General features: G+C 68.6%; 48 protein-coding genes (1 of these 48 running past the window's edge). 18 read left to right on the top strand and 30 right to left on the bottom strand.

Annotated elements, in window-relative coordinates; translation table 11 throughout:
* The 11 genes from F3J18_RS12680 to F3J18_RS12630 form a co-directional block, all read right to left on the bottom strand.
* On the bottom strand, nucleotides 1-610 hold the 5' portion of the coding sequence (locus tag F3J18_RS12680; RefSeq protein WP_166912990.1) for an acetoacetate decarboxylase family protein. 236 nt of this gene lie to the left of the window's left edge; 610 of the gene's 846 nt are visible here — the first part of the coding sequence; it begins with the start codon at nucleotides 608-610; the stop codon falls past the left edge of the window.
* Between the two features lie 65 nt (nucleotides 611-675).
* Nucleotides 676-1,194, bottom strand: coding sequence for a cupin domain-containing protein (locus tag F3J18_RS12675; protein ID WP_017918676.1), 519 nt, complete (start codon nucleotides 1,192-1,194; stop codon nucleotides 676-678).
* 2 nt (nucleotides 1,195-1,196) lie between these two features.
* Nucleotides 1,197-1,859: a maleylacetoacetate isomerase gene (gene maiA, locus F3J18_RS12670; RefSeq protein ID WP_240154644.1), complete on the bottom strand. Its 663-nt coding sequence runs from the start codon at nucleotides 1,857-1,859 to the stop codon at nucleotides 1,197-1,199.
* Entirely contained in the window at nucleotides 1,856-3,760 is a 1,905-nt protein-coding gene (locus F3J18_RS12665; RefSeq protein ID WP_166912989.1) for an FAD/NAD(P)-binding protein, read from the bottom strand. The genes maiA and F3J18_RS12665 overlap by 4 nt, the downstream gene beginning before the upstream one ends.
* A complete protein-coding gene (locus F3J18_RS12660) occupies nucleotides 3,757-4,665 on the bottom strand; it encodes an N-acyl homoserine lactonase family protein (RefSeq protein WP_166912988.1) in 909 nt (302 codons plus the stop codon). The genes F3J18_RS12665 and F3J18_RS12660 overlap by 4 nt, the downstream gene beginning before the upstream one ends.
* Nucleotides 4,662-6,065, bottom strand: coding sequence for a lysine 2,3-aminomutase (locus F3J18_RS12655; RefSeq protein ID WP_166912987.1), 1,404 nt, complete (start codon nucleotides 6,063-6,065; stop codon nucleotides 4,662-4,664). The genes F3J18_RS12660 and F3J18_RS12655 overlap by 4 nt, the downstream gene beginning before the upstream one ends.
* 189 nt (nucleotides 6,066-6,254) lie before the next feature.
* Nucleotides 6,255-6,896, bottom strand: a complete 642-nt coding sequence (locus tag F3J18_RS12650; RefSeq protein WP_166912986.1) for a CoA transferase subunit B — start codon at nucleotides 6,894-6,896, stop codon at nucleotides 6,255-6,257.
* A 1-nt stretch (nucleotide 6,897) separates the two neighbouring features.
* A complete protein-coding gene (locus F3J18_RS12645) occupies nucleotides 6,898-7,602 on the bottom strand; it encodes a CoA transferase subunit A (RefSeq protein WP_166912985.1) in 705 nt (234 codons plus the stop codon).
* A gap of 63 nt (nucleotides 7,603-7,665) precedes the next feature.
* Nucleotides 7,666-9,339, bottom strand: coding sequence for an NAD(P)/FAD-dependent oxidoreductase (locus F3J18_RS12640; protein WP_166912984.1), 1,674 nt, complete (start codon nucleotides 9,337-9,339; stop codon nucleotides 7,666-7,668).
* A 108-nt stretch (nucleotides 9,340-9,447) separates the two neighbouring features.
* Entirely contained in the window at nucleotides 9,448-10,704 is a 1,257-nt protein-coding gene (locus F3J18_RS12635; RefSeq protein WP_166912983.1) for an MFS transporter, read from the bottom strand.
* Between the two features lie 431 nt (nucleotides 10,705-11,135).
* Complete coding sequence (locus F3J18_RS12630) at nucleotides 11,136-12,062, bottom strand: LysR family transcriptional regulator (protein ID WP_036034437.1); 927 nt, start codon at nucleotides 12,060-12,062, stop codon at nucleotides 11,136-11,138.
* 414 nt (nucleotides 12,063-12,476) lie between these two features.
* Between F3J18_RS12630 and F3J18_RS12625 the strand changes: the two genes are divergently transcribed.
* From F3J18_RS12625 to F3J18_RS12605, 5 genes are all read left to right on the top strand, one after another.
* Nucleotides 12,477-12,791: a hypothetical protein gene (locus F3J18_RS12625; protein WP_166912982.1), complete on the top strand. Its 315-nt coding sequence runs from the start codon at nucleotides 12,477-12,479 to the stop codon at nucleotides 12,789-12,791.
* Between the two features lie 109 nt (nucleotides 12,792-12,900).
* Nucleotides 12,901-13,284, top strand: a complete 384-nt coding sequence (madL, locus tag F3J18_RS12620; RefSeq protein WP_025102103.1) for a malonate transporter subunit MadL — start codon at nucleotides 12,901-12,903, stop codon at nucleotides 13,282-13,284.
* 12 nt (nucleotides 13,285-13,296) lie between these two features.
* A complete protein-coding gene (gene madM / locus F3J18_RS12615; protein WP_013691178.1) occupies nucleotides 13,297-14,064 on the top strand; it encodes a malonate transporter subunit MadM in 768 nt (255 codons plus the stop codon).
* 86 nt (nucleotides 14,065-14,150) lie between these two features.
* Nucleotides 14,151-14,654, top strand: a complete 504-nt coding sequence (locus F3J18_RS12610; protein WP_240156393.1) for a hypothetical protein — start codon at nucleotides 14,151-14,153, stop codon at nucleotides 14,652-14,654.
* Nucleotides 14,655-15,147: 493 nt separating this feature from the next.
* Nucleotides 15,148-16,203 (top strand): helix-turn-helix domain-containing protein, encoded by a 1,056-nt coding sequence (locus tag F3J18_RS12605; RefSeq protein ID WP_025100675.1) that lies wholly within the window; start codon nucleotides 15,148-15,150, stop codon nucleotides 16,201-16,203.
* Between the two features lie 21 nt (nucleotides 16,204-16,224).
* Here F3J18_RS12605 and megL read toward each other — a convergent pair whose 3' ends face one another.
* Nucleotides 16,225-17,421 carry a methionine gamma-lyase gene (megL, locus tag F3J18_RS12600; RefSeq protein WP_025100674.1) on the bottom strand — a complete coding sequence of 399 codons (1,197 nt, stop codon included), beginning with the start codon at nucleotides 17,419-17,421 and terminating at the stop codon, nucleotides 16,225-16,227.
* 139 nt (nucleotides 17,422-17,560) lie between these two features.
* Between megL and F3J18_RS12595 the strand changes: the two genes are divergently transcribed.
* Entirely contained in the window at nucleotides 17,561-18,016 is a 456-nt protein-coding gene (locus tag F3J18_RS12595) for an Lrp/AsnC family transcriptional regulator (RefSeq protein ID WP_166912981.1), read from the top strand.
* A gap of 45 nt (nucleotides 18,017-18,061) precedes the next feature.
* Here F3J18_RS12595 and F3J18_RS12590 read toward each other — a convergent pair whose 3' ends face one another.
* From F3J18_RS12590 to F3J18_RS12570, 5 genes are all read right to left on the bottom strand, one after another.
* Entirely contained in the window at nucleotides 18,062-18,310 is a 249-nt protein-coding gene (locus tag F3J18_RS12590; RefSeq protein ID WP_025100672.1) for a 4-oxalocrotonate tautomerase family protein, read from the bottom strand.
* Nucleotides 18,311-18,585: 275 nt separating this feature from the next.
* Entirely contained in the window at nucleotides 18,586-19,605 is a 1,020-nt protein-coding gene (locus tag F3J18_RS12585) for a hypothetical protein (protein WP_166912980.1), read from the bottom strand.
* Between the two features lie 125 nt (nucleotides 19,606-19,730).
* Nucleotides 19,731-20,741 (bottom strand): hypothetical protein, encoded by a 1,011-nt coding sequence (locus tag F3J18_RS12580; RefSeq protein ID WP_166912979.1) that lies wholly within the window; start codon nucleotides 20,739-20,741, stop codon nucleotides 19,731-19,733.
* A gap of 108 nt (nucleotides 20,742-20,849) precedes the next feature.
* Nucleotides 20,850-21,668 (bottom strand): hypothetical protein, encoded by an 819-nt coding sequence (locus tag F3J18_RS12575; RefSeq protein ID WP_025100670.1) that lies wholly within the window; start codon nucleotides 21,666-21,668, stop codon nucleotides 20,850-20,852.
* A 124-nt stretch (nucleotides 21,669-21,792) separates the two neighbouring features.
* Nucleotides 21,793-22,380, bottom strand: a complete 588-nt coding sequence (locus F3J18_RS12570; protein ID WP_025100669.1) for an SEL1-like repeat protein — start codon at nucleotides 22,378-22,380, stop codon at nucleotides 21,793-21,795.
* Between the two features lie 520 nt (nucleotides 22,381-22,900).
* On the opposite strand from F3J18_RS12570, the gene F3J18_RS12565 reads away from it, so the two are divergent.
* Both F3J18_RS12565 and F3J18_RS12560 read left to right on the top strand, forming a co-directional pair.
* Nucleotides 22,901-23,800, top strand: a complete 900-nt coding sequence (locus F3J18_RS12565; protein ID WP_240154607.1) for a hypothetical protein — start codon at nucleotides 22,901-22,903, stop codon at nucleotides 23,798-23,800.
* Nucleotides 23,801-23,973: 173 nt separating this feature from the next.
* Nucleotides 23,974-25,353, top strand: a complete 1,380-nt coding sequence (locus F3J18_RS12560; RefSeq protein ID WP_025100667.1) for a DHA2 family efflux MFS transporter permease subunit — start codon at nucleotides 23,974-23,976, stop codon at nucleotides 25,351-25,353.
* Nucleotides 25,354-25,392: 39 nt separating this feature from the next.
* On the opposite strand, the gene argE is transcribed toward F3J18_RS12560, so the two are convergent.
* The 7 genes from argE to F3J18_RS12525 are packed head-to-tail and all read right to left on the bottom strand — an operon-like array spanning nucleotide 25,393 to nucleotide 30,975.
* The gene (argE, locus tag F3J18_RS12555; protein WP_166912978.1) at nucleotides 25,393-26,562 is read right to left on the bottom strand and encodes an acetylornithine deacetylase; all 1,170 of its coding nucleotides are present in this window, start codon (nucleotides 26,560-26,562) and stop codon (nucleotides 25,393-25,395) included.
* Nucleotides 26,559-26,966, bottom strand: coding sequence for a RidA family protein (locus F3J18_RS12550; RefSeq protein ID WP_025100665.1), 408 nt, complete (start codon nucleotides 26,964-26,966; stop codon nucleotides 26,559-26,561). The genes argE and F3J18_RS12550 overlap by 4 nt, the downstream gene beginning before the upstream one ends.
* A gap of 59 nt (nucleotides 26,967-27,025) precedes the next feature.
* A complete protein-coding gene (locus F3J18_RS12545) occupies nucleotides 27,026-27,754 on the bottom strand; it encodes an amino acid ABC transporter ATP-binding protein (RefSeq protein WP_166912977.1) in 729 nt (242 codons plus the stop codon).
* 17 nt (nucleotides 27,755-27,771) lie between these two features.
* The gene (locus F3J18_RS12540) at nucleotides 27,772-28,737 is read right to left on the bottom strand and encodes an agmatinase (RefSeq protein WP_166912976.1); all 966 of its coding nucleotides are present in this window, start codon (nucleotides 28,735-28,737) and stop codon (nucleotides 27,772-27,774) included.
* A gap of 55 nt (nucleotides 28,738-28,792) precedes the next feature.
* Nucleotides 28,793-29,455 (bottom strand): amino acid ABC transporter permease, encoded by a 663-nt coding sequence (locus tag F3J18_RS12535; protein ID WP_025100662.1) that lies wholly within the window; start codon nucleotides 29,453-29,455, stop codon nucleotides 28,793-28,795.
* Nucleotides 29,445-30,116 (bottom strand): amino acid ABC transporter permease, encoded by a 672-nt coding sequence (locus F3J18_RS12530; protein ID WP_025100661.1) that lies wholly within the window; start codon nucleotides 30,114-30,116, stop codon nucleotides 29,445-29,447. The genes F3J18_RS12535 and F3J18_RS12530 overlap by 11 nt, the downstream gene beginning before the upstream one ends.
* A gap of 10 nt (nucleotides 30,117-30,126) precedes the next feature.
* The gene (locus F3J18_RS12525) at nucleotides 30,127-30,975 is read right to left on the bottom strand and encodes a transporter substrate-binding domain-containing protein (protein ID WP_025100660.1); all 849 of its coding nucleotides are present in this window, start codon (nucleotides 30,973-30,975) and stop codon (nucleotides 30,127-30,129) included.
* A gap of 124 nt (nucleotides 30,976-31,099) precedes the next feature.
* On the opposite strand from F3J18_RS12525, the gene F3J18_RS12520 reads away from it, so the two are divergent.
* Nucleotides 31,100-31,987, top strand: coding sequence for a LysR family transcriptional regulator (locus F3J18_RS12520; protein WP_025100659.1), 888 nt, complete (start codon nucleotides 31,100-31,102; stop codon nucleotides 31,985-31,987).
* Nucleotides 31,988-32,057: 70 nt separating this feature from the next.
* Here F3J18_RS12520 and F3J18_RS12515 read toward each other — a convergent pair whose 3' ends face one another.
* Both F3J18_RS12515 and F3J18_RS12510 read right to left on the bottom strand, forming a co-directional pair.
* Nucleotides 32,058-33,299, bottom strand: coding sequence for an FAD-dependent oxidoreductase (locus F3J18_RS12515; protein ID WP_166912975.1), 1,242 nt, complete (start codon nucleotides 33,297-33,299; stop codon nucleotides 32,058-32,060).
* A 313-nt stretch (nucleotides 33,300-33,612) separates the two neighbouring features.
* Entirely contained in the window at nucleotides 33,613-34,389 is a 777-nt protein-coding gene (locus F3J18_RS12510) for an HAD family phosphatase (RefSeq protein WP_240155431.1), read from the bottom strand.
* Nucleotides 34,390-34,707: 318 nt separating this feature from the next.
* Here F3J18_RS12510 and F3J18_RS12505 point away from each other — a divergent pair, with 318 nt between their 5' ends.
* The 5 genes from F3J18_RS12505 to F3J18_RS12485 all read left to right on the top strand — a co-directional run bounded on the left by F3J18_RS12505 (nucleotide 34,708) and on the right by F3J18_RS12485 (nucleotide 39,344).
* On the top strand, nucleotides 34,708-35,181 hold the full coding sequence (locus F3J18_RS12505) for a hypothetical protein (protein WP_025100656.1): 474 nt from the start codon (nucleotides 34,708-34,710) through the stop codon (nucleotides 35,179-35,181).
* Between the two features lie 13 nt (nucleotides 35,182-35,194).
* Nucleotides 35,195-36,079 (top strand): sel1 repeat family protein, encoded by an 885-nt coding sequence (locus F3J18_RS12500; RefSeq protein WP_166912973.1) that lies wholly within the window; start codon nucleotides 35,195-35,197, stop codon nucleotides 36,077-36,079.
* A 308-nt stretch (nucleotides 36,080-36,387) separates the two neighbouring features.
* Nucleotides 36,388-37,239, top strand: coding sequence for an alpha/beta hydrolase (locus tag F3J18_RS12495; RefSeq protein ID WP_025100654.1), 852 nt, complete (start codon nucleotides 36,388-36,390; stop codon nucleotides 37,237-37,239).
* 130 nt (nucleotides 37,240-37,369) lie between these two features.
* On the top strand, nucleotides 37,370-38,056 hold the full coding sequence (locus tag F3J18_RS12490; RefSeq protein WP_025100653.1) for a response regulator transcription factor: 687 nt from the start codon (nucleotides 37,370-37,372) through the stop codon (nucleotides 38,054-38,056).
* The gene (locus F3J18_RS12485) at nucleotides 38,043-39,344 is read left to right on the top strand and encodes a HAMP domain-containing sensor histidine kinase (RefSeq protein WP_166912972.1); all 1,302 of its coding nucleotides are present in this window, start codon (nucleotides 38,043-38,045) and stop codon (nucleotides 39,342-39,344) included. The genes F3J18_RS12490 and F3J18_RS12485 overlap by 14 nt, the downstream gene beginning before the upstream one ends.
* Before the next feature lie 34 nt (nucleotides 39,345-39,378).
* Here the strand turns inward: F3J18_RS12485 and F3J18_RS12480 are convergent, their stop codons facing one another.
* Complete coding sequence (locus F3J18_RS12480; RefSeq protein ID WP_166912971.1) at nucleotides 39,379-40,059, bottom strand: Fe2+-dependent dioxygenase; 681 nt, start codon at nucleotides 40,057-40,059, stop codon at nucleotides 39,379-39,381.
* A 75-nt stretch (nucleotides 40,060-40,134) separates the two neighbouring features.
* Nucleotides 40,135-42,648, bottom strand: a complete 2,514-nt coding sequence (locus tag F3J18_RS12475) for a TonB-dependent siderophore receptor (RefSeq protein WP_240156391.1) — start codon at nucleotides 42,646-42,648, stop codon at nucleotides 40,135-40,137.
* Between the two features lie 251 nt (nucleotides 42,649-42,899).
* Here F3J18_RS12475 and F3J18_RS12470 point away from each other — a divergent pair, with 251 nt between their 5' ends.
* Both F3J18_RS12470 and F3J18_RS12465 read left to right on the top strand, forming a co-directional pair.
* Nucleotides 42,900-43,127, top strand: a complete 228-nt coding sequence (locus F3J18_RS12470; protein WP_025100649.1) for a hypothetical protein — start codon at nucleotides 42,900-42,902, stop codon at nucleotides 43,125-43,127.
* Between the two features lie 40 nt (nucleotides 43,128-43,167).
* Nucleotides 43,168-43,515, top strand: a complete 348-nt coding sequence (locus tag F3J18_RS12465) for an HrpB1 family type III secretion system apparatus protein (RefSeq protein ID WP_025100648.1) — start codon at nucleotides 43,168-43,170, stop codon at nucleotides 43,513-43,515.
* Nucleotides 43,516-43,558: 43 nt separating this feature from the next.
* On the opposite strand, the gene F3J18_RS12460 is transcribed toward F3J18_RS12465, so the two are convergent.
* Both F3J18_RS12460 and F3J18_RS12455 read right to left on the bottom strand, forming a co-directional pair.
* Nucleotides 43,559-44,293, bottom strand: a complete 735-nt coding sequence (locus tag F3J18_RS12460) for a hypothetical protein (RefSeq protein ID WP_152554493.1) — start codon at nucleotides 44,291-44,293, stop codon at nucleotides 43,559-43,561.
* Nucleotides 44,294-45,047: 754 nt separating this feature from the next.
* Nucleotides 45,048-46,028: a cupin-like domain-containing protein gene (locus tag F3J18_RS12455; RefSeq protein WP_166912970.1), complete on the bottom strand. Its 981-nt coding sequence runs from the start codon at nucleotides 46,026-46,028 to the stop codon at nucleotides 45,048-45,050.
* A gap of 392 nt (nucleotides 46,029-46,420) precedes the next feature.
* Between F3J18_RS12455 and F3J18_RS12450 the strand changes: the two genes are divergently transcribed.
* Together F3J18_RS12450 and F3J18_RS12445 are read left to right on the top strand one after the other, a co-directional pair.
* Entirely contained in the window at nucleotides 46,421-47,740 is a 1,320-nt protein-coding gene (locus tag F3J18_RS12450; protein WP_025100645.1) for a diaminobutyrate--2-oxoglutarate transaminase family protein, read from the top strand.
* A gap of 121 nt (nucleotides 47,741-47,861) precedes the next feature.
* On the top strand, nucleotides 47,862-57,230 hold a 9,369-nt coding region (locus F3J18_RS12445; protein ID WP_166912969.1), incomplete at its 3' end, for a non-ribosomal peptide synthetase.

Here is a 57,230-nt window from a genome sequence, read left to right as displayed (position 1 = left end):
CGCCCCAGTCGCCGGTACGCGGCTTGTACTTCAGCATCAGGGTGCCGTCCGAGCCACTCGCCGGCCCTTTCGCCGCCCCTTTCGCCGCGCCGCCGGCGCTCGCCTCGCGCGGCTCGCCGACCGCCAGTTCCAGGAAGCGAAAGCCCATCCAGCCGGCCTCGCACAGCTGCTCGCCGTTGCAGCGGCGCGGCGGCGGCACCTCGGCATAGAGCTTGGGATGGCCGATCTCGTCGCGACCGGTGATGATCGGATCGGCCAGGTTCTCCCAGACCGCCGCCAGGAACTTGCCGCTGGCGCGGTCGGCCAGGCCGGTGAACACCGCCGGCCAGCTCACGTGGACCATGGTGTAGCCGCGTCCCGCCAGCCAGTCGATATCGCTGAGGTAGTGGAACTCGACCGTCACCACCGGCTCGCCGGCCAGCGCGAAGGACTCGGGCAGATGCCGCTCGAGCCGCGCCGCGTCGGTCAGGAACGAGGCCGACACGCTCAGCCGCCTGGGCTTGCGCGCCGGATCCGCGGCCAGCGCGTCGGGCAACTGGCGCGGCCCCGGCGCCGGGCCGAAATGCGTCGGCATCCGGTAGATGCGGCCCTTCTCGAAGGTGTAGCTCACGGGTCTCTCCTTTCGCTGCGGGCGACGGCGTCGGCGGCGGCAGGCCGGCGCCGCCGCCGCGGGTGTCATCGATGGGTGGCCAGGCCGGGATCGGCGTAGATCACCTGCAGCTTGCCGCCGATCTCGCGCATCAGGTTGCCCGCGCTGGCGTTCTGCGGCAGGTTCTGCAGCCGGTACAGCACGAAGGGCTCGCTGCCGGAACGGTTGCCGATCGCGTGGAAGCACCAGGCCGGCACGAACACGGTGTCGCCGGGCTCGATATGCTCGACCACGCCTTCCTCGCCGAAGGCGATCTGGCCCGAGCCCGAGCGCGCGATGTAGAGATGCCAGAACGAATGGCGGTGGCGCTCGGTGGTCTCGCCCGGCTTGAGCACCTGGATCACGAGGGAAAGATCCGGCGCCACGGTGCCGTGTTCGTCCACGTTGCCGCCGGACAGCGCCAGCGTGCCCTGGGGGTTGTGGGGGCGGGCCCCGGTTCCGGATTCGATCGCTTGCCAGCGCCACACCACCGGATCGGCGATCGGCTTGGCGGTCAGTTCGAGGTACTCGGAGAACGGGAGGATGTCTCCTTCGATGGGCTGCATGGTCACTCCTTGATGAGCGTGGGTTGTGGTGAGCAGGCATCCGGATGCGCATCCCGGAAGGCCTGAAGTTGCATGCAGTGTTCGACGATGCGCGCGATGGTCGGGAACGCATCGAGGTCGATGCCGAGCTTCTGCGCCGAGACCGCCTGCGGCACCAGGGCGAGATCGGCGAAGGACACGCGGCCACCGTGGCAATAGCGCCCCGTCCAGGGATCGCCCGCCAGTTGCGTCTCGAAGGCGGACAGCCCGTCGATCATCCAGTGCTGCTTCCAGTGCGCGACCGCCGCATCGTCGCAACCGAGCACGGTCTTCAGGTAGCGCCCGGCACGCATGGTGGTGAGCGGATGCGTGTCGGCCGCGATCGACTGGAACAGCGCGCGCACGCGTGCCTGCTCGACCGGCGTGGCGGGCAGCAGCGGCGGATCGGGATAGGCGGCCTCCAGGAACTCGAGGATCGCGGCCGACTGCGTCAGCACCTGGCGTCCTGCCTCCAGCGCGGGCAGCAGCCCTTGCGGGTTGAGCGCCAGGTAGGCGCTCGCGCGATGCGCTCCGGTATCGAGGTCGTGCACCACCTGGTCGTAGCGGATCCGCTTCAGGTTCAGCGCGATGCGGATCCGGAACGACGCGGAGGAGCGATAGAAATCGTGCAGGGTGACCATCTTCATTCCTCCTCGGCGACGGCCAGCGTCGCGTCGTCGTGCGTCGTCGAACGGCGCGCCTGCCCGGATGCGGCCAGCGCCTGCCCGGCCGCGATCACGTCGAGCAGCTCCTCGATGCAGCAGGCCGCGTCGCGCGTCTGGCGCGAGGCGATGCCGGGGCGCGGCAGCGCATGCGTGTAGAAATGCGCGCCCTCCACCGGGAAGCCGATCGCCCACAGGCGCGTGCGGCTCTCGCCGTCGGGGCCGACCGGATGCAGGCCGGTATCGATGTCGATGCCGCCCGGGTGATAGTCGCCGTTCAGATAGGGCCGCACGATGCCGCGCGCGAGCAGCGCCGCCGACAGCGGCGAGGCATCGGTCAGCGGGCTGTAGCTGTCGAGCCGCGCCGACACCAGCACGTCGGCATACCAGCGTTCCAGCCGCTCGCCGTAGCGCGCCTCGATGCGGAAGCGCGCGCTCGCATCGCAGTCGATCACGCGCGTGCCGGGGCCGCCCGCCACGTCGATCAAACCCGCCGCGTGCAGCGCGAGGAACTCGCGGTTGCGGCGCAGCGGCGGCCCGAAGGCGATGCGATTGGTGATCGCGTTGAAGTCCTCGACGAAATAGCGATGCGACTCGGGCGTGAGACCGCCGTATTCGACCGCCGCGCGCAGCGCCTCGCGCGTATCGCGCAGCACGTCGGTGGCCGCCTTCGCGGGGCTGGCGAGATTGCCGCGCAGCGCCTCGGCCAGGTCCTCGGCGACATGCCGGTGGAAGAAGGCGTGGAATTCGGCGAAGGAGCGGAATTCGCGGTCGTAGAGCGGCCAGAGGATCTCGCGCACGGCACGCAGTTCCTCGGGCGAGGGCTCGAAGCCGGCCGCGTCGAGCTCGCCGCCCTGCGCGGCGCGGCGCCAGGCATAGGCCATCTCCTTGATCACCAGCGGCAGCACCTGGGCGCGGAAATCGATGCGCGGGTCGCCGCTGGCCTCGAAGGCGGCCTGGTGCAGCCGGGCCACCGCGGCCGGCGTGAAGAAGCGCGCCTCGTGACGGCCCGTCAGCCCCTTCTGGTTGATGCCGCGCGCGGCGAACGGCAGGCACTGGCGCGACACCAGCAGCATGTGCGGCTCCAGCCCGGATTTCTCGTAGACCAGTTCGCCGCCGCGCTCGACGTAGCGTCCGCCGCGCCACAGCGTGAGCGCCGAGATCACGTCGTGGGCGGTCAGGCCGAAGCCCTGGATCGCCACCGTGGCGCGCGCCGATACCTCGTCGAGCAGCTCGATCGGATAGGGCGTGGGCAGGTAGGCGAGATCGGGGTTGTTGAAGAAATGGCGTTTGGCGAACTGCTCGAAGCCGCGGTCCGCCTCGCTCGGGCGGCGCCGCCCGTGGCCGGTGGCCAGGAACACGAACTCGGCGAAACGCGAGCCGCCGTCCTGCTCGACCACCAGGTAGCCGTGCTGCTGCGGCACCAGGTCGACCACGCTGGTGCGCCGGTGCGTGAGGCTCACGCTGTCGGGCAGCGCGGCGACGATGCGCCCGTGGATCCAGCTCAGGTATTCGCCGAGCAGGCTGCGCGGCAGGTGATCGGCATCGTTGATCTCGCGGCCCTCGCCCGCGGCCGTGCGCCGGAACGCGCCGTCCACCACGCGATAGCCGTCGGCCTTCGCCCAGTCCACCAGCGAGGGCGCGCCGTCACGGCCGAGCCGGCTGCCCGGCGCGAACAGGGTGACCTGCGAGGCGACCGTGTTGATCAGCAGGTGGTCCGGCTGGCTCGCGCGGTGCACGCCCTCGCCGCCCTGGTTCGGGTCGTACACGGTGATCTCGAGCCGCACCTGGGGCGGAATGCGCTCGGCATACTCGAACAGGCGCTCCAGCAGGGTCACGCCGCGCGGCCCCATGCCGACGATCGCGATCGGAATCGTATGGCTCATCGTGCGTCCCCCGTCTCCAATACGGCCTCGTCGTGCCGGGCACGATGCGGCTCGGCGCTGTCCTCGGCCTTCTCCTCGTCACCGCCCTCGCGCGCGAGCGGCGGCAGATGCAGCGCGACGATGTCGGGATGGCCGTTCCAGTGCGAGAAGCGCTCGCGCACCAGCGGGTCGTGACCGGGAATCACGTGCTCGGGACCGTCGGCCAGTTGCCGCAGGCGGCGATGGCCGTCGAGCATCTCGCCGACGTGATGCACGATCGGGAACAGCCGGCCGGCGCGCACGTGGTCCCAGTAATGGGCCGCGTCGCTGGCCAGCACCACCCGGCCGCGCGCGGTATTCACGCGCACCGCCTGCAGGCCCGCGGTATGGCCGCCGATCAGGTGCACCTCGATGCCGGGCGCGATGGTCTCGTCGCCCTGCGTGAACTCGACGCGACCGGCATGCAGTTGCTCGATCGCTGCGCACACGTCGCGCGGCTCGAACGGCCGGCGCACCGTCGCATGGCACATGCAGCGGCCCGTGCAATAGGCCATCTCGGCTTCCTGCAGGCGCAGCGTGGCCTGCGGGAAGGCGCGGATATTGCCGGCATGGTCGTAGTGCATGTGGCTGATCAGTACCGTGTCCACGTCGCCGGGGGCGATCCCCAGCTCGCCGAGCAGGGCCTGGGGCGCATGCAGATAGCGCCGCTGGCGCCGCGCCGCGGTGGCCGCGTCGAAGCCGGTGTCGACCAGCACCACGCGGCCGTTGCCGCGGATTACCCAGACATAGAAGTCGAGCGGCATCGAGACGTCCTCGTGCGGATCCTCGCCGAGGTAGTTCTCGCCGCTGCGCCGCGTGTCGTGGGTCGCGTAGCGCAGCGCATAGACCTCGTAGACGGCCTCGGCCGCTTGCGTGGCGCCGCTCATTCGACCACCTCCAGCAGCGCCTCGTCGAGCGCGCCGGCCGGCTGGATCGGGATATGCCGCCCGCCGTGACCGCGGCCGTGGCCGCCGCCTTCCATCGCATCCAGCGCCTGCTGGAAGAAGAACTGCTTCTCGCCGAAGGCCGGCACCAGTTCGTCGAACCAGGTCGCCTCGGGGTCGAACTTCGCGTAGAACGGGCGACGCACCCAGTCCGGGTTGCGCCCCTGCAGCAGTTGCAGCGCGAACACCTTCTCGCCGTTCAGCTCGACGATGCCGTCCACCATCACCTTGCCCGGGAACGCGCTCATCGACGGGCCGCGCACCGTGCGCGCGAGCCCCGACACCTGGCTGTAGGCGGCCTGGAAGATCTCGTAGGCGCGCGCCAGCGGCAGCTTGAAGTAGTGGCTCGGGCCAGTGTCGCGCTCGACGAACATGTAGTACGGGATCGCGCCGAGCCGCACGCCGGTGGTCCAGAGCTGGGCCCAGGCGGCCGGATCCTCGTTGATGTGGCGGATCAGCGGCGCCTGGATGCGCAGGCTCGCGCCGGTGCCGATGATGCGCCGCACCGCCCGCTCGGCGACCGGGTGCTGCAGCTCGCGCGGATGGTTGTAGTGGCCCATCAGCGCCAGGTTGCGGCCCGAGTCCACCACCCTCTCGAACACGCGCAGCAGGTCGTCGGCGTCCTTGTCGGTGACGTAGCGATGCGGCCAGTAGGCCACCGACTTGGTGCCGATCCGGATGTTCTGGATATGGGCGAACTCGGGCGCCAGCAGCGGCTCCAGGTACTCGCCGAGCGAGCGCGCGTTCATCACCATCGGGTCGCCGCCCGTCACCAGGATGTCGGTGACTTCCGGGTGGCGGCGCAGGTAGGCCACCAGTTCCTCCGAGGTGCGCGCGTCGAACTTCAGCTCGTCCATGCCGACGAACTGCGGCCAGCGAAAGCAGAAGGTGCAGTAGGCATGGCAGGACTGGCCCGCGCTCGGGAAGAACAGCACGGTCTCGCGATACTTGTGCTGCAGGCCAGCCAGCGGCCTGCCGTCGAGGTAGGGCACGTTGTGGGTGAGCTGGCCCGCCGGATGCGGATTCATGCGCATCCGGATGCCGTGCACCGCGCGCTCGATCTCGGCCTCGGCGGCGCCGGCACGCACCAGGTCGCGCAACGAGGCGTATTCGTCCTCGCGCAGCATGTCGCGATGCGGGAAGGTCAGGCGGTAGATCGGATCGTCGGGAATATCGTTCCAGTCGATCAGCTCGTTGAGCACGTAGGAATTGACACGGAACGGCAGCACCCGCGAGACGATGTCGACCGCCTCCTGGTGCTCCGCCGACAACAACGCCCATTGCGGCGTCTGGGTAATGGTATGCCGCGTGAGCGGCTTGAACTTCGGGATCTGGTCACTCATGGTGGATATCTCTCTCAAGTTCTAGATGGTTCGCATTCGGAAACGCGTCGAGCCCACTACGTCTTTTCGTTATTTATTCGCACTACCAAATTTATGGTACGAGTCGTGCCTGCAGCCACGTCCCTGGTCCCGCTCGAGCCTGATCCCGCCCGGTGCCGGGTTCTGCGCCGGCGCCCGCCCTGCCGCGGCTCAGGCCACCCGGCTCAGATCCAGCCGCGTGCCGGTGCTCGCCTTGATCTGCTCGGCGCTCACGCCCTCGGCCAGCTCGGTGACGACCAGCCCGGCCGGCGTCACCTCGATCACGCCGAGATCGGTGATGATCAGGTCGACCACGCCCAGGCCGGTGATCGGCAGCGTGCATGCCTCGAGGATCTTGTGCTGGTCGCCCTTCGCGACGTGCTCCATCAGCACCACCACGCGCTTGACGCCGGCCACCAGGTCCATCGCGCCGCCCATGCCCTTGATCATCTTGCCGGGGATCATCCAGTTCGCCAGGTCGCCGTTCTTGCTGACCTGCATCGCGCCGAGGATCGCCAGGTTGATGTGGCCGCCGCGGATCATCGCGAACGAATCGGCCGAGGAGAAGATCGAGGAGCCCGGCAGGGTCGTCACGGTCTGCTTGCCGGCATTGATCAGGTCCGCGTCGATTTCCTCCTCGGTCGGCGAGGGGCCGATGCCGAGCAGGCCGTTCTCCGATTGCAGCCAGACCTCGACGCCGGCCGGTACATGGTTGGCCACCAGGGTCGGCAGGCCGATGCCGAGGTTCACGTAGTAGCCGTCGCGCAGTTCCTTCGCCGCGCGCGCGGCCATCTGCTCACGATTCCAAGCCATCTCAGTCTCCCTTCGCGCGCACCACGCGTTGTTCGATGCGTTTTTCCGGGCTCGCGTTCAGCACCAGGCGCTGCACGAAGATCCCCGGCGTATGGATGTGGTCCGGATCGAGCTCGCCGTTCTCGACGATCTCCTCGACTTCCGCCACCGTGATGCGTCCCGCCATCGCGCACATCGGGTTGAAGTTGCGCGCGGTGCGGTGATAGACGAGGTTGCCCGACTTGTCGGCCTTCCAGGCCTTGACCAGGGCGACGTCGGCCGTCAGCGAGGGTTCCAGCACGTAGTGCCTGTCGCCGAACCGGCGCGTTTCCTTGCCCTCGGCGATCACGGTGCCGAAGCCGGTATTGGTGAAGAACGCCGGGATCCCCGAGCCGCCGGCGCGCAGCTTCTCGGCCAGGGTGCCCTGCGGCGTGAATTCCAGCTCGAGCTCCCCGGCCAGGTACTGGCGCTCGAACTCCTTGTTCTCGCCCACGTAGGACGAGATCATCTTGCGCACCTGGCGCGTCTCGAGCAGCAGGCCCAGGCCGAAGCCGTCGACGCCGGCGTTGTTGCTGATGCAGGTCAGCTCGCGCACACCGCTGTCACGCAGCGCGGCGATCAGCGCCTCGGGGATGCCGCACAGGCCGAAGCCGCCGACCGCGAGGGTCTGGCCGTCCGCGACGATGCCTTCGAGCGCGGCAGCCGCGCTTGAATGAATCTTGCTCATTCGGATTTCCTCATGGAAGCCGCCCTGCACCGGCCTGGACCGGCGGGCGGCAAGGGAAGCGGGTCAGGCCTCGGCCGCGGTTTCGGCCAGCGCCTCGGCACCCGATGCGGCGCCGAACGCGAAACCTTCGTAGCCGCGCGCCAGCACGCCGTCGCAGAACGCCATGTAGGCGTCGAAACCCTCCAGGTCGAGCATCACCACGCGCGGCTTGCCGGGAATGTTCGCGCCGAGGTACCAGGAATTGGTGCGATGGAGCAGCGAGTTCGAGCCGATCGACTCGATGCGTTCGGTCCAGGCACGCTGCGCCGCCTCGGTGGGCTCGATGCTGGCCGCACGGCGCTGCCGGGTGCCGTCCACCAGCTTCATCACCAGGTCCACCTGATGCTCGTCGCAGGGAATCGCGCTGCTCAGCGAGGCGGTGCTGCCCGGGCCGGCGATGTTGAACAGGTTCGGGAAGCCGGCGCTCATCAGGCCGAGATAGGTCAGCGGGCCGTCCTGCCAGGCCTGGCGCAGCGTCAGCGCATCGCGGCCGCGGATCTCGACATTGAGCAGCGCGCCGGTGACCGCGTCGAAGCCGGTGGCGAACACGATGACGTCGAATTCGTGCTCGACGCCGCCCGCCACGATGCCACGCGCCGTGATCGACGCCAGCGGCGTCTCGCGCAGGTCGACCAGCGAGACGTTGTCGCGGTTGAAGGTCTCGAAGTAGCCGCTGTCGGCGCACAGGCGCTTGGTCAGGATCGGGTGGTCGCGCGGCACCAGCTTGTCGGCCAGCTCCGGATCGTCGATCTTGGCGCGCAGCCTGTCGCGCACGAAGGCGGACAGCTCGGCATTGGCGTCCTCGTTGGTCAGCAGGTCGGTGTAGCAGGTATAGAGGCACAGGCCGCCCGCCTCCCAGCGCGCCTCGAATTCGCGCCGGCGCGCCTCGGCCGACACCGAGGCGGCGGGAATCCGCAGCGGCTGGCGCGGTTCGCCGCCGACGCAGACGAAGCCGCCCGGCGATTGCCACTCCATCTCGCGCAGCGCGACGTAGTTCGCCTTCATGCGCTGCTCGTAGGCCGGATCCATCGGCTGGTTGCGCAGCGGGATGCTGTAGTTCGGGGTGCGCTGGAACACCGTGAGCTGCGCGGCCTCGCGCGCCACCACCGGCACCATCTGGATCGCCGACGATCCGGTGCCGATCACGGCCACCCGCTTGCCGGCGAAATCCACCTTGCGGTGCGGCCAGCGCGAGGTGAACAGGGTCTCGCCGGCGAAGCTGCCGTAGCCGGCGATGTCGGGCGTCTTCGGCGCCGACAGGCAGCCGGTGGCCATCACGCAGAAGCGCGTCTCGAACACCTCGCCGCCCTGGGTGCGCAGGGTCCAGGCCTCGCCGGCCTCGTCGAACACCAGCGAATCGATGCGCGTGTCGAGCTGGATGTCCTCATGGAGCCCGAAACGATCCGCGACATGCTCGAAGTAGCGCAGCAGCTCGGGCTGCGAGGCGTAGCGCTCGCTCCAGTGCCAGTCCTGCTCCAGCTCGCGCGAGAACGAATACGAGTATTCGAAGCTCTCGATATCGACGCGGGCGCCGGGGTAGCGATTCCAGTACCAGGTGCCGCCGATGCCGCCGGCCGCATCGAACAGGCGCACGCGCAGGCCGGCCTGCCGCGCGCGGTGAAGCATGTAGAGACCTGCCACGCCCGCGCCGACGATGATCATGTCGAAGGCGGGTTGTCGCGCTTGCTGAGTCAACATGGTGATCCTTTGCAGTCGATGAGTTGCTTGGGTTGGAAATCGCCGGCCCGGAGCCCGAGGCGCCCGGCAGCGGGCGGCGCCAGGGCCGCCCGCGCGCCGGCTTCGGTGTTAGACGCGCGCTCCGACGCCGACGGCCACCGACGACCACTTGCGGCCGTATGCCATCATCATCAGGAAGCTCAGGATGAAGCTCAGGCCGCCGATCATCAGCAGTCCCAACTCACCGACCACCGGCAGCAGGTTGGTCAGGAAGCCCGTCACCACCCAGGCGATCGCCATCACGGAACCCGCGACGCCGAGCGCCCAGCCCTGCCGCTCGACCGCCACCGCGTCCGAGTAGGCGGTGTACATGGTGGTGTAGGCCACCATGTCGAAGCAGCCGACCACCATGCCTAGCCCCCAGAGCATGCCCTCGTGCGGCAGCAGGGCCGACAGCACCTGGCCGATGCCGGCGATCAGCAGGCCGAGCTTGGCGATGTCCACCACGCTCCAGACCTTCAGCATCAGGCGCACGATCACCATCAGGCCGAACACGAAGCAGATGCCGATCAGGCCGCTGAACAGGCCGAGCTGCGAGCTGGTGTAGCCGAAGCGGGTCTGCAGCACCAGCATGATGGTCTGCAGGTAGAGGCCGTAGCCGACCTGCATCAGGAAGAACACGATCGACAGGAAGGCGACGCGATGATGGCGGCCGGCCTCGTAGATGATGCGCAGCGGCAGCAGGATGTCGACGTGGGTCTTGCCCTTGGGCGGGTTCGCGTCGCGATAGGTCCAGAAGGTCCACAGGCCGCAGAACACCGACAGCGCGGCAACCAGCAGGAACGGCGTGCCGTAGTTGAAGATCGGCAGGATCGTGCGGTCCGAGGTGATGCCGCCCAGCACCGGGCCGACGATCACACCGGCGCTGAAGGCCATCGACATGATGCTCATGTTGTAGGCCTTGGTTTCCGGCGTGCTGACGTCGGTGATGGCCGCCTGCGCGATGCCCTGGCAGCCCGCCATCAGCCCGCTCAGACCGCGCCCGACCAGCAGCAGCGCGATGCTCGGCAGCAGCGCGCCGAGCGCCATCAGCAGGTAGCTCAGCGCCAGGCCGAAGATGCAGAGCAGCAGGATCCTGCGGCGCCCGTAGCCGTCCGACAGCTCGCCCATCAGCGAGGAGCCGAAGAACATGAAGAACGGATAGACGCCGTAGCCAAGCCCGAGGTAGAAGTTGCGCAGCGAGACGCTGGTGCCGGCGCCGATGATGCCCGAATGCGGATCGGAGAAGATCGCCGCCATGATCGGGTAGACCAGGCCGAAGCCCATGGCGTCGATCGCGATCGCCAGCAGGCAGGGGCCCAGCAGCTTGAGATTCAGTTTGGACATGAAATGGCCTCGAACGAAGTGAAGTTGCCGCTTACGTTAATCGAGGGGGAAAACCCGGAGTAGAGCCGCGTTTTCAATTTCAGCTATCAGAGAAGCTGATCAGTCCATTTCGTGAAACGCCGAAACCCGCGCCAGTTGCGACTTTACGCCTGGCGAGGCAAGGCCGGGAGAAGTGCCCGCGCCGCCGAATCAGCCCGCATGATCGATGAAATCCGTGACGAACGTGCGGCGCGCGGCTGCTTTGGCGGCGCATTCGATGCGCGCGCATCGAGATGGCTCGCGCGGCACGAACCGGCAAACGATGGGGGACCGCGCGGACAGCGGCAGGCAAGCGGCGCGTGCCGATTCTGGACGTGGAGGGGGGAGCGTGGGAGGGGAGACGCGGGAAGGAAAGGCAGCGCGAAGCCGGCGGCGCCGGCCTCGCGTGCCGCTCAGGCCTCGAGCGACGGCGTGGTGGTGCGGATGCGCACCGAGTCGGGCAGGTGCTCCTCGAGCAGGCTCACCACGATCTGCGTCTTGGTGGGCACCGGCCGCGTGACCGGCAACAGCGCATGCAGGTCGAAACCCGGCACCGTGTAGTTGGGCAGCAGCTTGACCAGCCGGCCGGCCTTCAAGGCATCGGCGCAGACGATCTCCTGCAGCACGCCGATTCCGCAACCGTTCATCAGCAACTGATAAACCGGCCCCCAGTGGCTGACCGTGGTGACGATGTTGATCGGCGTGGCGCGTGCCGCCTTGGGCGAGTTCACCAGCCGCAGTTGCCCGTCCGAGAACAGGCCCGCGACGCGGATGAACGGATGCCGAACCAGGTCGGTCGGATCCTCGGGACAACCGTGCGCGGCCAGGTACTCCGGCGAGGCGACCAGCACGCGGCGGATATGCCCGAGCCGGCGCGCCACGAAATTGCCGTCGCCGATCTGGCCCAGGCGCAGCGAGATGTCCACGCCCTCGGTCACCGGATCGGTCAGCTCGTCGTTGAGGATCATGTCGATATAGAGCTGCGGGTTCTGCTCGCGGATGATCGCGACGATCTTGGGTAGTACCGCATCGCCGAGCCCGTGGGGCGCCGCGATGCGGATCCGCCCGCGCACGATCTTGTTACCGAGCGTGACCACCGCGCGCGCCTCGTCGGCCGCATCGAGCACCACCTTGCTCTTCTGGTAGAACAAGGAGCCCTCGTCCGTGCACGAGACCGCACGCGTGCTGCGCAGCAGCAGGCGCACGCCGAGGTGCTGCTCGAGGCGTTCGATCCGGTCGCTGACGGCGGGCTGCCCCAGGCCCAGGTCCTTGGCGGCCCGCGACAGGTTTCCACGCTCCACGACTCGCACAAAAATTCGCATTGCGGCTAACAGATCCATGCATTCCTCGTCATTGCGGGGCGTGAGTGATTTCGGAAGCAAAACCAATGGCAATGCACCAGGGCAGTGCCACTTCTTCTCGTCGATTAATCATTAATTCATTTTGTTATTCGATGCCACCGATTCCGAAAATACCTTGTCGATTTTTCCGTTCGATTTTCCGAAACCTCGTCTCATGCAACAATCCGTCCAATCGGTGCGATTATCGCATCTTCTCCAGGCGGCGCGAGGATCGCCCGGAATCCCTGGTGGGGTGGCGCTCTCCTCCGTGCCGGCCCTCCGTGCCGGCCCTCCGCCGCGCCAAACGCGGCATCGCGATTGCACGGCAAAAGATCGGGTTTGTCAATAAATCGAAGCAGCATTTTATTTGCAAAAAATCGGCATCCACGTCTCCATCCATCCTTATTTGGTGAAATGCAATTCCAGACCCGCCGCGGACAGCTCGAAATTTCCGCCAATAATCCAAAACGGAAAGCATTGCCTGCCGCCGATCAATCTTCCTTAACCGGACAGGACAAATTCCACCAATTCTTACGAATTACTTTCGAACCGCTCGTTAATCCATCGATCGATAAATCGAATCCAGGCATCGCCCGATCGTCCGACGAATCGGCGCGGCCCGCGCCGGCCACGGCGGCTGACAAACCGAAAGCTGCCATGCGCCAGGCATTGCCGTTCCCACTGAATCCTCCGGACAACTTCATAAATGGGCGATTTCGGCCGGACTAGACTGTCCGCACCGGATACCCGGTCAACATCCCCCCGAGAACGCCGGCGCATCGACGCCGGCACCGGGCGGCGGCCCCGGCCGCCGATTCCTATCAGACAGGAGACATGCATGATCATCTACGGAACCGCCCTGCTCGCGTTCTGCCATCTCGCCGGCCTGTTCCTCGGCGACCTGCTGGGCGCCGCGATCGGCGTCAAGACCAATGTCGGCGGCGTCGGCATCGCGATGCTGCTGCTCATCGCGCTGCGCATCTGGCTGCACCGGCGCGGCTGGCTGCCCAGGGAGTCCGAGGCCGGCGTGACCTTCTGGGGCGCCATGTACATCCCGGTGGTGGTGGCGATGGCGGCCAACCAGAACGTGGTGGCGGCGCTCAAGGGCGGCCCGGTGGCGCTGCTGGCCGCGCTCGGCGCGGTGGCGATCTGCGCCTGCTGCATCGCGGTGCTCTCGCGCCTGGGCAACGACGACTCGGCACTCGTGCCGGCCAAGCAATAAGCGGAGGCCGGGATGCTTGCCATGCTCGAGAAAGTTCTCTCGCACAACGGCCTGGTGGCCGCCTTCGCGCTGGTCGGGATCGTGATGTGGATCTCGATGATGCTGTCGAAGACGCTCACGCGCGGCCGCGTGCACGGCTCCGCCTTCGCGATCCTGATCGGCCTCGCGCTGGCCTGGGTGGGCGGCACGCTCACCCACGGCGAGAAGGGCATCGCCGACGTGCCGCTGTTCGCCGGCATCGGCGTGATGGGCGGCGCGATGCTGCGCGACTTCGCGATCGTCGCCACCGCCTTCGAGGTGCAGGCCAGCGAGGCGCGCCGCGCCGGCATGATCGGCGTGGTCTCGCTGCTGCTGGGCACGGTGCTGCCCTTCATCGTCGGCGCGCTGGTGGCGCGTGCCTTCGGTTATACCGACGCGGTCAGCATGACCACCATCGGCGCGGGCGCCGTCACCTACATCGTCGGCCCGGTGACGGGCGCGGCGATCGGCGCGAGCTCGGACGTGATCGCGCTGAGCATCGCCACCGGGCTGGTCAAGGCCATCATCGTGATGGTCGGCACGCCGCTCGCGGCCGGCTTCCTCGGCCTGCGCACGCCGCGCTCGGCGATGATCTTCGGCGGCCTGGCCGGCACCGTGAGCGGCGTGACGGCCGGGCTGGCCGCCACCGACCGGCGGCTGGTGCCCTACGGCGCGCTGATCTCGACCTTCCACACCGGCGTCGGCTGCCTGCTCGGGCCCTCGGTGCTGTTCTTCGCCACCCGGGCCATCGTCGGCGGTTGAACGAGACGGGCGCGGCCGGCGGCACCCCGGTGCCGCGCCGGCCGCGCCCGCGTCCACCTCGCCCCTGCCCGCGAGCCTGCCCTTCCTTGCACCGGCACCGCGTCATGCGCCATCCCATTCCCCTCCAGGGCCCGCTGCCCGAACACGAGCGGCGCGCGCTGCAACTCAGGCATCATCTCGCGCTCGCCAGGCTGCTCGGCCGCTGCCACGACCCGGCGCCGCTCGGGGTGCTGGCCAACGTGATCCGGCTCGCGCAGGCGCTGCGCGGCATCGCCTCGATGCCCTCGCTCGCCGCCTGCTGCCGGCGCGCCGACCTCGCCCTGCAAGGCAGCTTCGCGCGCGGCGCGCCCTACCGGCTCGACCGGGCCGCGCGCGATGCGCTGGAGCCGCTGCTCGCGCTGCACGACGCGCAACTGGCCGCCGTCACGGTCGGCGCCTACCTCGGCGCCTGGCGTGACATGCGTGAGGCGCAATCGGTCATTCCGTATTCTCAATCGATAAACCGTGACACGCCGATCGACATTCATGCGCGACACCTTAATCGGCGATGCGATTTGATATCCGCCACCTTAAATGGGCGGCGCAATTAATATCCGAAATCCGGATTCGAATAGATACAGATCCGTATCATCGTTGCCGCGATACGACGGTCCGGCATTCGACTTGCCAAGTCGATTGAAAAACACCTGAAAAACAATGCGATTGCCCGATCGGCACTCGTTCGCATTTACCACACAATATCCGGCTCGAATTCGACGACTCGTTCGCCGGCGCCCGGAATCCCTGCCCAGGCGCAGGCTGGGCAGGCTTTTCCCGCCACACGTCCAGATCCTCGGCCCGGTCGATACAAGAAAAATGTCACCTGCCCGATAAGCCGACTGTGTACCATTCAAAAAGATACACACCAAGATACACACCATAAGCCGGCGCAATTCCAGGTGAATCGCGCGATTCCGGCCGACCGCATTGGCGTCCCTGTTTTTCCGGCGAGGCAGTACCGCGTGGGCCGGACGGATTTCCCTTTGGGGGTGAAATCCGGCGCCAGCATTTCGATAATAAGCAACGGGTGATGACAAGATCACGATGAGCACGACTTCCGAGGGTTTGAGCTATCGGTTCTCGACGTCCTATGCGCCGGCGCGCGAGCGTTTCGACGCCTGGCGCGCCGACACCGGTGCGCTGTTCGACATCGGCCTGCTCGAGGACGAGCATGTCCCCTACGATTCGCAGTTCGATTTCACGCTGCTCGACCAGATCATGTTCGGCGGCCGCCAATGGCTGCATCCCGAGCATCGCGTCGAGCACGCGATGAGCCGTTCCGCGCAGCGGATCCGCTCGGACGGGCTCGACGGCTACTATCTGCAACTGCAGATCAGCGAGACGCTGTCCGGCTCGGCCGGCCGCGACCCGGTGCTGATCGGCCCCGGCGACATGTGCGTGCTCGACCTGGCCACGCCCTTCGACCTCAAGGTCAGCACCGGCGACACGATCTGCATGGTGATCCCGCGCGACTTGCTGCCGGCGGGCGCGGCGGCGCTGCACGGCCGCTCGCTGTCGCACGGCATGGGCTCGATGCTGGCCGACTACCTGCGCTCGCTGCGCCGGAACATGTCGGTGGTCTCGGCCGGCGAGATGCCCTATGCGGTACAGGCCACCAAGAACATGCTGCTGGCCTGCCTGGCGCCGACGCTCGACACGCTCAAGCAGGCCGAGACCGAGCTCGACGCGATGTTCGTGAACCGTGTGCGCGACTACATCGAGCAGCACCTGCTCTCGCCCGACCTGAGCCCGGACCGCATCTGCAAGGCGATGGGCATCTCGCGCTCGAAGCTCTACCGGCTGTTCGAGCCGACCGGCGGCGTGGCGCGGCTGATCCAGCACAAGCGCCTGCATCGCGCGCGCAACCTGCTGATCGACCCGACCGCGAAACGCATGCGGATCTCCGAGGTGGCGTGGCGGCACGGCTTCGTCAACGAGAAGCACTTCAGCCGCCTGTTCAAGGAGAAGTTCGGCTGCACGCCGAGCGAGGTGGCCGCGCGCGAATTCCGCCGCGAATCCGAGTACGCGCATGCCTCGCCGGAGCAGTCGGCCGCCTCGACCAACTTCAGCGACTGGATGCGCTCCTTCGTGTCGCTGTAGGCCGGGGCCGGCGGCCCGCGTTCAGCGCACGGCCGCCGCCAGCGCCTGCCGCAGGTCGTCGATCAGGTCGGCCTCGTCCTCCAGGCCCACCGACAGACGCACCAGGCCATCGCCAATCAGATGGTGCCGGCGCTCTTCCTCGCTGTAGGTCGAATGGGTCATGCTGGCGGGATGCTGCGCGAGGCTCTCGGCATCGCCCAGGCTGACCGCGCGCGTCACCAGTCGCAGCGCATCGATGAAACGCCGCCCCGCCTCGACGCCGCCATCGAGATCGAAGGCCATCATGCCGCCCGGCTGGGACATCTGGCGCATCGCCAACGCGTGCTGCGGATGCGATTCGAGGCCGGGATAGTAGACCGCTTCCACCTGTGGGCAGGCAGCCAGGAATTCGGCGATCCGGCGCGCGCTGCGGCAGTGCCGATCCATGCGCACCGGCAGGGTCTTGAGCCCGCGCAGCACCAGGAAGGCATCCATCGGCGACAGGCAGGCGCCGGTCAGCTCCTTGAGGCCGACCATGCGCATGCGGCCCATCAGTTCGGCGCCGCCGATCATTGCGCCGGCGATCACGTCGCCATGGCCATTCATGTACTTGGTCAGCGAGTGCAGCACCACGTCCGCGCCCAAGTCCAGCGGCCGCTGCAGATACGGCGTGCAATAGGTGCTGTCCACCGCCACCAGTGCCTCGCTGCGCGCATGCACCAAGGCGCTCACCGCCTCGATGTCCACCAGCCGCATGTTCGGATTGGCCGGCGTCTCGAACAGCACCAGCCGGGTGCGCGGATTCAGGTGCTCCAGCAGGTTCTCGGGCCGGCTCAGGTCCACCGCGCGCGTCACGATGCCGAATTCCGGCAGCAGGTGATTGGCCAGCGCATGGGTGCAGCCATAGAGCGTGAGGTCGACCACCAGCTCGTCGCCGGGGCGCAGCAGGGTCCAGATCAGAGTGCAGATGGCCCCCATGCCCGAGCCGAAGGCCAGCGCGGCCTCGCCGCCCTCCAGCGCCGCCAGCCGCTCCTCCAGCAGTTGCACGGTCGGATTGGTCACCCGCGTGTAGATCATGCCCGGCTCCTCGCCGGCGAAACGCGCCGCGCCTTGCGCGGCACTCTCGAACGCAAAGGTGGAGGACCAGTAGATCGGCGGGTTGAGCGCGCCGTGATGGCTCGTCGGCTGGTAGCCGGTGTGGATGGCGCGGGTGGAAAAAGACGGTGAAGCGATCTTCATGACGATGACCTCGGCTGATGGGAAGTGGGTCCAGCGCATGAAATTCTGCTTCGCAGTCCTGGAAATTTTTTTATAAAAATGACCTTGATTTGGCGTATCGCGGTTATATTCTTACCCACCTTTTCGAACCGGATTTGCCATGGACAAGCGCGACAGCCTGATCCTCCGCACCTTGCAGGACGACGGCCGCACCACCAACGCGGCGCTCGCCAAGCAGCTGCATATCGCGGAAGCGCCGACCTGGCGACGCGTCAAGGCGCTCGAGGAGGCGGGGCTGATCGCCGGCTACCAGGCGGTGCTGAACCAGCAGGCGCTCGGCTACGAGGTCACGGCCTTCGTGCAGATGCGCTTCTCCAGTCATCTGCCGAAGCTGCAGGCGGCGTTCGAGGAAGAGGTGCTGCTGATTCCGGAAGTGGTCTGGTGCCACAACGTGTCGGGCAGCACCGATTTCCTGCTTTGCGTGGTGGCGCGCAATCTTCAGGAGTACGGCCAATTCGTGAGCACGCGGCTGCGCATGCTGCCCGGCGTCACCGCGATCGAATCGTCGTTCTCGCTCAAGGCCGTGAAGAGCGGCTGGAAGCTGCCGGTGGACTGAGCCCGCGGCGGCCGCGCCGCTCGCCGCGCGGCCGCGAGGTCTGCCTCATGGCGCGCCGATAGCGTCCCGCACCGACACCGCGCCGCTCTGCACCGCCTTGACATCGGCGGCGCCGAGGCAATTTCCCGCGATGCCCCAGTCCCCGCCCTTCACCTCCTCGAAAATCACCCAGGTGATGGGACGCATCCTCTCTCCCTCGATGTCGACCAGTACATCGGTCACCTTCCTGATGGCAAGCTGCTTCTGTTCCTCGCTGAATACGCCTTCGATTCCCTTGATCGTGACGAGCGGCATGATTTCCTCCTTGGATCCTTCGAAATGACTCGTAGAGCCGGACTTGCTGCCCAGGGCGGAAGGTCGTGACGGTATCGACGGTCATCCCGCCCTGGGCAGCGGCTCGAGTTTGCGGCGCCGCGCGTGAAATTTGATTTCGTTTTCCCACGGCAAATCGGGAGGAAAGGAAGGATTCTTACCTGGGACGGGGAAGGCGTCTTTCTGGAGAGAAATAAAGAAACGCGGCCGTCGAAGGACGGCCGCGCTCGCGGTGCTGCCTGCGATGGCTCGCACGCTCAGTTCTGCGTCAGCGGATCCAGTGTGGTGCAGAGGAAACCAGCGCAATTCGAGGGCTGGAAGTAGATCGACGTCGTCATGGTGGCGCTCGACGCCAGGTCGCCGTAATACCCATACCCCTGCGCGCCTCGCGCATTGGCCTGCGCGACGAAACCGGCGCTCGTCAGCCCCATCGTGGGTTGCTCGTCCGTCTTCTCGTAGCGGAAGCTCGATGCCTGGGTCAGATCCTTCATATAGACCGTCACGGTTTCGGTACCGAAGAAATACGGGCTTCTCGCGCGGTATCCCTGCGCCCCTTCGTCGTTTTCCTGTGCGAGCACATCGACAGGCCAAGAAGCGAATGGCAAGGCGTGATAGCCATAAACGGCATTCGAGGCGCTGTTCTTCATGTACAGGATCGCCATGTTCGAGTCGACCACCAGCGTCGATACGAAGCCATAACCCGATTGTCCCTGCGTATTGGCCTGAACGAGGAATTCGTCGGTACTCGCTACGCGCGGCAGGATCTGGTACGCGTAGGTGGCCGACGAATCGTCCTTGCGGTAGAGCGTGCCATAGTTGATGGCATTGTCGTAGCGATAACCACGCGCGCCTTGCGCATTCAACTGAGCGAGCAGACCGGCCTGATCCGAAACCGCGCTCTGCAATTCGTAGGTATAGACCGAACTGGAGCCGTCGTTGACAAACAGCAGGCGAGTCTTGTTGCCGCTGTCGCCAAGGAACGATTGGCTGCCGAGATAGCGAAAACCCTTCGCACCCTGACTGTTGACGAGCGTGAGGAAACTCGCCTTGTCCAGTTGGAACGGAAATGCGGCAAAGCGCGGCGTGAGCACGGCCCCGTTGCCGACTGCCTCGGCCTTCGTGGCGACGTTGCCGCTCGTTCTCGCCACGGCATCGCCGATTTTCGACGCATCGGCGAACGACGCTGCGCCCAGCGGCGTGGATGCGCCATCGCCATCCCCTCCGCAAGCGGACAGGGTGGTGCATGCGAGCGCGAGTAGCGCCGCGGTTTTTCTCATGATGGTCTCTCAGGTTTGGCGAGCCGAAATTGTAATGAAAATGAAACGGCCCGTCATGACATCGACGGGCCGTGAAGCGGTCGCCTGCAAGGCCGCGCCTCGAAGAGGCGCTGGCCGGCCGACGCTCAGTTCTGGATCAGCGGATTGAGCGTGGTGCAGAGGAAGCCCGTGCAGTTCGCCGGCTTGAAGTAGAACGAACTGACCGCCGTGCCGAAGGCGAGATCGCCGAAATAGGCATTGCCCTGCGTGCCCAGCGTGTTCGACTGCGTGACGAAGCCGCTGTTGGTGGTCTGCACGGCCGCGCTCTGGTACGTGAAGGTCGGCGATTGCGTCTGGTCCTTCACGTAGACCGTGGCCGAGGCGCTGCCGAACACCTGCGTGCCCTTGGCGCGGAAACCGCGCGCGCCCTCGCTGTTGGCCTGCGTGACGAAATCCGCGGCCGACGCGCTCGGTGCCACCGCCTCGTAGGTGTAGGTCGCGTTCGAGGCATTGTTCTTCATGTACAGCGTCACCTCGGTGGAATCGAGGAACAGCGGCGAGACCTGCCAGTAACCCGATTGCCCCTGCCCGTTGGCCTGCGTGACGAAGTCGGCCGGGCTGCCGACTGCCGGCGCGAGCTGGTAGCTGTAGGTCGCCGACGTGCCGTCGCTGCGATACAGGTTGCCGAATCCCAGCTCGCCTTCGTAGCGGAAGCCGCGCGCGCCTTCCGCGTTCACCTGCGTGAGGAAGGCCGCCTGGCCCGACTGCGCGCTCTGCAACTCGTAGGTATAGACCGCGCCCGCGCCGTCGTTGACGAAGATCGAGCGGATCGTGCTGTCGCCCGCGAACGACAGGTCGGCGAGATAGTGGAAGCCCTTGGCGCCCTCGCCATTGACCAGCGTGAGGAAGCTGGCGCCGTCGGCGGCCGTCGCGATCGCCTCGAAGCGCGGCGTGAGCGTGCTGCCGGTTCCGCTGGTGCCGCTGGTTCCGCCGCTGGTGCCGCTGCTGCCGCCGGTGCCGCTGGTCGAACCGCCGCCGCCCGACGAGGAGCCGGCGGAGCTGGAGGAACCCGCCGAAGCGGACGAGACATCGTCGTCCCCGCCGCAGGCGGTCAGGGCGAGACAGGCGAGCGCGATCAGCGCGGCGGCTTTTTTCATGGCGACCTCGGGAAGCGAATCAAAGGGAAGACGACGCGAAGGGCGCGGCCCGCCTGACGCGGCGCGGGCCGCGCAGCGGCCGGCGGCCGCCGCGTCGAAGCAGCTTGCTTAGTTGACCTTCAGCGTACCGCCGCGGCCCAGGCCGCCGCTGACGTCCTGCGCCTTGTAGCTGCGCAGTGCCACCACCATCTTGTTCCAGGCGTCGATGAAGGCGACCACGGTGGCCTTGCCTTCCGGCGTCGACGAGAAACCGCCGAGCGCGCCGCCCACGCCACCGCCGAAGCCGCCCAGCGCGGCGCCCCAGTTGGTGGCCGTCGAGCTGCCTTCGGCCGCCGCGATCTGCACGGCCGAGCGCACGTCGAACAGCGTGAGCGTGACCACCGAGGCCTTGCTCTTGAGGCTGCCGGCCAGCGCCGAGATCGCGCCGTTGCCGATCAGCCCGCCGATCGCGCCGCCGATGCCCCCGATCGCCGAATCGTTGACCACGATGGTCGGCTCCATGTAGTAGTCGGCCGCCACGCGCTGGCCCTTCTGCTGCTTCGAGCCGGCGCGGTATTCGCCGGAGCTGCGCTGCAGCGCGGTGATGCGCTGCAGGCGCGCGTCGGTCTTCTGGTTGCCGACCGAGGTGATCACGAAGCAGTTCGATTGCTGGACCGCCAGGCGCAGCAGCGGATCGATGCTGGTGACCTTGGTGGCGCTGCCGAACGGGCCGAACCAGTCCGCGTTGCGGCCGTCGTCGACGGCGATCGTGCCGAGCGGCTGCGCGCAGTGCTCGAGCTTGGTGTCGGCGCCCGCGCTGGCCGCGCCGCCCGCGGCGCCGCTCACGCCGATGTCCTGGCCGCCCGGCGTCACCATGCCGCCGCATGCGGCGAGCGAGGAGACGATGGCGGCGGCCGCCGCGATCCTGGTGATGGGATAGGTTTTCATATCGTTGTCGAATCAAGTGAGACGATGTACGGCTTACACGTCGGTGCGAACCTAGATAAGCCCCCCGGCATGGTTCGCGAAAGGATTGGTCTCCCCGTCGCGGCCCCCCATGCTTCGGAATTCGTCAGTACCAGTACCAGGTGGTCTGTTGCCAGGTGCCGTAGTACGGATAGCCCGAATTCCAATAGCCGTAATAGACGTCACGCCAGCGCGTGCGCCACTTGAAGTCTTCCTCGTCGGCCTTCTTCGCTTCGCGGGCCTGCTGCAGCAGCTTTTCTGATTCCTTATCGCCGCGGCCCACCGCGATCGACAGCCATTTTTCCGCTTCGCGCGGGTCCGGGCCCATCTCCTCGAGGCCGAACAGGTAGTAGGCGCCGAGCGCCTTCTGCGCGCGCAGGTCGCCGCGCTCGGCGGCGCTGCGCATCCAGTTGAGCGCCTGGTAGCTGTCCTGGCGCACGCCGTCGCCGCGGAAATAACGCAGGCCGAGATCGTAGGCGGCCTTCGGCTGCGCCTTCGCGCTCTCCTTGAGCGCCGCGATGCGAGGGTCCTCGCGATCGTTCACGCCGTCCTTGAATTCCGTGGTGACCTGGTTCTTCGGGCGATCGGAACAGCCCTGGCCGTCGCAGATACGGACCATGTCGCTGGGCTGGGGCTGCGCGCAGGCAGCCAGCAACAGCAAGGACAGCGACGGCACCAACAGACGGCACTTCATGACTCCCCCCGGCTCGAATCGAGTCGCATCGACTGCCGGTTTCCGACGCCCGCCCCGAGGCGGTGAAGCGCTCACGCGCCTCGCGGCGCGTGAGCCAAACGTTTCAACTTCGGCAGGCATGCGGCCCGCGGTTTCTCTCTATGCCGGAACGTCTCGCCCGCCAGCCTGGTTCTCATGATGTTTCGGCTCGCGAGCGCCGGCCTTCCGTGCCGGATTGGGTGAGCCATCGACAGACGATCCCCCCCAAGGGATTCCACGCGATTCGCCGCCATCGGGGGCGACGATAAATTTATGAGATTTCAGCGCGAGCCGTGTCTTTCCGGCTGTTCGTGAAGACGAATCCTAAATTCTCCAGCCGAAAAAACGAGTGCCTCGCCGTCCACGATTGGTTACTGTCCGTCTCATCGAAAATTCGACAGGAACTTTGTCGGTGTGAACCCTGCCCCGGTTTTGGGGCATCATGGCCTCGCCCGCGGCCGGCCGCGGGCGCCCAAACCGTCCTTTTCCGGAGACTCGCAGCATGCTGCATGCCCTTCAGCCGACCTTCGCGGCGCCGACATCCGCGCGCGCATCCCGTCGCGGCCTGGCGGCCGCCATGCTTGCGTGCGCATCCATCTTGTCGGCGATCGCGCCGGCGGCGACGGCTCAAACGCCAAGCACCGCTTCCGAGGTGACGGGTGCCTCGCTGGTGCCGCTCGCGGTGCTGCCGCCCTCGCCCGAGCACGATGCGCCGGCCGAGTTCTGCGCGCATTACCGCGAGCCCGCCGATGCGCTGTCGGCCGCCGGCCGCGAGGTCGAGAAGCTCGGCTGGTTCGTGATGTCCGAGGCACCGCTCGGCCCTTATCGCGCGGTGTCGTTCGCGAGCGGCTTCGAGCCCGGCACCAGCGCGATCTGCACGCCGCGCAACGCCAACATCGGCATCTTCGAGGGCACGCGCCTGATCGCGCTCGCCTATACCGCGCGCAAGGCCGACTGGCAGCTCGGCAGGCTCGATCCGCTGGAGACGGGCGGGCTGCTGGTCGGCGAGGGGCAAGGCGTCGGCGGCCCGGTCGCCGAATTGCATCAGCAGGACGAGGGGCTGCGCCTGACGGAAGTGGCCGCCTCGCGATCGTTCTGCCAAGGCCGCGCGAGCGTGCCCAAGGTATTCGGCAAGTCGATCGCCGAGGCGCGCAAGATCCTCATCGCACAGGGCTGGAAGCCGGTGCGTGCGAAGCGCGGCGACCCGCTCCACGACGTGGCGGCCGATCTCGCCAGGCACGGCGTGATCGAGGTGAACGACTGCTCGGGCACCGGCGTGGGTTATTGCAGCTACACCTATCGCAACGCCGTCGGCGTGCTGTCGGTGGTCACCGTCGGCGGCGATCCCGATCCGCGCAAGGACAACGTGGTCGGCGCCACCGCCCGCTGCCCGGCGAAATGACGAGCGCCGAACGCAGTCGATAGCACCGCCGGGGGCCGCCAAGACCGCGGCGCGGGGCTGTCGCGTCTCCGTAAGCTTGCTCTGGCAAACTGCAAGCCTCGGCGCAAGCGCCGGGGCCCGGCGCACGGATCCGCCGCGCGCTCGTTTTCCTTATCGACTCCCGCTCTCCCGACATGACGCGTTCTGTTTCCCAATCGGCCCTGCTATGGATCGTGGCCGGTGGTTTCTTCATGCAGGCGCTCGACACCACCATCGTCAATACCGCCCTGCCCTCGATCGCGCATGCCTTCGGCGAGGACACGCTCTCGATGCGCTCGATCGTGGTGGCCTACACGCTCACCATGGCGATGCTCACGCCCGCCTCGGGCTGGCTGGCCGACCGCTACGGCACGCGCTCGGTCTATTTCGCGGCGATCCTGGTGTTCGCGATCGGCTCGCTGGCCTGCGCCGGCTCGCATACCTCGACGCAGCTGGTGGTGGCGCGCGTGGTGCAGGGCGTGGGCGGCTCGATGCTGCTGCCGATCGGCCGGCTCGCGGTGCTGCGCAGCGTGCCCGGCGAAGCCTACGTGGGCGCGCTGGCCTTCATCTCGATCGCCGGCCAGGTCGGGCCGATCGTCGGCCCCACGCTGGGCGGCTGGTTCGCGCAGGCGCTGTCGTGGCGCTGGATCTTCTTCGTCAACGTGCCGATCGCGGCGGTCGGCCTGCTCGCGGTGCAGCGCTACCTGCCCGCCGACCGGCTCGACGAGCGGCAGCCCTTCGACCTGATCGGCTGCACCCTGCTGTCGCTGGCGATGCTCGGCAGCTCGCTGGCGCTCGACATGCCGGGCGCCGCCTCGCACGTGGGCTGGATCGTGCTGGCCGCGCTCGGTTCGGCGCTCGCGGTGCTGGCCTATGTCGCGCATGCGCGCCGCCGCGAGCAGCCGCTGTTCCGGCTCGGCCTGTTCGAGCGCCGCTTCAGCGTCGGCCTGATCGGCAACCTGGTGTGCCGGATCGGCAGCAGCGCGGTGCCCTTCCTGCTGCCGCTGCAGATGCAGCTCGGCTTCGGCTACTCGCCGCTGCACGCGGGGCTGGTGATGCTGCCGGCCGCCGTCGCCGGCGTGATCACCAAGCGCATGATCGCGCCGCTGGTCAGGCGCTACGGCTACGTGCCCTTCCTGAAGGTCAACACGCTGGTGGTGGGCATCTCGATCCTCGGCTTCGCCACGCTCTCGCCGCACACGCCGTTGCTGCTCGACCTCGCGCTGATGGCCTCGTTCGGCGGCGCCACCTCGATGCAGTTCGCGGCCATGAACAGCGTCACCCTCAAGGATCTGTCCCATCGCGACGCGAGCAGCGGCAACAGCCTGTTCTCGATGGTGCAGATGCTGGCCACCGGCCTGGGCGTGTCGATCGGCGGCGGCTTCGCCAGCCTGCTGAGCGCGCACGGCAGTTCGACCTTGTTCGGCATCCAGATGAGTTTCCTGCTGGTCGGCGCGATCACGGTGCTGTCGACCTTCGTGTTCGGCAAGCTGGAAAGCAAGCCCGCCGTCGCCGGCACGCGCGGCAGCCACTGAGCGGCGAGTCGCGGCAGCCCGGCCACCGCGCGGCTCGCCTCAGCCGGGCGCGCGGCAGTGCTCGGTGAAGCGCACCAGGAAGCTCATGCAGGCCGCCAGCTCGTCACGGCGCACGTATTCGTCGGCGCGATGCGCGCGCGTGATCGAGCCCGGGCCGCAAACCACCGCCGGAATCCCGATCGACTGGAACAGCCCGCCCTCGGTGCCGAACGACAGCGTGGTCTCGCGCTCGTCGCCGAGCCAGCCGGCGCACAGCGATTTCAGCTCGAGCGAGCCGGCATCGTCGCGCAGGCCGGGATAGGCGGACAAGGGCTCCAGCTCGATGGCCGCCTCGGGCGCCACGCGCCGCATCTCCGGCAGCAGCGTATCGCGCGCGAGCGCCGTGAGCGCCTCGATCACCCGCTCGCCATCGCGCCCCGGCAACTCACGAATCTCGAAGTCGAACGCGCAACGGTCGGGCACCACGTTGACGGCCACGCCGCCCTCGATGGTGCCGGTCTGCACGGTGCTCCAGGGTGGATCGAAGCGCGCATCGCGCGCGCCTTCCGTCTCCAGCGCGCGGGCGCTGCCGCGCAGCGCCGTGACCAGCTCGGCCGCGTACTCGATCGCATTGACGCCGAGCTGCGGCTGCGCCGAATGCGCCGCCAACCCGCGCACGCAGCAGCGATACGCGCGCTTGCCCTTGTGCGCCGAGCCGAGCCGCATGCCGGTGGGCTCGCCGATGATGCAGCCCAGCGGCCGCGCCGCATCGCGCGCCAGCTCGTCGAGCAGGTCGCGCACGCCCACGCAGCCGATCTCCTCGTCGTAGCTGATCGCGAGATGGATCGGCACCGCCAGCGGCTCGGCGACGAAGGCCGGCACGGCGGCCAGCACGCAGGCCAGGAAGCCCTTCATGTCCGAGCTGCCGCGTCCATACAGGCGGCCGTCGCGCTCCACCAGCTCGAACGGATCGCTGCTCCAGGGCTGGCCCGCCACCGGCACCACGTCGGCATGGCCGGACAGGCACAGGCCGCCGCGATCGCGCGGGCCGATGGTGGCGTAGAGATTGGCGCGCGTGCCGTCGGCGTGCGGCACCAGCCGCGATTCGACGCCGTATCCGCGCAGGTAGTCGGCCACGAAGCCGATCAGGTCGAGGTTGGGCTGGCGGCTGATCGAGCGGAACGCCACCAGCCGCGCCAGCAGCTCGACCGGATCGCGCGGCGCGCTCATGGCTTGACGGCGATCACGTCGATCTCGACCAGCCATTCCGGGCGCGCCAGGGCCGTCACGGTCAGCCCCGTCGAGACCGCGTGCACGCCCTTCAGCCAGCGCCCGATCACGCGATAGACGGCCTCGCGATAACGCACGTCGGTCAGATAGACGGTGATCTTGCAGATGTCCTCGAGCTTGCTGCCGGCTTCCTCCAGCAGCATCTGGACATTCGCCATCGCGCGCTCGGCCTGGGCCGCGGCGTCGCCGATGCCGACCGATTGCGAAGTGTCGAGATCCTGGCCGATCTGGCCGCGCAGGAAGACCATCTTGCCGGCCACCACCCCTTGCGCGAGGTCGTTGTCGAGCGACTGCTCGGGGTAGGTGTGCTTGGTGTTGAACGGGCGGATGCGGATATGTTCCATGGGGAATCAGGCAGTGGCAGGGTTGGGAAAAGCGGCGAGGCCGCCGCAATGCGTGAGGCTCAGTGCGTAAGGATGCGGGACAGGAACAGGCGCGCGCGCTCCGAGCGCGGCGCCTCGAAGAAGGCGTCGGCGGCGGCATCCTCGACGATCGCGCCGCGCTCCATGAAGATCACGCGATCGGCCACGCGCCGCGCGAAGCCCATCTCGTGCGTGACCACCATCATCGTCATGCCCTCGCGGGCCAGGTCGGTCATCACCTCGAGCACTTCGTTGACCATCTCGGGGTCGAGCGCCGAGGTCGGCTCGTCGAACAGCATCGCGGCCGGGTCCATCGCCAGCGCGCGCACGATCGCCACGCGCTGCTGCTGGCCGCCCGACAGCGCCGCCGGATACTTGCCGGCCTGCGCGCGCAAGCCGACGCGATCGAGCAGCGCGAGCGCGCGCGCCTCGGCTTCGTCGCGGCGCCGGCCCAGCACCTTGAGCTGGGCGAGCACGATGTTGTCGAGCACGCTCATGTGCGGGAACAGCTCGAAGTGCTGGAACACCATGCCGATGCGCGCGCGCAGCGCCGACAGGCGCGTGCCGGCCGCGCCCACGCTGATGCCGTCGACCACCACCTGCCCGGACTGGAACGGCTCCAGCCCGTTCACGCACTTGATCAGCGTGCTCTTGCCCGAGCCCGACGGCCCGCAGACCACCACCACCTCGCCCTTGGCGACGCTGGCGGTGCAGGCGTCGAGCACCTGGAACGCGCCGTAGTGCTTGCCGAGCTGCTGGATCTCGATCATCGAAGCCTCCCTCGCGCTCAGCGCTTGCCGTCGAAATAGCCGGCGCGGATCGCGCTGCCGATCAGGTTCAGGATCAGGCGGCCGGCGGTGATGCAGGAGATCTGGTTGACGTCCTTCTCGGGCTGGATCTCGACGATGTCCATGCCGACCACGCGGCCCTTCTTCACCAGGCCGTGGATCAGCTTGCGCGCCTGCAGGAAGGTCACGCCGCCCGGCGCCGGGCCGGCCACGGCCGGCATCACGGAAGGGTCGAGCCCGTCGGCGTCGATCGTCAGGTAGTAGTTGCCGTTGTCGGGAATGCGCGCCAGCACGGCATCCATGCCGACGTCGTGCAGCTCGTAGGCGCTCACCAGCTCCGAGCCGTAGGCCTGCGCCGCGCGCAGTTCCTCGGGCCGCGCGCTGCCCTGCGCGCGCAGGCCGATCTGCACGATCTTCGCCACGTGCTTCATCTCCGAGGCGCGGCGGATCGGGCTCGACAGGCCCTCGCGCACGCCGTTCACCTCGTCGCGCCAGTCCAGGTGCGCATCGACATGCACCAGGGTGATCGGCCCCAGCGTATCGAAGGCGCGCAGCACCGGCGTGGTGATGCCGTGGTCGCCGCCCATCACGATCGGCAGCGCGCCGGCCGCGAGGATCTTGCGCACCGCGGCCTCGACGCGCTGGTAGTGGCTTCCCGGCGCGGCCAGGTCGGCGATCACGTCGCCGCAGTCGACGAAGCGGATGTCGTCGCGCTCCTGCAGCAGCGGGCCGTCGATATCGAAGTCGTAATGGCCGGGCGAGCGCACCACGCGGTCGGTGGCCTGGCGGATCGCGGCCGGCGCGTTGGTCTGGTCGTTGGTGAAGTCGGAGGCCGAATAGGCCGCGCCATAGGGCATGCCGAGCACGGCGATGTCGGCCACCAGATGGTCCAGGTCGAGGGCGAGTTCCGAGTACAGCAGGGTCTTGTGGCCGGTGCGCGGCGCGACCGTCAGGGCTTGCGTCATTGTCAGTATTCCTCTTTATGTGGATGATGCGATGAGCGCTTCGTCGGGAATGGAATCAGGCGTGGCGGTAGCGCGTCGCGGCGCGCTCGGCCCACTGCCCGGCGATGTCGAGCAGCACGCTGCACGACCAGTAGATCAGCGCCGTGGTGCCGAGCACCTCGACGTAGGCGAAGGTATCGGCGGTCAGCAGGTTGCTCTGGTAGGTCATCTCGGCCAGGCTCATCACCGAGAAGATCGAGCTGTCCTTGAACATCATGATGGTCAGGCTGGTGGTGGCCGGCGCGAGGAAGCCGAAGATCTGCGGCAGCACCACGTGGCGCTGCACCTGGAAGGCGTTCAGCCCCAGCGAGCGCGCGGCCTGCACCTGCCCGTGCGACAGGCTCGCCAGCGCGGCGCGCAGGATCTCGCAGAAGTAGCCGCCGGTATAGAAGGCGGTGGCGGCCACGCCGATCGCGAAGGCGGGCACCCGCAAGCCGAGCTTGGGCAGGCCGAAGAAGCTCAGGTAGACCAGGATCAGGAAGGGCACGTTGCGCACGATCTCGACATAGGCGAGCGAGAGCGCGCGCAGCAGGCGCGAGGGCATCGCGCGGCAATAGGCGGCCAGCGTACCGGCCACGATGCCGAGCGGGATGCCGAGCACGCAGACCTGGGCCGTCACCTTCAGCCCTTCGAGCAGCGGCCCGATCGAGGCGGTGATGATGGAAACGTCAATGGACATGGGACAGCCTGCGTTCGAGCCCGCGCGAGGCGGACGAGACCAGGAACAGGATCGCGAAGTAGACCGCCGCCGCCGCGCTGAACACCTGCAGCGGCTGGTTGGTCTGCAAGGTGGCGTCGCGCGCCACCGTCGCGAGGTCGTGCACGGCGATGATCGACAGCAGCGAGGAGGCCTTCAGCAGCATGGTGAACTCGCTGGTCAGCGGCGGGATCGAGCGCAGGAACAACTGCGGGAACACGATGTGGCGCCACACCTGCACCGGGGACATGCCGAGTGCGCGGGCCGCCGGGATCTGCCCGCGGCCCAGCGAATGCAGCGCGCCGCGCAGGATCTCCGAGATGTAGGCGGCGGTGTTGAGCGCCAGCGCGAGGATCCCGGCCTGCAGGGGCGAGAGCGTGATGTCCAGCAGCGCGGGCAGCACGTAGTAGGCGACCAGCATCTGGATCAGCGCCGGCACGCCGCGGATCAGGCTCACGTAGGCGAGCACGCAGGCCGCCGCCACGCGCCCGCCGTGCTGGCGCGCGAGCAGCAGCAGCGCGCCGAGCACGATGCCGATCGCGAACGCGGCCACGCTCGCGATCACCGTGGTGGCCGCGCCGGCCGCCACGTCGTGCAGGAACGGCCCGAGCATGGCGCCGTCGAGGAAGGATGCCGATGCCATCGCGCGCGCCTCAGACCGCGCCTTCCGGCAGGTAGCCGCTGGTCGGCAGGTTCATGGTGTAGCCGAACCACTTCTTCTGCAGCTGGGCCAGTTGCCCGTTCTTCTCCAGCTCGCTCAGCGAGGCGTTGATGAAGTCGCGGATCTCCTTGTCCTGCGGATTGGCGACCCAGGCCAGCATCTTCGGCTCGCCGATCTTGCCGACCACGCGGAACTGCCCCGGCTCCTTCTTCATCAGCACCGCGACGATGTTCGACGGCATGATGCCGATGTCGAGCGTCTTGTTCTGCAGCGCCACCATCACGTCCGGATAGGCCTGGAACAGCTTGATGTCGGCATAACCGGCGCCCTTCGCCTTCAACTGCGTATCGAAGGCCTGCGCGATCGGCTGCGAGGACGAGCCCATCTGGGTGCCGACGATCTTGCCGCCCGCGTCCTCGGGCTTGCCGACCGCCGTGTCGCCCGCGCGCACCACCAGCACCGTGTCGACCACGCCCACCGGCTGCGAGAAAGCGAAGCGGCGCGCGCGCTCCGGATTGATGCCAACGCTGGTGGCGACGAAATCGAACTTGTGCGTCATCAGGCCCGGCAGCAGGCCCTGGAACGGCAGGTTCATCTGGTTCAGCTTCACGCCGAGCTTGCCCGCCATGTATTCGAGGATGTCGTGGCCGTAGCCGGTCACCTTGCCGTTCTCGACGAATTCGAAAGGTTCGTAGGCCGCCTCGGTGCCCACCGTCAGCACGCCGCGCTTGCGGATGTCGGCCAGCGTGCCGCCCTCCGCGAAGGCGATCGACGGCGCGGCCAGCGCGAGCGTGGCGCTGCCCGTCAGGGCAAGGAATTGACGTCGGTTCAGCGGTCTCATGGCGGTGCTTCCTGGTAGCGGTGGGGGGTGGTTGAAGGCCAATGTAGACACGCCAAATAGTTTTGGAAATTCATTTTTTTATTGATATGGTTTCGGAAACCGAAACTTTCGCGGGGCGCGATCGATGAAGAAAATGGACCTCGACGAGCGCGACCTGCGCTCGTTGCGCGTGTTCTGCGCGGCCGCGCAGGCCAGCGGTTTCGCCGCGGCCGAGCGCGTGCTGGCGATGTCCAAGGCCTCGATCAGCCGGCACATCAACGAGGTGGAGGCGCGCCTGGGCCTCAAGCTCTGCGAGCGCGGGCCGGGCGGCTTTCAATTGACCGAGGGCGGCGAGGTGGCGCTGCGCGTGGCCTCGGAAGCGCTGGAGGCGCTGGAGCGCATCAAGCCCGAGGTGGACGCGGTGCGCGGCGTGCTGTCGGGGCCGCTGCAGTTGGGGATGTCGGAGCATGTGCTGAGCCACGAGGGCTGCCGCGTGCCGCAGGCGCTGGCCGAGCTGCACCGGATCGCGCCGCTGGTGCGCCCCTCGCTGTCGGTGATGACCTATCGCGATCTCAGCGCCGCGCTGGTCGAGCGCCGCGTGCAGGTCGCAATCCGCGGCGCCTACAAGCGCGCGGCCGGGTTTCGCCACTATCCGCTGTTCGAGGAAACCCATCGCGTGTTCTACCGGCCCGACGTGGCGGGCGAGTTGCGCGCGGCCGGCGATACGCGCCGGCTACCGCTGGTCTATCGCTCGCATCCGTTCGTGGAGGACGCGCTGTCGAGCCAGGGGTTCGCGCAGGGGCCGGAAGTGGTCGGCCTGGAGGCCGTGGCGATGATGGTGGCCACCGGCCATTGCGTCGGGCTGCTGCCCGAGCAACTGGTGGCGCGGCTCGCGCCGCGCTACCGCTTCGAGGTGCTGCCCGATTCGCCGGCCTATTCGGTGTCGTTCTGCGCGATCGTCGAGGAGGCGCGGCCGGTCACGCGCAGCGTCGAGGCGTTCCTGAACCTGCTGCTGGAAACGCATCGGCCTTGAAATCAGCCTTGAAACGAGCCTCGAAGGGCGGCACGGCCTTGCACCGTGCCGCCGCGCGGCGGCGTGCTGCTCAGGCGCTCGCCACCGGCATGCGCGCCTGCAGCGGCACCGAGAGGTCCTCGAGCTGCTCGCGCGTGAGCGTGACGTCGGCGGCCAGCAGCGCACGGCCCTGCACGTAGTCCTTGGTGGCGTTCACGGCGTCGAGCGCGATCAGGCGGCCGCCGCGCAGGTAGAGCACCAGGAACGAGCGCGCGGCCAAGTCGCCACGCACCGCCACCTCGTCATAGCCGTCGGGAATCCCGGCCATCTGGATGCGCAGGTCGTACTGGGTCGACCAGAACCAGGGCACGCCCGGCTTCGGCGAGGGCTTGCCGGTGATCGAGGCGGCCACGATCTGCGCATGTTCGAGCGCGCTCGGCACGCTCTCGATGCGCAGCGCGGCGCCGGCCACCAGCGGATGCGCGCGACGCGCGCAATCGCCGATCGCGTAGACGTCGGGCAGCGTGGTGCGGCACTGCGAATCGACATCGACGCCGTTGCCGCCCTGCGCACCCGCATCGAGCAGCCGTTGCGCGGTCGGCACGATGCCGATGCCGGCGATCACCAGGTCGGCCGCGATCGAACGGCCATCGGCCAGCTCGACCGCGCTGACGCGCCCGTCCTGCCCCTTCAGCGCGGCGACCTGCGCGCCCGTGACGATCTCCACGCCGCGCGCGCGATGCTCGCCCTCGATGAAGGCCGACAGCGGCTCGCCGGCCACCCGCGCGAGCAGGCGGTCCTGCGCTTCCACCACGGTCACGCGCACGCCGCCGAGCTTGGTCAGCGAGGCGGCCGCCTCCAGGCCGACGTAACCGCCGCCGACGATCACGACATGCTCGCGCCCGGCCAGGTCGGCCTTCAGTGCATCGATATCGTGCTTGGCGCGGATCACGTGCACGCCCGCCAGCGTCGCGCCTTCGCAGGCGAGCCGGCGCGGCGTGCCGCCCGCGGCCCACACCAGCTTGCCGTATTGCAGCGTGGCGCCGTCGGCCAGGCGCACGCGATGCGCCTCGGGCTCGATCGCCTCGACGCGATGCGCGAGCCGCACCTCGATGCCGCGCTCGAGCCAGGCCTCGGCGGTGCGAAAGCGGATCTGCTCGCCGCCGCGATCGCCGGTGAAATAGTCCTTGGTCAGCGGCGGACGCTCGTAAGGCAGCTCGGTTTCGTCGGACAACAGCATCACGCTGCCTTCGAAACCGGCCTTGCGCAGCTCCATCGCGCAATTGGCGCCGGCATGTCCGGCACCGACGATCAATACATCCACTACGTCCATCTGGCGTTCCTCTATTTTGTTATCCGGTCGATGCCGCGCGGGCGGCGCCGGAATGGGCCGGCGGCGTTTGAAACGCGCCGTCGCGTGCAGGGCGGCCCGCGCGATCGCGAGCCCGGGAGAATCGGCGTCCGTGAGTATCGCCGTTCATTGCGCGCGCGGCAACGCCCGGGCCGATGATTTCGCGCCGTGCCCTGGTCGGCCGATCGACTCCGCGGGCTCGACGTCCGGCCATCCCGGCGCATGCAGCTTTCCAGGCTATCGCAGGCTGGTCCGCCATCAGCGGCGAGGCCGCCGAGCGCCGCTAGCCAGCCGATCAAGCCTCGCGATCGATCGCCAGGCCCAGCGCATCCGCCAGTTCCTTCGCACTCCGCACCACCCGCGCCTCGCGCGGATAGGCGCGCGCATCGCTCGCGGCATCGAGCCAGGCCAGCACGCGCATGCCGGCGGCCACGCCCGCCTGCGCCCCGAGCGGGCTGTCCTCGACCACCACCGCCTCGGCGGCGCTCACGCCGAGCCGCGCGGCGGCGAGCCGATAGCCGTCGGGCGCGGGCTTGCCGGCCGCCACGTCGTGCGCGCTGATCGATACCGTCAGCCAGGCATCCAGGCCGAGCGCGCCGATGCCGGCGTCGAGCGTGCCGCGCCCCGCGTTCGACACCACGGCCTGGCGCAAGCCCGCGCGCTGGGCGGCACGGCACAGCGCGAGCGCGCCCTCGCGTGCGCGCAAGGTTCCGAGGCTCGCGGCGAAGGTATCGGCGCGCAGTTGCGACCACCGCGCGAAATCGAATGCCTGCCCGTAGCGCTCGACGCAGAAGCGGTAGGCATCGCGCCCGGTCATGCCGACGGTCAGCGCATGCAGCGCCTCGTCGGCCTGCACGCCGAAGTGATGCAAGGCAGCCGCCAGCGAGGCGAAATGCAGCGGCTCGCTATCGGCGAGCGTGCCGTCCATGTCCCAGAGGATCGCCCGGCAAGCGGGCTCGGAAGAGGATCGGTCGAGCTTGCCGCTCGCGTCGGCGGCATGGAACGAATTGCCGGTGTCGGTGGAATCGGAGGCGGGCATGAGAGCAGCGGAATTGAATACGGAATCGGCCATGAAGGCCTCGATTGTAAATCGGAGCAGGCCTCACTCCGCACCGGCGCGATACGAATCCCGCATCGATCGCGAGCATCGTCGATGCTTGGCGACGCAATCATTTTGTCGCTCGCATAAGCCACGCGCAGCGCCTATTGTGCTGAGACCGATGCGCATGTCCGGCCATCCGGCGACGCATGCGAAATGATCGCGATCAGGGCCCGCGAATTCATCGCGACGTCATCGAGGCTTCGTTACCGTAGTCGCCGACACCGCGTCGTGCGCCTCGGCATCGGTGCGATGTCCGTTCGACATTCCATTCCTGAGGGGGAATCCAGATTGAAAAAAATCCTGATCGGCCTGGCACTGGCCGCCGCTTCGATGTCCGCTTCCCTGACCGCCTCGGCGGCTGATCTCTGCCAGGGCGGCTCGCTGCTCACCGGCACCGTGTTGAGCGCGCCCGTGTTCGTGTCGGGCTCGCAGCGCCAAGGCATCTATCTCTCGCACACGCACGTGAACCTGCGCGGCACCGACGGCCGGACCTACGACGTGGCGATGGACAACGTGTTCGCGAACGGCTACCGCCGCAACCAGAAGAGCGTGCCCGATCCGCTGACGCAGATCCGAGTCGGCGACCAGCTCGAGCTGTGCGGCCAGCTCTATACCGGCGGCGACGTCGGCATCCACTGGGTGCACACCAACTGCGGCGACACGCCGACGCCCGACGAGCCGAACGGCTGGGTGAAGGATCTCTCGCAGCCGGCGCTCGGCAACAACCTCGAGAGCAACGAAACCTACTGCTATCTCTGGTAAGCAGGCCGCCGCCATGAGCACACGACGAGCACGCCGCCTGGGAACGCCAGCGATCATGCTGGCGGCGCTCGCGCTGGTGCTCGCCTGGTGCTTCGCGCGCGGCGGCAAGCCGGTGGGAAGTTCGGCGCCGGTCAGCGCACCGGTGGCCTCGAAGCTCGGGAGCACCGGCGCCTCGAGCTTCTCGAATCCCGAGGCGCCGGCCGGGCGCGCCGCCGTCGACGACGCGGGCGCGCAACTGGTGGGCAGCAGCGGGCGCCTGGTCGATCTCGGTGGCAAGACCGTCGCGCAATATGTGGACCAGTACGCGGGCGCGGCCCGGCGCGGCGACGCCGATGCGGCCTGGCATGTGTACCTGGCCGAATCGGTCTGCGCCGAGGCGGCCACGCGGCAGCCGGCAGGCGATGCGGCTGCATCGGACTCCCGAGCATCGGCGAGCCGCGAGGCGCGGCTTTGCGCGAACGTCAGCGCCGCGCAGGTCGACGAACGCCTGCAGTTCCTGGCCCAGGCCGCCCGCGCCGGGCGCGGCGACGCGCAAGTCGACTACTTCATCGAAGGGCCGTTCGGCCAGGGCAGCGCCGCGCTCGGCGACAACGCCGACGACCCGCGCGTGCGGCAATGGCGCGGCGAGGCACGCGAGCACCTGCGGGATGCCGCCGGCAACTGCGACCCGCTGGCCGCCGGGCTGCTGGCCAGCGCCTATGGCAGCGGCCAGTTCGGCGCGCAGGATCCGGCGACCTCGATCGCCTATGCCCTGCTCGCCGCGTCGGCCGGCAACGGCAAGTGGCCGCGCGAGCGGCTCGCGGCGCGTTTCGGCGCCACGCTGTCGGCGGCCGATTTCGCCGCCGCCTACGACCAGGGCATGCAGCAGGCCCGGCAAGCCTGCCCGAAAGCCGATTGATCGCCGTCAGCCTTCAAAAACCTTTCAATAAGTCAAGCCAGCTTCCGTGCCAGCGTCGCGAAACGTGCACACGCGGCGAAACGCCCCTTGCATTCCCTAATTACTACAAATTCAAACAACAATCTCGCCTTCCGTTGCGAGGGTGATCCCGCATCGCAACAACATCAATAATCCAAGCAAAAACAAATACTTATTATTTATCAGACGGAATTGGATGCTGCACCCACGTCGTTGTCGTTTTTTCACACAGACGCGACATATCAGGGAAATCCATTATCATGACGCCCGTAACTCCACCAAGAACGATCGTGAACCCCGTCGCCTCTCTCGCCGCACCCGTTTCGCTGGACCTGCCCGGTCCCGGCCCCATCATCAAGATGCCCTACGTCCAGACGGGCGAAGGCGATCTCGTCGTGTTCGTGCACGGCTCGCTCTGCGACTTCCGCTTCTGGCAGCCGCAACTGTCGGGCCTCGCCCCGCAGTTCGCCTGCCTCGCGCCGAGCCTCACGCACTACTGGCCGGCCGAGCCCTCCGAGGCGCTGCCCACCTTCAGCTGGAGCACCCACGCCGACCAGCTCGGCGCCTTCGTGCGCCAGCTCGGCGCCGGCCCGGTGCACCTGGTCGGGCATTCGCGCGGCGGCTGCGTGGCCTTCTACATGGCGCATCGCTACCCGGAACTGGTGCGCTCGCTGACGCTGTGCGATCCGGGCGGCTCGCTGAGCGGCGTGCCGAACCTGGCCGCGCCCACCGCCTCGCTGGAAACCAAGCGCCTGCGCACGCGCGCCGTGACGCTGATCGCCAATGGCGAGGTGGCCGCCGGCCTGGAGCTGTTCGTCGATTCCGTGAGCCGTCCCGGCACCTGGCAGAAGAGCACGCCGGGCTTCCGCACCATGGCCACCGACAACGCCCGCACCCTGTCGATGCAGTTGCGCGACCCGCTGCCGGCCTACTCGGCCGAGCTGGCCGGCGGCATCGCCTGCCCGACCCTGCTGATCGACGGCGAGAAGAGCCCGGCGATGTTCCGCGAGAACGTCGGCGCGCTGGCCAACTGGATCCCGAATGCCTCGCGCGTGACCATCGAGGGCGCCTCGCACGGCATGAACCTCGCGCGCCCGAGCGCCTTCAACCGCCACCTGACGGCATTTCTCAAGGGCGCCTAAGCATCGCCCGGCCGGCGGCGCGGCGAGATTCCCGCGCCGCCGGCTTTCAACTTCCCCAGCACCGCGCGCAAGCGCCTGCCGCGCGATAGAATCGGCGACGATTCCCGTTCGCCCCTTCGCGGCACCGCCCATGCGTATCCTCGTCATCGAAGACGATCCCGACATCCTCGCCAATATCTCCGGCCACCTCGGCAATCGCGGCTACATCGTCGATTGCGCGTTCGATGGCCAGCAGGGTTATGCGCTCGCCACCGCGCACGAATTCGACCTGATCGTGCTCGACCTGATGCTGCCCCGGCTCGACGGCTACAGCCTGTGCCGCAAGCTGCGCGAGGAGGCGCGGCTGGAGACGCCGCTCATCATGGTGACCGCGCGCGACACGCTCGACGATCGCCTGCAGGGCTTCGACGCCGGCGCCGACGACTACCTCGTCAAGCCCTTCGCGCTGGCCGAGCTGGCCGCGCGCGTCAAGGCGCTGCTGCACCGCTCGCGCCGCCCGGCCGCGCGCACGCTGCAGGTGGCCGACCTGGTCTACGACACCGAAACGCGCGCGCTGACGCGCGCCGGCGACACGCTGCGGCTGCCTCCCGCGCCGCTCAAGCTGCTGCAGATCCTGATGCAGGCGAGCCCCGCCGTGGTCCATCGCGCGCGGCTGGAGGAAGCGCTGTGGCTCGATTCGCCGCCCGACAGCGACAGCCTGCGCACCCACGTCCACCTGATCCGCCAGGTGATCGACAAGCCCTACGCGGTGCCGCTTCTGCGCACCGTGCACGGCATCGGCTACCAGTTGCAGGACCCGCAGCGTGCGCAAGCCTAGGCGCACGCTGGCGCGCCAGCTGCTGCTCACCTACGTGCTGCTCGCGGCGGTGGTGGGCACCCTGCTCTCGCTCGCCTCGCTGTGGACCATCGACACGCTGGAGGTGCACCTGCAGCGCATCGACATGGGCATGGCCGTCAAGCGGATCCGCGACGAATACCTGAGCGGCCGCGACGTGGGCCGCGAGGACCGCTTCTTCCACGGCGCGCCCGGCAGCGACGCGTTTCCGCCCTGGCTGCGCGCGCTGCCGCTCGGCTTCAGCAAGATCGAGCACGAGGGCCGCGAATGGCATGCGATGGTCGACGACCAGGACCAGGTGCGCTACCTGCTGCTGCGCGACTACACCGAGTTCGAGCAGCGCCAGCAGCATTCGCACTGGATCGCGGTGGCCAGCATGGCCGGCGCGCTGATCCTCGCCTTCCTGCTGGGCGGCGTCACCACGCGGCGCTTCGTCGGGCCGCTGCTGCGGTTGGCCGCGCAGGTCGGCGAGCGCCCCGCGCTGCCGCCGCAGACGCGCCTCGCGCACGAATACCCCGACAACGAGATCGGCCAGTTGGCGGCCGCCTTCGACGAGACCTACAACCAGCTCGAGGCGGCCCTGCAGCGCGAACGGCTGTTTACGGCCGACGTGGGCCACGAGCTGCGCACGCCGCTGATGGTGATCTCGAGCTCGGCCGAGCTGCTGCTCGACGATCCGGCGCTGGCCGAGGCGCAGCGCGCGCGCCTGCAGCGCATGCAGGGCGCGGCCCGGGAAATCGACCAGCAACTGGCCGCCTATCTGATGCTCTCGCGCGGCGCCGGCGACACGCACGGCTTCGCGCATGCCGAGGCGATCGGCGTGGCGCGCGACGAGACGCAGCGCTGGCAGGCGCGCGCCGCGCAACTCGGCTTCGCGCTGGAACTGGCGATCGACGAGCCGGAGGTGCGGGCCGCGCCGCGTTATCCGTCTGCACTGCTGCGCATCGTGCTGTCGAACCTGATCCGCAATGCCCTGCAGCATGCCGGCGGCGGCACGCGGATCCGCGTGCGCGCCGCCGCGCGCTCGCTGGAAGTCGAGGACGACGGCCCGGGCATCGCGCCCGAGGCGCAGGCCGCCATGTTCGCCCCTTTCGTGCAGGGCACCAACGCCGGCGCCGACAATCTCGGCCTCGGCCTGTCGCTGGTGCAGCGCATCTGCCAGCACCAGGGCTGGCGCGTGACGCTCGATTCGGCGCCGGGGCGAGGCTGCCGGTTCCGCATCGACCTGCGCGACGAGCCGGCCGCGCCGGGCGCCTCGAACCACGCCTGACAGCGCGTGCAAGGTCCGGTGCCCCGCCCGCGGCTCAGCTATCGGCCCACATCCGCAGCAGGTTGTGATAACTGCCCGCCAGTTGCAGCAGCGAGGCCTCGTCCGCGCCCTGCTGTGTGAGCCGCTGGATCGCCACATCCATCTCCAGCAGCAGGCTGCGCTGCGCATCCTCGCGCACCAGGCTCTCGACCCAGAAGAACGAGGCGAGCCGCTCGCCGCGCGTGACGGGCGCCACGCGATGCAGGCTCGAACCCGGGTAGAGCACCAGGTTGCCGGCCGCGAGCTTGACGGCATGCTCGCCGAAGGTGTCGCGCACCACCAGCTCGCCGCCCTCGTAGCTGTCGGGCTCGCTCAGGAACAGCGTGGCCGACAGGTCGGTGCGCACGCGCTCGCGCGATTCGCGGATGCCGCGCACGGCATTGTCGACATGGAAGCCGAAGGCCTCGCCGCCCGCGTAGCAGTTGAACAGCGGCGGGTAGATCTTCCTGGGCAGCGCGGCCGACATGAACACCGCGTGCTGCGCGAGACGCCGGATGATCTCGTCGCCGATCTCGCGCGCCAGCGGGTCGTCGCCGGCCAGTTGCCGGTTGTCCTTCACGCGCTGCGACTGCGCGCCGGCCGTGACGCGGCCGTCCACCCATTCGGCCGCACGCAGCCGCGCCGCGATCGCCCTCGCTTCCTCCGGGCTGAACACGCCCGGTACCTCGACCATCATGATCATCCTCCTTGCCGGTTCGAAACAGCGGCCGCGCCCGGCAGGCGGGGCCGCCCGTCATTGCCCAGGCGCCGCTCAGAACTTCAGGTCGGCGGTCAGGATCACGGTGCGGCCCGCGCCGGGCACGCCGTAGATCTGGTAGCCGTCGAGCGAGGCGCCGATCGCCGAGTAGTAGAACTTGTTGAACAGGTTCTGCACGTTCAGGCTCAGCGTCAGGTGCTTGTCCACCTCGTAGCGCGCGGCCAGCGAATGCAGCCAGAAGGCCGGCGCCTTCTCGTTGTCGGCCACGTACACGGGGTGCTTGCCGTTCGGCCCGTTCACCGTGCTGCTGTTGTTGTTCTGGCCGCCCACGTAGGCGTTGTCGGTGTAACGGCGCGTGCCGACGTACTGCACGCCGTAGCTCAGCGCGAGCTTCGGCGTGAGCTGGTACGAGGTCCACAGGTTGAAGGTGGCGTTCGGCACGTTGCCGGGCCGCGCGCCCGCGTTGGCGCCCTTGGTGATGCGCCCGCGCATGCCGGCGAAACCGGCGAAGGCCGTCCATTTCTCGGTCAGGTTGCCCGACAGGCCCAGCTCGATGCCGTCCACGCGCTTGGGCGGCAGCTCGCGCACCACCGTGGTGGTGCTGTCGCCGTAATCCCAGGAATCGCTCAGCTCGGTGCGGAACAGCGCGCCCGTCAGCGACAGGCGCCGCTCGAACAGGTCCCACTTGGTGCCGACTTCCCAGGTCTTGGCGGTGGCGGGCTTCACGCTCTGGCTGGTGGTGTCGCCGTAGATCACGTTGTTGGTGGTGCCGCCCACCGCCGAGGGCTGGGTCGCCTGGCTGTAGGAGGCATACAGGCTGCCGTAGGGCACCGGCTTGTAGGTCAGGCCGGCGCGGCCGCTCCAGGCGCCGTCGTTGCTGCGCTGGATCGTGTGCGCCCCCGCCGCGCCGTTCACCTGCCTGACCGAGAAGCGGTCGTAGCGGATCGCGCCGTCGACGATCCACTTGGGCGTCAGCGTGACGGTGTCGCGCAGGTAGACGCCGCCGTCGTTGACGGCCGCGTAATCGCCGGCGCCGCCTTCCAGGGTCGGCACCGAGCCCATGCTGGTGCCGTAGGGGTTGGCCAGCGACATCACCGGATTGAAGGCGGGGCCGTCCACCACGCTGGTCAAGTCGCCGTAGCGCTCGTGATAGAACTCGGCGCCGGCCACCACGTCGTGGTGCACGTGGCCGGTGTCGAACGCGAGATTCAGGTTGGTCTCGTTGGCGAGGATGTCGTAACGCTTGGCAGTCCCGAAGTTGTTGCCGCGCAGGACCGCCTGGCCGCCGGCGATCGGGGCCGGCGCGAAGCCGCTGTATGAGAGCACGCCCGAGCCGCTGGTGATCAACGGCCCGCTGCCGACGTAGCCGAGCGAGGTGCCGGCCGTGCTGTTGAAGCGCGCCGGCGAGAGCACGGTCACGCGGTCGGTCTGCTCCCAGCGCGTGATGTTGGACAGGTGCACGTTGTCGTTGACGTCGTGCGCGACCTTCACCGTCACGCGGTTGGTCTCGGTGCGATCGGTGTAGAGGTTCGGGTCGCCGTACCAGGCGTTGCGCGCCACGCCCGGCATCGGCGCGCCGCCGGTGCCGCGCTGGATCGGGATGCCGCCGTCGGGCACGTTGTCGTCGTGCTGGTGCAGGTAGTCGATCGTCACCGTGGTGGGCGTGCCCAGGCCCATCGCCAGCGAGCCGGCCACGCCCCAGCGGTCGTAGTGGGTGACCGCGCGGCCGTCCACGTCGTTGGTGTGGCGCATCAGGTTCAGGCGCAGCGCGGTGTTGTCGCCCAGCTGCTTGTTGAGATCGGCCGTCACGCGGCGGTAGCTCGCGCTGCCCAGCGAACCCTGCAGGTGGTAGGCATCGCCCAGGTGCGCCTCCTTGGTCACCAGGTTGACGCTGCCGCCCGGCGCCGCCACGCCCGACTCGATGGTGCCGGTGCCCTTGAAGACCTCCACGCTCTCGGTGTCGAAGGTGTCCATGCGGCTCGCCAGCCCGGCATCGCGGATGCCGTCGACGGTGAAGCTCTGCTCGGACGAGAAGCCGCGAATCGTGAACATGTCGCCCCAGCCAAGGTTGCCCTCGCCCGAGGTGAAGGTGATGCCGGGCACGTTGCGCAGGATGTCCTGCAGGCTCTGCGCCTGCTGCTCGTCGAGCACCTTCTTCGGGATCACCGAGACGCTCTGCGCCATGTCGAGGATCGGCTGCGTGAACTGGTCCGAGTGGACGAACTCGGCCTGGTAGGCGGAGCGCCCGCCGTGGATCGTCATGGCCGGCAGCGCGGCGGCGGCCTGGCTGGTGCCCTTGGCGGTGGCTTGGGCGGTGGTTTGGGCGCCGCCCTGGGCGGCCGTGGTTGGGGCGACGGCCTGGGTCGTCGCCCCGGCGGTGCCCGGCGTCGCGGCCGCTTGCGCCGTCGCCCCGTTCGTGCCGGCTGCGGCTCGTGCCTGCGACGGCGCCGGCGGCTCCGTTCGCGTCTGTGCCTGCGCACCCGACATCATGGCGATGCCGAGCGTGGTACCCAGCAGCCCGCTCAACAAGCCCGACGGCCGGCCACGCCTTCCCCGATACGACAACATGCTGATCCTTACGCGTAAATGAAAATGATTGTTGTTTGCGATTCGGATTCTAGGGAGGCGGATGTCAAGGAACTGTTAAGGTCGGCCGCGCGCCGGCGGCCCGGCCGGCGGCGCGCGGCCTTCGGGCAGTCTTCATCCGGCTTTCAGGCGGCTATCGGTTTCGGCTCGCGGGCCGCGCATTCGCCCGCGGCGAGGACCGGCGCGGCCCGCTCGGCTGTAATGCCCTGGCCTGTCTATCCCAAGGAGGAATCATGGCAACCGCAATCAGCGGCAAGATCGATATCTCGGCACTGGCCTCGGCCATCGAGGAAAAGAAGGGCGGCGGCGCGCTGCCCAAGGATGCCGGCATGCAGGCGCTCGGCGCCCTGATGCAGGGCCTGGGCAAGGGCATCGCGGAAAAGGGCAGCCCGCTGCCCAAGGACGCCTCGCTGGCCGACCTGTTCTCGAAGATGCCTCCGGGCTCGTTCCACAAGGCCTGAGCAGGCCCATTCGAGCCGCCTCGCGCGGCTCCTTCCCGACATGACCGATCCCAGCACGATCCACGACGCCTGGCAGGCGGCGCGCCAGCAAGGGCGCGAGGCCGAAGCCGAGGCGCTGCTGCAGCAGTTGCACGCCGAGGCGCCGGCCTCGCGCGAATCGCTGACGCTGAGGCTGTCCGCCTGCATCGAGCGCGGCGACTACCTCGACGCGCTGCATCTCGCGAGCAGCGCCGAAGGCGAGCGCTTTCCGGAACTGAAGGCGCTCGCGCTCTACTTCCTCGACGATCCGCTCTGGCGCGGCATCGCCCAGGGCCTCGCCGACGACGCGAATCCCCACGTCGCCACGGCGATGCGCAAGCTGCTGGAGGAGGCGCCGGCCGGCGCCTGAAGACAGGCCGCCGGCGCATGCCGGCGGCAAGAGGCGAGCGCGCTCAGGCGGTGCCGAGCATCCACTTCGCGAAGCCGTGGCGCCCGCTCAGGTTGAGCTTGATCCCGGCGCGCCGGAAGTAGGTGGCGGCGGTGCTCTCGCGCACGCTGAGCTGGCGCGCGATCGCGGGCAGGGTATTGCCCAGCAGGTGGGCGAGACAGACTTCGTACTCGCGGCTCGACAGCGTTACGCCGAGCCGGCTCAACCGCTCGTCGAAGCTGCGCTGCACCTGGGCGGTCTGGCTCTCGACCGGAGCGGCCGGCGCGGCCTCGCGCTTGGGCTTCTGGGTCTTCTTGCGTGCATGGTGGCCGACCGCCGGCAGGATCGCGTCGGACAACTGCTTGAGCGCGGACAGCTCCTGCAGCGAGAAATCCAGCGAACGCCGCGACGAGCGATACAGGGAGATCACATGCCGGCGGTTCTCCTCGTGATAGAGCAGGATGCACTGGCACACCCTGTCGCCGGAATCCTCGGCCTCGCCCGGCACGGCCCGCGGCCTCAGGTGAATCAGTTGGGAATCCTCCGCATTGACGATCTTGCCGAAGATCGACGAATCGGGCGCCTCGTCACGCCCCATGCTCACGCTCCTGCCGATGCCGTTCAGATTGTTGTCCGCGCCCCAACTGCCGAGGCGCTGCACCGCTGTTACCGTCTTGTTCCTGTCGTCGAGAATCCAGTTGCTTGCCTCGGTCACGTCGACCGGCACGTAGTCATTGATCAGGCTGTGGATCCCTGCCATGAAGTTTTCGGTCCCGCTATCGGTGATCACCTGCCCAATCTTTGCAAAAAAATTGTCCACTTCTCACGCTCCTCGGAAACTGCATCAACGCACCCGCTTCTTTGACTTGTCTCGCCGGCGGGAAGCACGTCCGGATCGGCGCGACAACGTTTGCGCGTTGATCCGGCCCATCTCCCGCGAGTCGATATCCCGATGGCGAGACTGCATGCCGAGCCGATGTGGAAACCGCCATCGAAATGGTGTTCCGGTTCCCGCCGTGAAGCTCTCTCTTCACGCACCGCGTCGGCTGGGCACATCATAAGGTGCCCGACATAATCGACACCATTGAAATTTTTTATCTTTCGAATTGATTATTGCTATAAAACAATCAATCCCCGCCATACCGACCAGTCACAATCCCCGGAAAACGTAATAACAAAATAATTCCGTAATTCCGGCATATTGCTTGATCGCGGCCATCTCGATACGTCTCGTCGTGAGTCAGGCGGGGACGAAAATCGCGTGGCCGACAAAAAGCACCTATATTCCTTGCCACACAAGGAATTTCACCGATCTTTCGAGCTCGTCGACGAAATGACGGTCAGCGAAAAAACCAGCAGTCGTCGTCAGAGGTCCGATGATTGAAAGCAAATTGAAATAACTTATATCTGGAATTGAATCCTGATCGCCATCAAACCAGGCAGCCCGGTTTCAATCCTCAGTAATTCTAAACTCGCTAAATAACAAAATAAGCGGCAATAAAAACCGCCGCGCTTCAACCCGGTAAATTCGATAACACGGCGCATCGGCTCAAGGTCGCCGGCCGGCGCATCATGGTGTGGACGATGGCATAACCGATCGCGGACGCGATCAGGGACGCGAAGGGGCCGGCGGCGCCGGGCCGCCCGGGCGGCCTTCCGGCTGCCCGGCCGCCGCGGTCGTCATAGCGCTGCAAGGGCGAGGCGAAGGCCCGCGCGAGCGTCACGCCGAACTGCTTGCCGACCGATTCGACGGCATGCCACCAGAACATCGGGACATAAAGGGCATCGCCGGGCTCGACCAGCACGCGATAAGGGCGGATCTGCGCGAACTCCGCGTGGCGCCGCAGATCGGCATCGAGCAGGCAGCCGGGCTCGTGGGCCGGCTGCGGCAGCGCCCGCCACGAGATGTCCTCGGGCGGCAGGATCAGCATCTCCTTGGCGCCCACCACCTGGGTCAGCAGCATCTCGTCGGCCGCTAGCAGGTACCAGTCGGAGCACGAGCCCCGATACAGGCTGGCGCGATACGGCGGGTTGGCGCGCGGCCGCCCGGCGCGGGCCAGGAAGGCATGACGCCCGATGTCCTGGCGCAGGTCGGCCAGCGAGGCGCCCTCGCCGAACTCGCAGCCCTCGACCACGAACTGCGCGTCGGTGTGCTTCATCCGCTCCAGGATCTCGTGGAGCGACATGCCCTCGGCCTCGCCCGCCGGCGCCTCGTCGGGCCGCCGCAGGTAGCGGCGCATCTCGAAGCGGCGATCGTTCGAGCCGCGCTTGAAGTAATCGGGATCGCGCCACCGGTCGAGCGCGGACCAGCCGAGCGCCGCGCCGCGCAGGCGGCAGGGGCGGTTGCGTATCACGTAGTGCCGGAAGAAATCCTCCTGCGTCAGTTCGCTGGCATCCAGCGAATCGATCTCCCGGGTCTGCTCGTAGCCGGACCCGCCCGCGAGGCCTTGCGGATCCTCGAACGGCCCGACCCGAACGTAACTCCGCTCTGTCATGACAAGTTCCTGGTAGCGGCCCGTCGGGACGCGCCTTCGCGGTGCAACTCGATGCGCGCGGCTCGCACGGACCCGGTGATCGGCGATTCCATCGACAGTCAAGCTTGCTCGCCCGGTCCGAGAGCAACCGGTCGCGCCAGGCATTGGACCATCGAAGCAGCGAATCGTCTGTCATGACAAACCGTGACAGCGAAGCCCGCCCCGCGGCCCCGGGGCGGGCGTGTCCCCGGTTGCCACGGCACACGTGATCGATGTCCCTCATTCCTCGTACAGACACTCGCGAGGGCCGATGCTCTAATCGCCAGGCAAAAGCTGCAAGAGCCGTCTTGCATGCCCCCGGCTCCACGATGCGCCGGTTTCCAACCCTCCTCTCGTCTGGCATCCAACCGCACATGGACACTCTCGACTATCTGCAACGCGTGGAATCGAACGCGAGAACCTACGCCAACACCTTCCGCAAGATGTTCGTGCGCGCGCAAGGCTCCCGCATCTACGACGCCGACGGGAAGGCCTACCTCGATTGCCTGGCGAACGCCGGCACGCTCGGCCTGGGTCACAACCATCCCGAGGTCAAGGAAGCGGTGCTGCAATACCTCGATTCGCAGCAATTGCAGCAGGCCCTCGATCTCGCCACGCCGGCCAAGCTCGCCTTCGTCGAGACGCTGATCTCGCAGTTGCCGGTCGGCATGCGCGAATCGAGCAAGATCCAGTTCTGCGGACCGAGCGGCTCGGACGCGGTGGAAGCCGCCATCAAGCTCGCCAGGCACCATACCGGCCGCTCCAGCATCATGGCCTTCCATGGCGCCTACCACGGCATGACGGCCGGCTCGCTGGCCGCGATGGGCAACCTCAATGCCAAGCGCGCGCCCGGCATGGCCACCTCGGGCGTGCACTTCCTGCCCTATCCGTATCGCTTCCGCTGCCCGTTCGGCACCGACGGCTCGTCGACCGACACGCTGTCGATCAACTACATCGACAACGTGCTGTCCGATCCGGAAAGCGGCATCGCCAAGCCCGCCGCGATCATCGTCGAGGCCGTGCAGGGCGAGGGCGGCTGCATCCCCGCCTCGGTGGAATGGCTGCGCGCGCTGCGCGAGCTGACCATCAGGCACGACGTGCCGCTGATCGTCGACGAGGTGCAGACGGGCCTGGGCCGCACCGGCAAGATGTTCGCGATCGACCACGCCGGCATCATCCCCGACGCGATCGTGCTCTCGAAGATGCTCGGCGGCGGCTACCCGCTCGCGGTGGTGGTCTACAACAAGGCGCTCGACACCTGGAAGTCGGGCATGCACGCCGGCACCTTCCGCGGCAACCAGATCGGCATGGTGGCCGGCGCCGCGGCGATCCGGATTATCGAGCGCGACAACATTCCCTATCGCGCCGAGAAGCTCGGCGCGCGCTTCGTGGAAGGGCTGCGCGGCGTCGCCGGCCGCCATGCCGCGATCGGCGACGTGCGCGGCCGCGGGCTGATGATCGGCGTCGAGATCACCCGCCCCGGCAGCGAGGGCCGCGCCGGCGCGCCCGACGGCGCGCTGGCCCGCGCCATCAAGCTCAAGTGCTTCGAGAACGGCCTGATCGTCGAGACCGGCGGCCGCGACGGCTCGGTCCTGCGTTTCCTGCCGCCGCTGGTGATGACCGAGGACGAGATCGGCGAGGCGCTCGAGCTGTTCGAGCGTTCGCTCGCCAGCGTCGAACACGCGGCCCGCTGAGCCGCCCCTCCCCCACCAGCCAGCCCGCGGTCTCGCGCGCGGGTTCGGAGTCAAGGATCGACGGCCCGCGCGAACCCGCGCGGCCGCCGGTTGTCGCTATCGATCGAAAGGTTTCCCGCTGATGATCCCGTCGTCCGCCTCGCCCGTCCAGCCCGCCTCCGCCACCCCGCAAGATGACGCCAGCCATGCACTGACGCTGGCGCAGCAGGCGGTATGGCTCGACCAGGTCTCCCATCCGCACGCGCCGCTCTACAACATCGGCATGACCTTCGAGATCGACGGCCCGATCGAGCCGGCCGTGCTCGAACGCGCGATGAACGAGGTCGCCAACGCCAACGACGCGTTGCGGCTGGTGCTGAGCGAGGGCGGCGCGGACGGCCTGGCGCGCCAGCGGGTGCTGCCGGCGGTGGACACCCGCATCGCCTTCGTCGATTTCTCCGGCCAGCCCGACGCCGAGGCGCGCGCGCTCGCCTACCTGAACGAGACCTTCCGGCAGCCCTTCACCGACCTCGGCGCGCTGCTGTGGGACACGCACCTGGTGCGCTCGGCGCCCAACCGCTACCACTGGCTGCATCGCTATCACCACCTGGTCACCGACGGCCTGGGCGTGGCGGTGATCAGCCACGAGGTCTCGCTCGCCTATACGCGCCTGCTGGCCGACCCGGCGGCGACGGTCGAGCGCGGCCCTTCCTATCTGGGCCAGGTCGAGGACGATCGCGCCTACCTGCAATCGCCCCGTCACGAGAAGGACCGTCGATTCTGGCGCGAGCGCTTCGAGAGCCTGCCGCCCTCGCTGCTGCCGCGCGCGGCCGCGCTCGGCCAGGCGAGCCCGAGCCATCAGTCGCGCTGGATGCTGGGGCGCGACCTGTTCAACCGGCTGGCCGCGTTCGCGGGCGAGCACGGCGCCTCGATCACGCATGTCTTCATGGCGGTGCTGGCGGTCTATTTCTCGCGCGTGAACCGGCACGAGCAGGTGGTGATCGGCCTGCCGGTGCACAACCGCAGCAGCGCCCAGCTCCGGCGCACCGTCGGCGGCATGTTCTCCTCGGTCAGCCCGATCGGCATCCAGGTCGATCCCGAGCGCAGCCTGCTGGAGCTGATGAGCGCGATCTCGGCCGAGCTGCGGCTCGCCTATCGCCACCAGCGCTTCCCGATCGCCGAATTGAACCGCGGCCTGAACCTGGCGCAGCAGGGCCGCCGTCAATTGTTCGACGTGCGCCTGTCGATCGAGACGCTGGAGGGCGACCATCACTTCGGCGGCACGCTCGCGAAGGTGCGCGTGATGGACAACGGCCACGAGCAGACACCGCTGTCGATCTTCGTGCGCGACTACCATCCGAACGCGGACGTGCCGGTCGAATTCAACTTCAATGGCGACGGCTTCCGCCCCGAGGAGATCGAGCGCATCCGCGCCGGCGTCGAGCGGCTGCTGGGCATGGCGATCGAGCAGGCACACACCCGCGTCTCGCGCCTGCCCCTGCTCGACGAGGCCGAGCGGCACCGGCTGCTGGTCGAGCTCAACGACAGCGCAGTGGACTATCCGCGCGACCGGCTGGTCCATCAGCTGTTCGAGGACCAGGTCGCGAGCCGGCGCCGCGCCGTCGCCCTCGAATTCGAGGGCGAGACGCTCAGCTACGACCAGCTCAACCGCCGCGCCAACCAGCTCGCGCACCGGCTGGTCGCGCTCGGCGCGAAGCCCGACGATCGCGTCGCGATCTGCATGGAGCGCAGCCTGGAGATGGTGGTCGGGCTGCTGGCGATCATGAAGGCCGGCGCGGCCTATGTGCCGATCGACCCGTCCTACCCGGCCGAGCGGCTTGCCTACCTGCTCGCCGACAGCGCGCCGATCGCCCTGCTCACGCAGGCCCGCCTGGCCCCGGCGCTGCCCGCCGGCACGCTGCCCACCCTGGTGCTCGACGAGCTGGCCACCGCCGCGAGCCTGGAGCGCGAATCCGAGGAGAATCCCGACCCGGCCGCGCTGGGCCTGAGGCCGGATCACCTGGCCTATGTGATCTACACCTCGGGCTCGACCGGCCAGCCGAAGGGCGCGATGAACGAGCACCTGGGCGTGGTCAACCGCCTGTGCTGGGCGCGCGACGAATACGCGCTCGGCGCCGAGGACCGCGTGCTGCAGAAGACGCCGTTCGGCTTCGACGTGTCGGTCTGGGAGTTCTTCCTGCCCCTGCTGGCGGGCGCGCGGCTGGTGCTCGCGCGGCCCGACGGCCATCGCGATCCGCGCTACCTGGCCGAGCTGATCGAGCAGCGCGGCATCACCATGCTGCACTTCGTGCCCTCGATGCTGCAGTTGTTCGTCGACGAGCTCGAGGCCGGCCGCTGCCCCACGCTGCGCCATCTGCTGTGCAGCGGCGAGGCGCTGCCCTACACGCTCCAGCAGCGCACGCTCGCCCTGCTGCCCCAGGCGCGGCTGTCGAACCTCTATGGCCCGACCGAGGCGGCGATCGACGTCAGCTTCTGGCATTGCCGCGCCGACGCGCATCCCGGCATCGTGCCGATCGGCCGCCCGGTCGCCAACACGCAGATCTACCTGCTCGACGAACTCGGCCAACCGGTGCCGATGGGCGCGATCGGCGAGCTTTACCTGGGCGGCGTGCAGGTCGCGCGCGGCTACCTGAACCGTCCCGAGCTGAGCGCCGAGCGCTTCGTGCGCGACCCGTTCCGCGACGAGGACGGCGCGCGGCTCTATCGCACCGGCGACCTCGGCCGCTACCTCGCCGACGGCAGCATCGAGTACCTCGGCCGCACCGACTTCCAGGTCAAGATCCGCGGCCTGCGCGTCGAGCTCGGCGAGATCGAGACCCGCCTGGCGGCCAGCGAGGGGGTGCGCGAGGCGGTGGTGATCGCCCGCGACGACGGCGAGGGCGCGCGCCTGGTGGCCTACCTGGTGGCGCTGGAAGGCGCGAGCCTGGTTCCCGCGGCGCTGCGCGAGGCGCTGGCCGCCGCGCTGCCCGACTACATGGTGCCGAACGCCTTCGTGGTGATGGAGGCCTTCCCGCTCTCGCCGAACGGCAAGCTGGAGCGCCGCGCGCTGCCCGCGCCCGACGCGGACGCGGTGGTCGCGCGCGCCTACCAGGCGCCGCGCGGCGACACCGAGGTGGCGCTCGCCGCGATCTGGCAGGAACTGCTCGGCCTCGAGCGCGTCGGCCGCCACGACAGCTTCTTCGACCTCGGCGGCCACTCGCTGCTGGCGGTCCAGCTGGTCTCGCGGCTGCGCAAGGCCTTCGGCGCCGAACTGCCGCTGCGCGAGCTGTTCGCGCGCCCGGTGCTGGCCGAGCTGGCCGCGCGCATCGAGTCCGGTGCCGAGGCCGGTGCCGAGCCCGCCGCCGAGCTGCCGCCGATCCTGCCGCGCGCGCGCGACGGCAGGCTGCCGCTGTCGTTCGCCCAGCAGCGCCTGTGGTTCCTCGACACGCTCGACCAGGCCGCCGGCGCCGCCTATCACATGCCCGCCGCGCTGCGCCTGAGCGGCCAGCTCGACCCGGCCGCGCTGCGCGCCGCGCTGGACCGCATCGTGGCCCGCCATGAAGTGCTGCGCACCACCATCGATACCGTCGACGGCCAGCCGGTCCAGCGCATCGCCGAGGCGGGCGCCGGTTTCGCGCTCGACACGCAGGACCTGCGCGGGTTGGCCGACGAGGCTCGCCAGGCCGCCGTCACGCGCATCGCCGAGGCCGAGGCGCTGGCGCCCTTCGATCTCGCGCGCGGCCCGCTGATCCGCGGCCAGTTGCTCGCGCTCGACGACACCCAGCACATCCTGCTGGTCACCCAGCACCACATCGTCTCGGACGGCTGGTCGATCGGCGTGCTGATCGACGAGATCAGCACGCTCTACGCCGCCTTCCACCGCCGGCAGCCCGACCCGCTGCCGCCGCTCGCGATCCAGTACGCCGACTACGCCGCCTGGCAGCGCGACTGGCTGCAGGGCGAGACCTTGCAGCGGCAGACCGGCTTCTGGCGCGACCACCTGGCCGGCGCGCCGGCGCTGCTCGAACTGCCGACCGACCGGCCCCGCCCGGCCGTGCAGAGCTATGCCGGCGGCCGCATCGCGGTGGCCTTCCCGCGCGAGCTGGGCGACGCGCTGCGCCAGCTCGGCCGGCAACACGGCACCACGCTGTTCATGACCCTGTTCGCCGGCTGGGCCGCCCTGCTCTCGCGTCTCACCCACCAGCACGACCTGGTGATCGGCACCCCGCTGGCCAACCGCCAGCAGGCCGAGCTGGAGCCGCTGATCGGCTTCTTCGTCAACACCCTGGCGCTGCGCGTGCGGCTCGAGGACGATCCCGACGTGGCCGGCCTGCTGCAACAGGTCCGACAGACCGCGCTCGACGCCTACGCGCACCAGGACCTGCCCTTCGAGCAGGTGGTGGAAGCCGTGCAGCCGCCGCGCAGCCTGAGTCATAGCCCGATCTTCCAGGCCATGATCTCGCTGAACAACACGCCGGCGCACGCGCTCGAATTGCCGGGCCTGCAGCTCGAGACCCTCGCGCAGGTGCATGTCACCACGCAGTTCGACCTGTCGCTGTCGCTGGTCGACGAGGACGGCATCATCTCGGGCGACCTCGAATACGCGAGCGACCTGTTCGACGCGTCCACCGTCGAGCGGCTGATCGCCAACCTGCAGACGCTGCTGGCCGGCATGGCCGCCGATCCGTCCCGCCGCCTCGGCACCCTGCCCCTGCTCGACGAAACGCAGCGGCAGCAGGTGCTGGTCGACTTCAATCGCAGCGAGGCGCCCTGGCCCGCCGAGCGCACCGTCCATCAACTGTTCGAGGCCGTGGTCGCCAGCCGGCCCGAGGCGATCGCCGTCGCACACGGCGAGCATGCGCTCAGCTACGACGCCCTCAACCGCCGCGCCAATCGCATCGCCCATGCCCTGATCGAGATCGGCGTGCAACCCGACCAGCGCGTGGCCATCAGCGCCGAGCGCGGCATCGATACCGTCGCCGGCCTGCTCGGCATCCTCAAGGCCGGCGCCGCCTATGTGCCGCTCGATCCCGCCTACCCGGTCGCCCGTATCGAGCACATGCTGCGCGACAGCGCACCCGTCGCCCTGCTCACCCAGGCCGCGCTCGCAGACAAGCTGCCCGCCGTCGACTCGCCCACCCTGCTGCTCGACGACGAGGCGCATTTCGCCCGCTTCCCCGAGCAGGATCCCGTCACCGAGGTCACGCCCGAGAACCTGGTCTATGTGATCTACACCTCCGGCTCCACCGGCCTGCCCAAGGGCGTGATGGTCGAGCACCGCAACCTCGTCAACTACACCGTCGACGCGATACGCCTGTTCGCCATCACTCCCGAGGACGTCGTCCTCCAGCAAAACTCGCTGAACTTCGACCTCTCCGCCGAGGAAATCTTCCCGGCTCTGCTCGGCGGCGCCACCCTGATGCCCGCCACCGAGATCTTCGGCTATGGCGAACCCGGCGAGACGGAAGCCGCGCGCAAGCCGAGCTTCGTGCACCTGACCGCCGCGCACTGGCATACCCTGGTTGCCGAATGGGATCGCCAGCCCGAGCGCGCTCGCGAGCTGCTCGACAGCGTGCGTCTCGTCAATGTCACCGGCGACGCGCTCTCCACCCAGAAGCTCGAACTCTGGGATCGTTTCCGTCCCGAACACACTCGCCTGGTCAACACCTACGGCCCCACCGAGACCACCGTCTCGTGTACCGCCGCCTACGTCGGCTTCGACGAAGCCCGGCAACGCGGCATGGGCATCGCCACCATCGGCAAGCCGCTCGCCAATACCCGCATCTACCTGCTCGACGAGCATCTCCAGCCGGTCCCCCAAGGCGTATCCGGCGAGTTGCACATCGGCGGCGACGGTGTCACCCGCGGCTACCTCAACCGCGACGAGCTCACCGCCCAGCGCTTCATCCACGATCCGTTCAGCCAGCGCCCCGGCGAGCGTCTCTACAAGACCGGCGATCTCGCACGCTGGCTGCCCGACGGCAGCCTCGAATACCTCGGCCGCAACGACTTCCAGGTCAAGATCCGCGGCTTCCGCATCGAGCTCGGCGAGGTCGAGGCCCGCCTGGCCGAATGCGAGGGCGTCGGCGAGGCGGTGGTGGTGGCGCGCAGGGAAGAGGACGGCTCGCGCCAGCTGGTCGCCTACGTGGTGCCCCAGAGCGGCGCCGAGCTCGGCGCCAAGCGCACCGAGAAGCGCGCGGTCACGCGCCTGCGCAACCGCCTCGCCAGCACGCTGGCCGACTTCATGGTGCCGCGCGCCTTCGTGGTGCTGAAATCGCTGCCGCTGACGCCCAACGGCAAGCTCGACCGCAACGCCCTGCCCGCGCCCGACGAATCGGCGATCCTCACGCGCGTGTTCGAGGCGCCGCGCGGCCATGCCGAGCTGGTGCTGTCGCAGATCTGGCAAGCCCTGCTCGGCGTCGAGCAGGTCGGCCGCAACGACAACTTCTTCGAGGTCGGCGGCCACTCGCTGCTCGCCATCACCCTGATCGAGCGGCTGCGCCAGAAGGACCTCAAGATCGACGTGAAGACCGTGTTCGCGGCGCCGGTGCTCTCCGAGATGGCGCTGAAGATCGGCGCGGTCGCGCCGCAGGCGGCACCGGCCGTCGCGCCCAACCGCATCCCCGAGGGCTGCACCGCGATCACGCCGGCCATGCTGCCGCTGGTGGAACTGAGCCAGGGCGAGATCGACCTGCTGGCGGCCGAGGTGCCGGGCGGCGCGGCCGCGATCCAGGACATCTATCCGCTGTCCTCGCTGCAGGACGGCATCCTGTTCCATCACCTGCTCGACACCGAGGGCGACGCCTACCTGATGCGCACGGTGCTGGCCTTCGACACGCGCCGCCGCCTCGACGAGTTCCTCGCCGCGCTGCAGACCGTGATCTCGCGCCACGACGTGCTGCGCAGCAGCGTGCACTGGAACGGCCTGCGCCAGCCGGTGCAGGTGGTGCATCGGCAAGCCGCGCTGGTGGTCGAGACGCCCGCGCTCGACGCCGGCCGCGATACCCTGGGGCAGTTGCTGGCGCTGACCGATCCCGCGCGAGTGCGCCTCGACCTGTCGCGCGCGCCGCTGAGCCGGGCCTGGATCGCTCCCGATCCGCGCAGCGGCGAATGGCTGCTGTCGCTGCTCGACCACCACATGGTCAGCGACCACGTCACGCTCGAGCTGATGCTCGAGGAGATCCGCACCATCATGGACGGCCGCGCCGCGCAACTGCGCGCCTCGACGCCCTATCGCAACTTCATCGCCCAGTCGCGCGCGGTCGAGCCGGGCGTCCACGAGCGTTACTTCCGGCAGCAGCTCGGCGACATCGAGACGCCGACCGCGCTGTTCGGCCTGTTCGACACCCAGGGCGACGGCGCCGACATCCACGAGGCCAGCCTCGCGCTGCCGGCCGAGCTGGCGCAGCGCATCCGCGACTGCGCGCAGCGCCAGGGCGTGACCGGCGCGGTGCTGTTCCACGCGGCCTGGGCCCTGGTGCTGTCGGCCTGCACCGGCCAGGACGACGTGGTGTTCGGCACGGTGCTGTCGGGCCGCCTGCAGGGCACCGAGGGCGCCGACCAGACCTTCGGCATGTTCCTCAACACGCTGCCGGTACGCGCCTCATTCGGCGGCCGCAGCGCGGCCGATCTCACCGAGCAGATGCGCCTCAAGCTCAGCGGCCTGCTCGATCACGAACAGGCCTCGCTGGCGAGCGCGCAGCGCTGCAGCGCGGTGCCCGCCTCGGTGCCGCTGTTCAGCACCCTGCTGAACTACCGCCACAGCCCGGAGACGGCCCGCACCCAGCACGGCACGGCCGACGTGTTCCTCGGCGACGGCGTGCGCGTGCTGGCCGCCGACGAGCGCACCAACTACCCGTTCGACATGACGGTCGACGATCTCGGCGCCGGTTTCGCGCTGACCCTGCGCTGCCTGGACCAGGTCGACCCGAAACCGCTGCTGCACTATCTCGCCACCGCCATCGAGTCGCTCGTCGACGCGCTGGGCGAGGCATCGCCGCGGCCCGCCGCGCGCCTGGCGATCCTGTCGGCCGCGGAACAGCGCCGGCTGGTGGCCGCCGCAGGCTCGAGCGACGAATCGAGCGACGCGGCAAGCGCCGCCGCCGGCACGCGCCCGGCCGAACCCGTGCATCGCCGCTTCGAGGCGCAGGCCGCGGCCCGCCCCGACGCGCCGGCGCTCGACGACGGCCGCACGCGCCTGAGCTACGGCGAACTGGAGCGCCGCGCCAACGCGCTCGCGCATCGCCTGATCGGCGCCGGCGTGGTGCCCGACACGCGCGTCGCGCTCCATCTGGAGCGCGGCATCGACCTGATGATCGGCCTGCTCGCGACGCTGAAGGCCGGCGCCGCCTACGTGCCGATCGATCCGTCCTACCCGGCCGAGCGGATCGCCTACATGATCGCGGACTGCGCGCCGGCCGCGATCTTGACCCACCTCGACGCCTTGCCGGAGGCGCTGCGCGACAGCGGCGCGCCCTGCCTCGATCCGCGCGAGGTGGCCGTGCCCGGCGACGATCCCGGCGTGCCGGAGGTCACGGCAGCGCCGGGCGATCTCGCCTACCTGATCTATACCTCGGGCTCGACCGGCGAGCCCAAGGGCGTGATGGTCGAGCACCGCGGCCTGTCGAACCTGATGGACTGGTATCTCGAGGACGTCGGCGTGGGCCGCGACGACGCGGTGCTGATCGTCACCTCGCCGAGCTTCGACCTGACCCAGAAGAACCTGCTGGCGCCGCTGATGACGGGCGGCATCCTGCACCTGGCCGAGCCGCGCTTCGATCCGCCCGCGATCCTGGCGCGGATCCGCCGCGACGGCATCGGCCACCTGAACCTGTCGCCGAGCGCCTTCCATGCCCTGATCGACGCCGACGGCGGCCACGACCTGTCGCGCCTGCGCCGCGTGGTGCTCGGCGGCGAACCGATCCAGGCCGCCAGGCTGGCCGCGATCCCGGCGCCGCGCCCGGTGTTCGTCAACAGCTACGGCCCGACCGAATGCAGCGACGTGGCCGGCTGGCATGTGCTGTCGACCGAGCTCGACGACTATCGCGACGCGCCGGTGCCGCTCGGCCGGCCGATCCGCCATGCCCGCCTGTACCTGCTCGACGCGCACGACCGGCTGGTGCCGCCCGGCGTGACGGGCGAGATCTGCATCGGCGGCGCGGGGGTCGCGCGCGGCTACCTGAACCGTCCCGAGCTGAGCGCCGAGCGCTTCGTGCGCGACCCGTTCAGCGACGAGGCCGACGCGCGGCTCTATCGCACCGGCGACCTCGCCCGCTATCTGCCGGACGGCAATATCGAATACCTCGGCCGCAACGACTTCCAGGTCAAGATCCGCGGCCTGCGCGTCGAGCTCGGCGAGATCGAGGCGGCGTTGGCGGCCTGCGAGGGCGTCGGCGAGGCGGTGGTGATCGCGCGCCAGGACGGCGCGAGCGAGAGCGCGCGCCTGGTCGCCTACCTGGTGCCGACGGAGGGCGCCGCGCCCGCGCCGGCCGAGCTGCGCGCGCGCCTGGCC

It is taken from the genome of Burkholderia sp. Ax-1720 (genome assembly GCF_011753035.1).
GTDB classification, from domain to species: domain Bacteria; phylum Pseudomonadota; class Gammaproteobacteria; order Burkholderiales; family Burkholderiaceae; genus Burkholderia; species Burkholderia gladioli.
This window is presented reverse-complemented; position numbering and strand designations above follow the sequence as displayed.

Excerpts from the sequence above, each read along its gene's own strand:
- F3J18_RS12515 (WP_166912975.1), bottom strand. The coding sequence starts at position 33,299 with ATGGACGTAGTGGATGTATTGATCGTCGGTGCCGGACATGCCGGCGCC.
- F3J18_RS12570 (WP_025100669.1), bottom strand. The coding sequence starts at position 22,380 with ATGAAGTGCCGTCTGTTGGTGCCGTCGCTGTCCTTGCTGTTGCTGGCT.
- F3J18_RS12635 (WP_166912983.1), bottom strand. The coding sequence starts at position 10,704 with ATGTCCAAACTGAATCTCAAGCTGCTGGGCCCCTGCCTGCTGGCGATC.
- F3J18_RS12630 (WP_036034437.1), bottom strand. The coding sequence starts at position 12,062 with ATGGATCTGTTAGCCGCAATGCGAATTTTTGTGCGAGTCGTGGAGCGT.
- F3J18_RS12510 (WP_240155431.1), bottom strand. The coding sequence starts at position 34,389 with ATGGCCGATTCCGTATTCAATTCCGCTGCTCTCATGCCCGCCTCCGAT.
- F3J18_RS12660 (WP_166912988.1), bottom strand. The coding sequence starts at position 4,665 with ATGAGCGGCGCCACGCAAGCGGCCGAGGCCGTCTACGAGGTCTATGCG.
- F3J18_RS12580 (WP_166912979.1), bottom strand. The coding sequence starts at position 20,741 with ATGAAAAAAGCCGCCGCGCTGATCGCGCTCGCCTGTCTCGCCCTGACC.
- F3J18_RS12675 (WP_017918676.1), bottom strand. The coding sequence starts at position 1,194 with ATGCAGCCCATCGAAGGAGACATCCTCCCGTTCTCCGAGTACCTCGAA.
- F3J18_RS12605 (WP_025100675.1), top strand. The coding sequence starts at position 15,148 with ATGAGCACGACTTCCGAGGGTTTGAGCTATCGGTTCTCGACGTCCTAT.
- F3J18_RS12470 (WP_025100649.1), top strand. The coding sequence starts at position 42,900 with ATGGCAACCGCAATCAGCGGCAAGATCGATATCTCGGCACTGGCCTCG.
- F3J18_RS12535 (WP_025100662.1), bottom strand. The coding sequence starts at position 29,455 with ATGTCCATTGACGTTTCCATCATCACCGCCTCGATCGGGCCGCTGCTC.
- maiA (WP_240154644.1), bottom strand. The coding sequence starts at position 1,859 with ATGAAGATGGTCACCCTGCACGATTTCTATCGCTCCTCCGCGTCGTTC.
- F3J18_RS12490 (WP_025100653.1), top strand. The coding sequence starts at position 37,370 with ATGCGTATCCTCGTCATCGAAGACGATCCCGACATCCTCGCCAATATC.
- F3J18_RS12575 (WP_025100670.1), bottom strand. The coding sequence starts at position 21,668 with ATGAAAACCTATCCCATCACCAGGATCGCGGCGGCCGCCGCCATCGTC.
- F3J18_RS12530 (WP_025100661.1), bottom strand. The coding sequence starts at position 30,116 with ATGGCATCGGCATCCTTCCTCGACGGCGCCATGCTCGGGCCGTTCCTG.
- F3J18_RS12465 (WP_025100648.1), top strand. The coding sequence starts at position 43,168 with ATGACCGATCCCAGCACGATCCACGACGCCTGGCAGGCGGCGCGCCAG.
- F3J18_RS12520 (WP_025100659.1), top strand. The coding sequence starts at position 31,100 with ATGAAGAAAATGGACCTCGACGAGCGCGACCTGCGCTCGTTGCGCGTG.
- F3J18_RS12455 (WP_166912970.1), bottom strand. The coding sequence starts at position 46,028 with ATGACAGAGCGGAGTTACGTTCGGGTCGGGCCGTTCGAGGATCCGCAA.
- F3J18_RS12655 (WP_166912987.1), bottom strand. The coding sequence starts at position 6,065 with ATGAGTGACCAGATCCCGAAGTTCAAGCCGCTCACGCGGCATACCATT.
- F3J18_RS12450 (WP_025100645.1), top strand. The coding sequence starts at position 46,421 with ATGGACACTCTCGACTATCTGCAACGCGTGGAATCGAACGCGAGAACC.
- F3J18_RS12460 (WP_152554493.1), bottom strand. The coding sequence starts at position 44,293 with ATGGCAGGGATCCACAGCCTGATCAATGACTACGTGCCGGTCGACGTG.
- F3J18_RS12640 (WP_166912984.1), bottom strand. The coding sequence starts at position 9,339 with ATGTTGACTCAGCAAGCGCGACAACCCGCCTTCGACATGATCATCGTC.
- F3J18_RS12625 (WP_166912982.1), top strand. The coding sequence starts at position 12,477 with ATGCAATTCCAGACCCGCCGCGGACAGCTCGAAATTTCCGCCAATAAT.
- F3J18_RS12480 (WP_166912971.1), bottom strand. The coding sequence starts at position 40,059 with ATGATGGTCGAGGTACCGGGCGTGTTCAGCCCGGAGGAAGCGAGGGCG.
- F3J18_RS12590 (WP_025100672.1), bottom strand. The coding sequence starts at position 18,310 with ATGCCGCTCGTCACGATCAAGGGAATCGAAGGCGTATTCAGCGAGGAA.
- F3J18_RS12540 (WP_166912976.1), bottom strand. The coding sequence starts at position 28,737 with ATGACGCAAGCCCTGACGGTCGCGCCGCGCACCGGCCACAAGACCCTG.
- F3J18_RS12475 (WP_240156391.1), bottom strand. The coding sequence starts at position 42,648 with ATGTTGTCGTATCGGGGAAGGCGTGGCCGGCCGTCGGGCTTGTTGAGC.
- F3J18_RS12650 (WP_166912986.1), bottom strand. The coding sequence starts at position 6,896 with ATGGCTTGGAATCGTGAGCAGATGGCCGCGCGCGCGGCGAAGGAACTG.
- madM (WP_013691178.1), top strand. The coding sequence starts at position 13,297 with ATGCTTGCCATGCTCGAGAAAGTTCTCTCGCACAACGGCCTGGTGGCC.
- F3J18_RS12565 (WP_240154607.1), top strand. The coding sequence starts at position 22,901 with ATGCTGCATGCCCTTCAGCCGACCTTCGCGGCGCCGACATCCGCGCGC.
- F3J18_RS12550 (WP_025100665.1), bottom strand. The coding sequence starts at position 26,966 with ATGGAACATATCCGCATCCGCCCGTTCAACACCAAGCACACCTACCCC.
- madL (WP_025102103.1), top strand. The coding sequence starts at position 12,901 with ATGATCATCTACGGAACCGCCCTGCTCGCGTTCTGCCATCTCGCCGGC.
- F3J18_RS12500 (WP_166912973.1), top strand. The coding sequence starts at position 35,195 with ATGAGCACACGACGAGCACGCCGCCTGGGAACGCCAGCGATCATGCTG.
- F3J18_RS12545 (WP_166912977.1), bottom strand. The coding sequence starts at position 27,754 with ATGATCGAGATCCAGCAGCTCGGCAAGCACTACGGCGCGTTCCAGGTG.
- F3J18_RS12595 (WP_166912981.1), top strand. The coding sequence starts at position 17,561 with ATGGACAAGCGCGACAGCCTGATCCTCCGCACCTTGCAGGACGACGGC.
- F3J18_RS12525 (WP_025100660.1), bottom strand. The coding sequence starts at position 30,975 with ATGAGACCGCTGAACCGACGTCAATTCCTTGCCCTGACGGGCAGCGCC.
- F3J18_RS12645 (WP_166912985.1), bottom strand. The coding sequence starts at position 7,602 with ATGAGCAAGATTCATTCAAGCGCGGCTGCCGCGCTCGAAGGCATCGTC.
- F3J18_RS12585 (WP_166912980.1), bottom strand. The coding sequence starts at position 19,605 with ATGAGAAAAACCGCGGCGCTACTCGCGCTCGCATGCACCACCCTGTCC.
- argE (WP_166912978.1), bottom strand. The coding sequence starts at position 26,562 with ATGAGCGCGCCGCGCGATCCGGTCGAGCTGCTGGCGCGGCTGGTGGCG.
- megL (WP_025100674.1), bottom strand. The coding sequence starts at position 17,421 with ATGAAGATCGCTTCACCGTCTTTTTCCACCCGCGCCATCCACACCGGC.
- F3J18_RS12560 (WP_025100667.1), top strand. The coding sequence starts at position 23,974 with ATGACGCGTTCTGTTTCCCAATCGGCCCTGCTATGGATCGTGGCCGGT.
- F3J18_RS12665 (WP_166912989.1), bottom strand. The coding sequence starts at position 3,760 with ATGAGCCATACGATTCCGATCGCGATCGTCGGCATGGGGCCGCGCGGC.